The 55,616-nt window shown below is 74.5% G+C and carries 52 protein-coding genes and 2 tRNA genes (2 of these 54 running past the window's edge); 29 read left to right on the forward strand and 25 right to left on the reverse strand.

Translation table 11 applies throughout. The annotated features are described in order from the left end of the window. Window positions 1–947 carry the 5' portion of a serine/threonine-protein kinase gene (locus ABT403_RS27950; protein ID WP_344169206.1) on the reverse strand. It extends 601 nt beyond the left edge of the window, so the window shows 947 of its 1,548 coding nt (coding positions 1–947); it begins with the start codon at window positions 945–947; the stop codon falls past the left edge of the window. A gap of 352 nt (window positions 948–1,299) precedes the next feature. Here ABT403_RS27950 and ABT403_RS27955 point away from each other — a divergent pair, with 352 nt between their 5' ends. Then, the gene (locus tag ABT403_RS27955) at window positions 1,300–1,569 is read left to right on the forward strand and encodes a hypothetical protein (protein WP_344169022.1); all 270 of its coding nucleotides are present in this window, start codon (window positions 1,300–1,302) and stop codon (window positions 1,567–1,569) included. A gap of 129 nt (window positions 1,570–1,698) precedes the next feature. On the opposite strand, the gene ABT403_RS27960 is transcribed toward ABT403_RS27955, so the two are convergent. Genes ABT403_RS27960 through ABT403_RS27970 form a run of 3 tightly spaced genes read right to left on the reverse strand, consistent with a single transcriptional unit; the run spans window position 1,699 to window position 4,710 of the window. Then, the gene (locus ABT403_RS27960; RefSeq protein WP_344169025.1) at window positions 1,699–2,895 is read right to left on the reverse strand and encodes a CaiB/BaiF CoA transferase family protein; all 1,197 of its coding nucleotides are present in this window, start codon (window positions 2,893–2,895) and stop codon (window positions 1,699–1,701) included. A 58-nt stretch (window positions 2,896–2,953) separates the two neighbouring features. Further along, window positions 2,954–3,742, reverse strand: coding sequence for an ABC transporter permease (locus tag ABT403_RS27965; protein WP_344169028.1), 789 nt, complete (start codon window positions 3,740–3,742; stop codon window positions 2,954–2,956). Further along, window positions 3,739–4,710, reverse strand: a complete 972-nt coding sequence (locus ABT403_RS27970; protein WP_344169031.1) for an ATP-binding cassette domain-containing protein — start codon at window positions 4,708–4,710, stop codon at window positions 3,739–3,741. The genes ABT403_RS27965 and ABT403_RS27970 overlap by 4 nt, the downstream gene beginning before the upstream one ends. 82 nt (window positions 4,711–4,792) lie before the next feature. On the opposite strand from ABT403_RS27970, the gene ABT403_RS27975 reads away from it, so the two are divergent. Next, window positions 4,793–5,518: a TetR/AcrR family transcriptional regulator gene (locus ABT403_RS27975; protein WP_344169034.1), complete on the forward strand. Its 726-nt coding sequence runs from the start codon at window positions 4,793–4,795 to the stop codon at window positions 5,516–5,518. Between the two features lie 523 nt (window positions 5,519–6,041). On the opposite strand, the gene ABT403_RS27980 is transcribed toward ABT403_RS27975, so the two are convergent. Beyond that, complete coding sequence (locus ABT403_RS27980; RefSeq protein WP_344169209.1) at window positions 6,042–7,166, reverse strand: type ISP restriction/modification enzyme; 1,125 nt, start codon at window positions 7,164–7,166, stop codon at window positions 6,042–6,044. 150 nt (window positions 7,167–7,316) lie between these two features. Here ABT403_RS27980 and ABT403_RS27985 point away from each other — a divergent pair, with 150 nt between their 5' ends. Beyond that, window positions 7,317–7,487 carry a hypothetical protein gene (locus tag ABT403_RS27985; RefSeq protein WP_344169037.1) on the forward strand — a complete coding sequence of 57 codons (171 nt, stop codon included), beginning with the start codon at window positions 7,317–7,319 and terminating at the stop codon, window positions 7,485–7,487. Window positions 7,488–7,559: 72 nt separating this feature from the next. On the opposite strand, the gene ABT403_RS27990 is transcribed toward ABT403_RS27985, so the two are convergent. Both ABT403_RS27990 and hmgA read right to left on the reverse strand, forming a co-directional pair. After that, window positions 7,560–8,309: a GntR family transcriptional regulator gene (locus ABT403_RS27990; protein ID WP_344169040.1), complete on the reverse strand. Its 750-nt coding sequence runs from the start codon at window positions 8,307–8,309 to the stop codon at window positions 7,560–7,562. A gap of 53 nt (window positions 8,310–8,362) precedes the next feature. Continuing rightward, window positions 8,363–9,676 carry a homogentisate 1,2-dioxygenase gene (hmgA, locus tag ABT403_RS27995; protein WP_344169043.1) on the reverse strand — a complete coding sequence of 438 codons (1,314 nt, stop codon included), beginning with the start codon at window positions 9,674–9,676 and terminating at the stop codon, window positions 8,363–8,365. A gap of 221 nt (window positions 9,677–9,897) precedes the next feature. Here hmgA and ABT403_RS28000 point away from each other — a divergent pair, with 221 nt between their 5' ends. From ABT403_RS28000 to ABT403_RS28035, 8 genes are all read left to right on the forward strand, one after another. Beyond that, window positions 9,898–12,222 carry a right-handed parallel beta-helix repeat-containing protein gene (locus ABT403_RS28000; RefSeq protein ID WP_344169046.1) on the forward strand — a complete coding sequence of 775 codons (2,325 nt, stop codon included), beginning with the start codon at window positions 9,898–9,900 and terminating at the stop codon, window positions 12,220–12,222. A gap of 250 nt (window positions 12,223–12,472) precedes the next feature. Then, a complete protein-coding gene (locus tag ABT403_RS28005) occupies window positions 12,473–13,291 on the forward strand; it encodes a cupredoxin domain-containing protein (protein WP_344169213.1) in 819 nt (272 codons plus the stop codon). Between the two features lie 182 nt (window positions 13,292–13,473). Continuing rightward, window positions 13,474–14,778, forward strand: a complete 1,305-nt coding sequence (locus ABT403_RS28010) for a hypothetical protein (protein WP_344169216.1) — start codon at window positions 13,474–13,476, stop codon at window positions 14,776–14,778. Window positions 14,779–14,796: 18 nt separating this feature from the next. Next, complete coding sequence (locus tag ABT403_RS28015; protein WP_344169218.1) at window positions 14,797–15,417, forward strand: TetR/AcrR family transcriptional regulator; 621 nt, start codon at window positions 14,797–14,799, stop codon at window positions 15,415–15,417. 135 nt (window positions 15,418–15,552) lie between these two features. Then, window positions 15,553–17,796, forward strand: a complete 2,244-nt coding sequence (locus tag ABT403_RS28020) for a molybdopterin oxidoreductase family protein (RefSeq protein WP_344169049.1) — start codon at window positions 15,553–15,555, stop codon at window positions 17,794–17,796. Between the two features lie 73 nt (window positions 17,797–17,869). After that, window positions 17,870–19,303, forward strand: a complete 1,434-nt coding sequence (locus ABT403_RS28025; RefSeq protein ID WP_344169052.1) for a CitMHS family transporter — start codon at window positions 17,870–17,872, stop codon at window positions 19,301–19,303. 105 nt (window positions 19,304–19,408) lie between these two features. Further along, window positions 19,409–20,821, forward strand: coding sequence for an aldehyde dehydrogenase family protein (locus ABT403_RS28030; RefSeq protein WP_344169055.1), 1,413 nt, complete (start codon window positions 19,409–19,411; stop codon window positions 20,819–20,821). Window positions 20,822–20,902: 81 nt separating this feature from the next. Next, a complete protein-coding gene (locus ABT403_RS28035; RefSeq protein ID WP_344169058.1) occupies window positions 20,903–21,982 on the forward strand; it encodes a Zn-dependent alcohol dehydrogenase in 1,080 nt (359 codons plus the stop codon). Window positions 21,983–22,259: 277 nt separating this feature from the next. On the opposite strand, the gene ABT403_RS28040 is transcribed toward ABT403_RS28035, so the two are convergent. Then, window positions 22,260–22,925: a TetR/AcrR family transcriptional regulator gene (locus tag ABT403_RS28040; protein WP_344169061.1), complete on the reverse strand. Its 666-nt coding sequence runs from the start codon at window positions 22,923–22,925 to the stop codon at window positions 22,260–22,262. A gap of 78 nt (window positions 22,926–23,003) precedes the next feature. On the opposite strand from ABT403_RS28040, the gene ABT403_RS28045 reads away from it, so the two are divergent. Beyond that, entirely contained in the window at window positions 23,004–24,158 is a 1,155-nt protein-coding gene (locus ABT403_RS28045) for an acyl-CoA dehydrogenase family protein (RefSeq protein WP_344169064.1), read from the forward strand. A 92-nt stretch (window positions 24,159–24,250) separates the two neighbouring features. Beyond that, window positions 24,251–24,880, forward strand: coding sequence for a TetR/AcrR family transcriptional regulator (locus tag ABT403_RS28050; RefSeq protein ID WP_344169067.1), 630 nt, complete (start codon window positions 24,251–24,253; stop codon window positions 24,878–24,880). A gap of 7 nt (window positions 24,881–24,887) precedes the next feature. Here ABT403_RS28050 and ABT403_RS28055 read toward each other — a convergent pair whose 3' ends face one another. After that, window positions 24,888–25,349 carry a MaoC family dehydratase gene (locus tag ABT403_RS28055; protein WP_344169070.1) on the reverse strand — a complete coding sequence of 154 codons (462 nt, stop codon included), beginning with the start codon at window positions 25,347–25,349 and terminating at the stop codon, window positions 24,888–24,890. 123 nt (window positions 25,350–25,472) lie between these two features. On the opposite strand from ABT403_RS28055, the gene soxR reads away from it, so the two are divergent. Continuing rightward, a complete protein-coding gene (soxR, locus tag ABT403_RS28060; protein ID WP_344169073.1) occupies window positions 25,473–25,922 on the forward strand; it encodes a redox-sensitive transcriptional activator SoxR in 450 nt (149 codons plus the stop codon). On the opposite strand, the gene ABT403_RS28065 is transcribed toward soxR, so the two are convergent. The 3 genes from ABT403_RS28065 to ABT403_RS28075 all read right to left on the reverse strand — a co-directional run bounded on the left by ABT403_RS28065 (window position 25,897) and on the right by ABT403_RS28075 (window position 28,844). Further along, window positions 25,897–26,601 (reverse strand): 3-keto-5-aminohexanoate cleavage protein, encoded by a 705-nt coding sequence (locus tag ABT403_RS28065; protein ID WP_425580337.1) that lies wholly within the window; start codon window positions 26,599–26,601, stop codon window positions 25,897–25,899. The two genes, soxR and ABT403_RS28065, sit on opposite strands and share 26 nt — an antisense overlap. Before the next feature lie 116 nt (window positions 26,602–26,717). Then, entirely contained in the window at window positions 26,718–27,332 is a 615-nt protein-coding gene (locus ABT403_RS28070; protein WP_344169076.1) for a hypothetical protein, read from the reverse strand. Window positions 27,333–27,491: 159 nt separating this feature from the next. Next, a complete protein-coding gene (locus ABT403_RS28075) occupies window positions 27,492–28,844 on the reverse strand; it encodes a serine-threonine protein kinase (protein ID WP_344169079.1) in 1,353 nt (450 codons plus the stop codon). 253 nt (window positions 28,845–29,097) lie between these two features. On the opposite strand from ABT403_RS28075, the gene ABT403_RS28080 reads away from it, so the two are divergent. Genes ABT403_RS28080 through ABT403_RS28090 form a run of 3 tightly spaced genes read left to right on the forward strand, consistent with a single transcriptional unit; the run spans window position 29,098 to window position 32,327 of the window. After that, window positions 29,098–29,862: an SDR family oxidoreductase gene (locus tag ABT403_RS28080; RefSeq protein WP_344169082.1), complete on the forward strand. Its 765-nt coding sequence runs from the start codon at window positions 29,098–29,100 to the stop codon at window positions 29,860–29,862. Beyond that, window positions 29,859–31,679 carry an AMP-binding protein gene (locus ABT403_RS28085; RefSeq protein WP_344169085.1) on the forward strand — a complete coding sequence of 607 codons (1,821 nt, stop codon included), beginning with the start codon at window positions 29,859–29,861 and terminating at the stop codon, window positions 31,677–31,679. The genes ABT403_RS28080 and ABT403_RS28085 overlap by 4 nt, the downstream gene beginning before the upstream one ends. A 36-nt stretch (window positions 31,680–31,715) precedes the next feature. Then, window positions 31,716–32,327, forward strand: a complete 612-nt coding sequence (locus ABT403_RS28090; RefSeq protein WP_344169088.1) for a TetR/AcrR family transcriptional regulator — start codon at window positions 31,716–31,718, stop codon at window positions 32,325–32,327. A gap of 4 nt (window positions 32,328–32,331) precedes the next feature. On the opposite strand, the gene ABT403_RS28095 is transcribed toward ABT403_RS28090, so the two are convergent. Further along, complete coding sequence (locus ABT403_RS28095) at window positions 32,332–33,462, reverse strand: alkene reductase (protein WP_344169091.1); 1,131 nt, start codon at window positions 33,460–33,462, stop codon at window positions 32,332–32,334. Between the two features lie 61 nt (window positions 33,463–33,523). Between ABT403_RS28095 and ABT403_RS28100 the strand changes: the two genes are divergently transcribed. Continuing rightward, window positions 33,524–33,901, forward strand: a complete 378-nt coding sequence (locus ABT403_RS28100) for a MerR family transcriptional regulator (RefSeq protein WP_344169225.1) — start codon at window positions 33,524–33,526, stop codon at window positions 33,899–33,901. Here ABT403_RS28100 and ABT403_RS28105 read toward each other — a convergent pair. The 6 genes from ABT403_RS28105 to ABT403_RS28130 all read right to left on the reverse strand — a co-directional run bounded on the left by ABT403_RS28105 (window position 33,892) and on the right by ABT403_RS28130 (window position 38,550). After that, on the reverse strand, window positions 33,892–35,106 hold the full coding sequence (locus tag ABT403_RS28105) for an acyl-CoA dehydrogenase family protein (protein WP_344169094.1): 1,215 nt from the start codon (window positions 35,104–35,106) through the stop codon (window positions 33,892–33,894). The genes ABT403_RS28100 and ABT403_RS28105 overlap by 10 nt on opposite strands. Window positions 35,107–35,119: 13 nt before the next feature. Next, window positions 35,120–36,145 (reverse strand): phosphotransferase family protein, encoded by a 1,026-nt coding sequence (locus ABT403_RS28110; RefSeq protein WP_344169097.1) that lies wholly within the window; start codon window positions 36,143–36,145, stop codon window positions 35,120–35,122. 121 nt (window positions 36,146–36,266) lie between these two features. Next, window positions 36,267–37,175, reverse strand: a complete 909-nt coding sequence (locus ABT403_RS28115; RefSeq protein ID WP_344169100.1) for an MBL fold metallo-hydrolase — start codon at window positions 37,173–37,175, stop codon at window positions 36,267–36,269. 87 nt (window positions 37,176–37,262) lie between these two features. Continuing rightward, window positions 37,263–37,583, reverse strand: coding sequence for a DUF202 domain-containing protein (locus ABT403_RS28120; protein WP_344169103.1), 321 nt, complete (start codon window positions 37,581–37,583; stop codon window positions 37,263–37,265). Further along, complete coding sequence (locus ABT403_RS28125) at window positions 37,580–37,978, reverse strand: YidH family protein (protein ID WP_344169106.1); 399 nt, start codon at window positions 37,976–37,978, stop codon at window positions 37,580–37,582. The genes ABT403_RS28120 and ABT403_RS28125 overlap by 4 nt, the downstream gene beginning before the upstream one ends. A 20-nt stretch (window positions 37,979–37,998) precedes the next feature. Further along, window positions 37,999–38,550, reverse strand: coding sequence for an NUDIX hydrolase (locus tag ABT403_RS28130; protein WP_344169109.1), 552 nt, complete (start codon window positions 38,548–38,550; stop codon window positions 37,999–38,001). A 77-nt stretch (window positions 38,551–38,627) separates the two neighbouring features. Between ABT403_RS28130 and ABT403_RS28135 the strand changes: the two genes are divergently transcribed. From ABT403_RS28135 to ABT403_RS28150, 4 genes are all read left to right on the forward strand, one after another. Further along, window positions 38,628–40,283, forward strand: coding sequence for an FAD-binding dehydrogenase (locus ABT403_RS28135; RefSeq protein WP_344169112.1), 1,656 nt, complete (start codon window positions 38,628–38,630; stop codon window positions 40,281–40,283). 231 nt (window positions 40,284–40,514) lie between these two features. Further along, complete coding sequence (locus tag ABT403_RS28140; RefSeq protein ID WP_344169115.1) at window positions 40,515–41,459, forward strand: hypothetical protein; 945 nt, start codon at window positions 40,515–40,517, stop codon at window positions 41,457–41,459. A gap of 47 nt (window positions 41,460–41,506) precedes the next feature. After that, window positions 41,507–43,057, forward strand: a complete 1,551-nt coding sequence (locus ABT403_RS28145) for an APC family permease (protein WP_344169118.1) — start codon at window positions 41,507–41,509, stop codon at window positions 43,055–43,057. Window positions 43,058–43,276: 219 nt separating this feature from the next. Next, complete coding sequence (locus tag ABT403_RS28150; protein ID WP_344169121.1) at window positions 43,277–44,716, forward strand: amino acid permease; 1,440 nt, start codon at window positions 43,277–43,279, stop codon at window positions 44,714–44,716. A 170-nt stretch (window positions 44,717–44,886) separates the two neighbouring features. On the opposite strand, the gene ABT403_RS28155 is transcribed toward ABT403_RS28150, so the two are convergent. Both ABT403_RS28155 and ABT403_RS28160 read right to left on the reverse strand, forming a co-directional pair. Further along, window positions 44,887–44,971 (reverse strand) — tRNA-Leu (locus tag ABT403_RS28155). Window positions 44,972–45,134: 163 nt separating this feature from the next. Beyond that, window positions 45,135–45,219, reverse strand: a tRNA-Leu gene (locus ABT403_RS28160). Between the two features lie 153 nt (window positions 45,220–45,372). Here ABT403_RS28160 and ABT403_RS28165 point away from each other — a divergent pair. The 3 genes from ABT403_RS28165 (at window position 45,373) to ABT403_RS28175 (ending at window position 48,019) form a co-directional block, all read left to right on the forward strand. Next, window positions 45,373–46,713: a M20/M25/M40 family metallo-hydrolase gene (locus tag ABT403_RS28165; protein WP_344169124.1), complete on the forward strand. Its 1,341-nt coding sequence runs from the start codon at window positions 45,373–45,375 to the stop codon at window positions 46,711–46,713. Between the two features lie 137 nt (window positions 46,714–46,850). After that, a complete protein-coding gene (gene chpH / locus ABT403_RS28170) occupies window positions 46,851–47,084 on the forward strand; it encodes a chaplin ChpH (protein ID WP_045950168.1) in 234 nt (77 codons plus the stop codon). Between the two features lie 149 nt (window positions 47,085–47,233). Then, the gene (locus ABT403_RS28175) at window positions 47,234–48,019 is read left to right on the forward strand and encodes a chaplin (RefSeq protein ID WP_344169130.1); all 786 of its coding nucleotides are present in this window, start codon (window positions 47,234–47,236) and stop codon (window positions 48,017–48,019) included. A gap of 83 nt (window positions 48,020–48,102) precedes the next feature. Here ABT403_RS28175 and ABT403_RS28180 read toward each other — a convergent pair whose 3' ends face one another. Beyond that, window positions 48,103–48,291, reverse strand: a complete 189-nt coding sequence (locus ABT403_RS28180) for a DUF5703 family protein (protein ID WP_045950166.1) — start codon at window positions 48,289–48,291, stop codon at window positions 48,103–48,105. A gap of 47 nt (window positions 48,292–48,338) precedes the next feature. Between ABT403_RS28180 and ABT403_RS28185 the strand changes: the two genes are divergently transcribed. After that, window positions 48,339–49,010, forward strand: a complete 672-nt coding sequence (locus ABT403_RS28185; protein ID WP_344169134.1) for a hypothetical protein — start codon at window positions 48,339–48,341, stop codon at window positions 49,008–49,010. 59 nt (window positions 49,011–49,069) lie between these two features. Here ABT403_RS28185 and ABT403_RS28190 read toward each other — a convergent pair whose 3' ends face one another. Both ABT403_RS28190 and ABT403_RS28195 read right to left on the reverse strand, forming a co-directional pair. Beyond that, window positions 49,070–51,178: a helix-hairpin-helix domain-containing protein gene (locus ABT403_RS28190; RefSeq protein ID WP_344169137.1), complete on the reverse strand. Its 2,109-nt coding sequence runs from the start codon at window positions 51,176–51,178 to the stop codon at window positions 49,070–49,072. Then, a complete protein-coding gene (locus ABT403_RS28195; protein WP_344169140.1) occupies window positions 51,175–52,158 on the reverse strand; it encodes an aldo/keto reductase in 984 nt (327 codons plus the stop codon). The genes ABT403_RS28190 and ABT403_RS28195 overlap by 4 nt, the downstream gene beginning before the upstream one ends. A 109-nt stretch (window positions 52,159–52,267) precedes the next feature. On the opposite strand from ABT403_RS28195, the gene ABT403_RS28200 reads away from it, so the two are divergent. Beyond that, a complete protein-coding gene (locus tag ABT403_RS28200; RefSeq protein WP_344169143.1) occupies window positions 52,268–53,317 on the forward strand; it encodes an LLM class F420-dependent oxidoreductase in 1,050 nt (349 codons plus the stop codon). Window positions 53,318–53,604: 287 nt separating this feature from the next. Further along, window positions 53,605–54,393 (forward strand): ferritin-like domain-containing protein, encoded by a 789-nt coding sequence (locus ABT403_RS28205; RefSeq protein WP_344169146.1) that lies wholly within the window; start codon window positions 53,605–53,607, stop codon window positions 54,391–54,393. 12 nt (window positions 54,394–54,405) lie between these two features. On the opposite strand, the gene corA is transcribed toward ABT403_RS28205, so the two are convergent. After that, window positions 54,406–55,398, reverse strand: a complete 993-nt coding sequence (corA, locus tag ABT403_RS28210; RefSeq protein ID WP_344169149.1) for a magnesium/cobalt transporter CorA — start codon at window positions 55,396–55,398, stop codon at window positions 54,406–54,408. A gap of 54 nt (window positions 55,399–55,452) precedes the next feature. On the opposite strand from corA, the gene ABT403_RS28215 reads away from it, so the two are divergent. Further along, window positions 55,453–55,616: the beginning of a histidine phosphatase family protein gene (locus tag ABT403_RS28215; RefSeq protein ID WP_344169152.1), read on the forward strand. It continues 544 nt past the right edge of the window; 164 of the gene's 708 nt are visible here — the first part of the coding sequence; the start codon lies at window positions 55,453–55,455; the stop codon falls past the right edge of the window.

Below are 55,616 nucleotides of genomic sequence, written 5' to 3' on the forward strand. Positions count from 1 at the left end.
ACGGCCAGCAGCACCGCGATGCCGACGGTCAGCACCACCCCGGCCCCGCTCCCCGGCGGAGGCTGCCCGGGCGAGGGCGCGGCGGGGCCCGGAGCCTCTTCGTACGGCCCCCGGCGCGGCCCCTCGTACGGCCCCGCCACCACCGCCGTCGGCGCCTGCGGGTCCCACACCGGCCCGGCGGGGTCCCGTACGGCGCCACCCGCGCCGATGATCCGCAGCATCCGGGCCGCCTCCGCCGCGGGCAGCCGCGCGGCCGGGTCCTTGCGCAGCAGCCCCTCCAGCACCGGCTCCAGCGGACCGGCCCGCCGGGGCGGCGGGAACTCCGCCTCCACCACGGCCTCCAGCGTGGCCACCGGGGTCTCCCGCCGGAACGGCGAGACCCCCTCCACGGCCGCGTACAGCATCACCCCGAGCGACCAGAGGTCCGACTCCGGACCGGGCTCACGGCCCAACGCCCGTTCCGGCGCCAGGAATTCGGGGGACCCGATCACCTCTCCGGTCATCGTGATCGGTGAGGAGCCCGCCAGGCTCGCGATCCCGAAGTCGCTCAGCACCACCCGCCCGTCGTTGGCGACCAGCACGTTGGCGGGCTTCACGTCCCGGTGCAGCACCCCCGCCCCGTGTGCCGAGCGCAGCGCCGCCAGCACCTGCTCGCCGAGGTGCGCGGTCCGCTGCGGGGTCATCGGCCCCTCGCCCTCCAGCACCTCCGCCAGCGAGAGCCCGCGCACCAGCTCCATCACGATCCAGGGCCGGCCCTCCTCGGAGGCCACGTCGTAGACCGTGACGACCCCGCGGTGCGAGACCCGCGCCGAGGCCCAGGCCTCCCGCTCCAGCCGCCGGTACAGCCGCGCGACCTCGGCCGGGTCCAGCCCGGCGGGCGCGCGCACCTCCTTGACCGCGACCTCCCGGGCGAGCACCTCGTCGCGGGCGCGCCACACGACGCCCATGCCGCCGTGGCCCAGCGGCCCGAGCAGCCGGTACCGGCCGGCGATGACACGCCCGGACTCCCCGCTTTCGTTCGCGCTCACGCGATTCCCCCCTGCGTCACGAGGTGATCACTCCAAGTTAGCGCAGCGGGGCTCCGTCGGCCCCCCTCGTGACGACACTCTGTGCGGCCCTCACGGAGCGTGTTCCCAAGTGCCGCATCTCGTACGGAGAGTGACGGTCGACTCCGCTGAGTAATCGTCAACTACCCGTACTCACAGGGGTAATTCACACCACCGGGATACCCGAGGACATAGCGCAGGCGATAGGGTTAGCCTGCCCGGGCCGGGTGCCTTCATACGGGTGGGGAGAGACATGGAACAGATAACGATGCGCAGCAGGCCGCCCCGCGTGCCTGCCATCACCTGCGGGAGCAGCGCGACCAGCTCGCGCCTCGACCGCCATCTCGCCGTGCTGGGCGGGCCCGCAGCCCCGCGCCACGAGGTGGCCGAGGCGACCCTGCTGATGCGCGAGCTCACCTCGCGCGACCACACCCACGTGCAGCGGAGCCGGAGCGCGCGCGTCGCGCTGTTCGCGCCGCTGCGCAGGCTGCGGCGCACCCTCTTCGGCAGCCGTCGCGCCTGACCGCCCCCGGCGACCGTCCCCGTAGCGCAGCCGGCCCGTCCGGCTGCACCCGGCCCCGTCCCCGTCCCCTTCACCCGGCGTCCTCCGGCGCGCGCACCGCGCCGGAGCCCCGGCCCCGGCACCCCGGCCTCAGGCGACCACACCGTCCCCGCGGAGTTCCGCGATCCGTTCGCCCGTCATCCCCAGGGCGCGCAGCAGGGCGTCGGTGTGCTCGCCAAGCGCGGGCACCGCTCCCATCCGCGCCTCCGCGCCACCCGGCAGCCCGATCGGCGGCAGCAGCGCCCGCAGCGGGCCCACCGCCGTGTCCACCTCCCGCCAGCGGTCCCGCGCCGCCAGCTGCGGGTGCCCGGCCAGCTGCGCCACCGAGTTGAGCCGAGCGCAGGCGATCCCGGCCGCCTCCAGCCGCTCCACCGCCTCGTCGGCCCCCAGCTTGCCCAGCGCCCCGGCCACCACCGCGTCGGTGTCCGCACGCCCCCGGGTACGGGCCGCGTTGGTCGCGTACGCGGGATCCTCGGCCAGCTCCGGCCGCTCCAGCACCTCGCGGGCGAGCCGCCGCCACTCGCGGTCGTTCTGCACCGACAGCAGGACCCGGTCCCCGTCGGCCGTCGCGTAGGCGTCGTACGGCGCGATGACGGCGTGCGCCAGGCCCGTCCGTACGGGCTGTTCCCCGCCGTGCATCGTGTGGTGCAGCGGATGCCCCATCCACTCGGCGAGCGACTCCAGCATCGAGATCTCCACCGGCCCGCCGCGCCCGGTGGTCCCGCGCCGCAGCAGCGCCGCGAGCACCCCCGAGAAGGCGTACATGGCGGCCGCGATGTCGGCCGCCGGGATCCCCGCCTTCACGGGCCGCTCCGGCGTCCCGGTCACCGACACCAGCCCCGCCTCGCACTGCACGAGCATGTCGTAGGCGCGCTTGTGGGCGTACGGGCCCCCCTCGCCGTATCCCGAGACGTCCACGGCGACCAGCCGCGGGTAGCGCGCGCACAGTGCGGCCGCGTCGATCCCCAGGCGGGCGGCGGCCCCCTGCGCCAGGTTCTGCACGAACACGTCGGCGCCGCGCAGCAGGCCGTGCAGCACCTCCAGCCCGCGCGGGTCCTTCAGGTCCAGGGCGAGGGACTCCTTGCCCCGGTTGGCCCAGACGAAATGCGAGGCCAGGCCCCCGGCGGCGGTGTCGTAGGCACGCGCGAAGTCGCCGCCGTCGGGACGCTCCACCTTGATCACCCGGGCGCCGAGATCGGCGAGCTGACGGGTGGCGAAGGGCGCGGAGACGGCCTGTTCGACGGCGACGACGGTGATTCCGGCGAGCGGGAGGGGTTCGGTGGTCATGGGCCCTGCCTACCGGGTGGGAGCCGGATCTGTCACCCCCCTGCCCCGCCGTGGGCGTTCAGCCCCGGCCGGACGCGAACCGGCGCGTGGCGAGCGGCACGAACAGGGCCAGGAGCAGCAGCGACCACAGCACCGCCCCCGCCACCGGATGCTCCGCCGGCCATGCCGCGCCCGGCGCGGCCGCGCCGCCCGCGTTCCCGCACAGCTCGCGGACGGCGGTGGCGACGGAGCTGATCGGGTTCCACTCCGCGACCGTCCGCAGCCACCCGGGCAGCCCGGCCGTCGGCAGGTAGGCGCTGGACAGCATCGGCAGGACGAACGTGGCGCTGCCCAGCTGGCCGGCGGCCTCCTCGCTGCGGCTGACCAGTCCCAGGTAGGTGCCGGCCCAGGCGGCGGCGAAGCGGAACAGCAGCAGCACGCCGAGGGCGCCCAGCGCGCCCGGCAGCCCGCTCTCGGCCCGCCAGCCCATGGCCAGTCCCACCAGCATCAGCGGCACCATCGACACCGCCGTGGTCAGCAGGTCGGCGGCCGTCTGCCCCAGCGGGACGGCGGTCCGGCTCATCGGCAGGGTCCGGAACCGGTCCATCACCCCCCGGTGGGCGTCCTGGGCGGCGGTGAACATGCCGGTCATCAGGCCGTTCGCGGCCGTGGCGGCGAGCAGCCCGGGCACCAGGAACTCCCGGTACTCGGCGCCCGGCATGGCCAGGGCGCTGCCGAAGACGTAGCCGAAGAACAGCAGCATCGTCACCGGCATGGTCTGGGTCAGGATCAGCAGGGCCGGGGCGTGCCGGGCCTTCTGCAACTGGCGGGTGAGGACGGCGCCGCCGTCCGACAGCAGGGTGGTCACGCGGCCTTCTCCTTCTCGTCCGTGAGGGCGGAGGGGGTGCGGGTGAGGCGCAGGAACACCTCGTCGAGGGTGGGCGGGCGCAGGCTCGCGTCGGTCACCGGGATGCCGGCGGTGTCGAGCTCGCGGATGATCCGGGGCAGGGTGAGCGCGGGGTCCAGCACGGTCACGCCGACCGTCAGGCGTTCCTCGTCCAGGGCGGGCCGGCCGCCGGTGAGCCGGTCGAGCACGACGGCGGCCCCGGCGACCGCGGGCTGTTCGGCGACGGTGACCTCGGCGCGGGCGCCGATCCGGGACTTGAGCACGGCCGGGGTGCCGGTGGCGACGGCCCGGCCCCGGTCGACGACGACGATGTCGTCGGCGAGCCGGTCGGCCTCCTCCAGGTACTGGGTGGTGAGCAGGACGGTGGTGCCCTCGTCCGCCAGCTCTCGTACCGCCGTCCAGATCCCCTCGCGGGCCGCCGGATCCAGGCCGGTGGTGGGCTCGTCGAGGAAGAGCACGCGGGGGCGGGTGATCAGCCCGGCGGCCAGGTCCAGGCGCCGGCGCATCCCGCCCGACCAGGTCGAGGCGACCCGGTCGGCGGCCCCGGTGAGCCCGAACCGCTCCAGCAGGGCGTCGGCGCGCTCGCGGCCGGGGCGTCCGCGCAGTCCGGCGAGGCGGGCGAAGAGCCGGAGGTTCTCGCGGCCCGTCAGGTCCCCGTCGACGGAGGCGTACTGGCCCGTGACGCCGATGGCGCGGCGTACGGCGGCCGGGGCGCGGACGACGTCGTGGCCCGCGACCAGGGCCCGGCCGGCGGAGGGTGCGGTGAGCGTGGTCAGGATCCGCACGGCGGTGGTCTTGCCGGCGCCGTTGGGGCCCAGCAGCCCGCACACGGTGCCCTCCGGGACGGCGAGGTCCAGCCCGCGCAGGGCGGACACCTCGCCGTAGTGCTTCTCCAGACCTTCACTAAGTACGGCGTACGTAGTTGTCATGGCTGCACCGTACCGCATTACGTACGGTGTACGTAACTAAGATGGGGGGCGAGGGTCGCGAGACGACGAGGTGATGTGACCGATGGCTGCCGGCGGACGTCCCGCTGAACCCGAAGTGATCTGGGCCCGCCCGCAGCGGGCCGGCCGCGGGCCCCGGCCCGCGCACAGCCGCGACTCGATCGCGGCCGAGGCGGTCCGGATCGCCGACGCGGAGGGGATCGAGGCCGTCTCGATGCGGCGCGTGGCCGCCGGGATCGGCGCCGGGACGATGTCCCTGTACAACTACGTCCCGCGCAAGGAGGACCTGTACGAGCTGATGGTCGACGCCGTCGGCGCCGAGTACGACCTGACGCCGCCGACCGGCGACTGGCGCGCCGACCTGCTCGCCCTGGCCCGCCAGACCCGGGCCCTGATGCACCGCCACCCCTGGCTGCCCCGGCTGCTGAGCCCCGTCTACGGCTTCAGCCCGCACGCCCTGCGCTACCTCGAGCACAGCCTGGCCTGCCTGGAACCGCTGGAGGTGTCGGGGGGCGAGAAGCTGGAGCTGGTCGCGGCGATCAACGGCACGGTGGCCACCTTCGTGGCCGGGGAGCTGGCCACCGCCGAACGGGCCCGCTCACTGCCCTGGAGCGAGGACGCCGAACAGGGCGTCCGCATGGCCTGGCTCGGCTCCCGGCTCGCGACGGGCGAGTACCCCCGCCTCACGGCAGCCCTCACCCCGGGCGACCCGGTCCCGGGAACGGGCCTGGACATGGCGGCCGTCTTCGACCGCGCGGTATCCCGCCTGCTGGGGGCGTGGGCGGCGTAGCCCTCAGCCCCAGCCCGGGCGGGCGCGACGCGACCCCGCCGGCGGTAGCCGGGGGGAGGGGCGCGGGAAGCGCGGGGCGGGGAGCGGCGCCGCGCGGCCCCGGCGTGCCGGACGCAGGCCTCCGGCGGGCCGGACGCAGGGCCCGGTGTGCCGGATGCGGGGCCCCGGGGTGCGGGCGCAGGGCGCCGGTGTGCCGGGCGCAGGCCCCGTGTGCCGGATGCAGGGCGCTGGTGTGCCGGACGCAGGGCCCCGGCGTCTCGGATGCAGGCCCCGGAGTGCCGGATGCAGGCTCCCGGGGTGCCGGACGCAGGGCGCCGGCGTTCCGGACGCAGGGCCCGGTGTGCCGGACACAGAGCCCCGGGGGTGCCAGGTGCAGGGCGCCGACGTGCCCGACGCAGGCCCCCGGCGGGCCGGACGCAGGCCTCCGGCGTGCCTGACGTAGGGCCCCGCCCCGCACGCCGCCGGGGCGGCCGCCACGGTCCGGCCGGTGCCAGGGGCCGGCGGCCCGGCCCGCCCGCGGGCGTCAGAGCAGGGCGAACTGCCCGCCCGGGCCCTCCTCCTGGTGGTCCAGCACCGATGCCGGCCGGCGGGACCAGCGCGGCGGGGGCAGCACCCCGGCCGCCGTCAGTTCGGCGGCCGGAAGCGGCGGTCCCGCCGTGAACGCCGCCCGCTCCGGTGCCAGATCGGCCAGCAGCGCCAGCGTCGTCACCAGCGCGAGCAGCTCCGAGGTCCAGGACTGCGGCCACTCGGCCGGCCCGAACCCCTCCAGCCCCCGCACCCCCGGATCCCGGTGCGCACTCCGGGCCGCGAACCAGGACTCCAGCACCCGCACGCCCTGCGCCTCGTACTCCCAGGCCCCGGCCGGGACGGGCGAGACGGCCCCGTCCCCGATGGACAGGGTCTCCGTCTCCGCGTCGTACGCGAGCTCCTGGGGCCAGGCCGTCACCGCCGACCGGACGTACGGCCGCCGCCCGCCCGGCAGCCGGGGCGGCTCCCCGCCGCGCGCCCCGCGCAGCTGCACCGTGAGCAGCCGGTGGCCCAGCTCCAGCCCGGCCCGCCAGCGCTCGGGGTCGGCCGTGAGCGGGACCTCGTACCCCCGGACCCCGGGGCGCCCGGCCGCCAGGATCCAGCACAGCACGTCCTCCGGGGTGACCCAGCCCCCGTAGCGGGACCCGAGCAGCGCCGGCAGGCCCGGAGCGAGGTTCGCCTCGGCGCCGCCCGGCCGCCGGTGCAGCGGGCGGATCCGGCCGAGCCGGCCGGCTGGGAGGTGGGCGGTGACCAGCAGGCCCGGGTGCTCCAGCAGGAACAGCTGCTGCCCGTCCAGGACCCGCCACAGCTCGGGGCGGGCCGCGTCGATGAGCCGCTGGTCGGGCAGCAGCCACTGCTCGTCGAAGGGCGCGCGGAGCACCCGTACGGGGTCCGGGAAGGGGCCGGGGTCGTCGGTGAAGCGGGCGGTGGCCGCAGAGCGCTGCCCCGGCAGGGCGGCCGCACCGGCGGCGGGCGTACGGGCCCGGCTCGGCCGGAACAGCCTCTCGCGCTCCGGCCCTTCGGCCCCGGTCAGGGCCGTCCAGCGGGCGCGCAGCGTGGCCGGGTCGGGGGCCGCGACCCAGGCACGGCCCAGGCGCAGGCCGCTCACGGCCCAGGGCATCAGATCGTCCAGCAGCGGTACGTCTTCGCTCACCCGGCAGATGGTAGCGACGGCCGGCCGGGCCCGGGCCGCGTCCCGGCCGAAGGGTTACGCTCCTTATGTACGCGTCCGTCACCTACGTGGGTATCCGTACCGAGCGAGGAGCCGGCCATGAGTCAGTACGACGAGTATTCGACCCCCTCGCAGGCCGAGGGCGAGCGGCTCGACGAGGACATGGACGAGCGGCAGAAGGAGCAGCGCCACCACCCCCAGACGATGCGCACCACGCCCTCACAGGCGGAGGGCGAGCGCCTCACCGAGGAGAACGAGCAGCAGAAGTAGCGCGCGTCCGGGGCCCCCGGGGCTTGTGGGGCCCCCGGGGCCTGCGGGGCTCCAGGGGCTCCCGGGGCCCGCTCAGGGGGCGTCGACGGTGACCGTGAAGGAGAACCGGTCGCCCCGGTAGCGGATCCGGGCCACGTCGACCACGTGCCCGTCCTCCCCGTACGTGACCCCGGTGTAGTGCAGGATCGGGCTCAGCAGCGGCACCCGCAGCAGCTCGGCCGTCTCCGGGTCGGCGAGGCGCGCCTCGACGGTGTCCGTGATCCGGCTGATCCGCACGCCCACGACGTCGCGCAGCACCTTGGTCATCGGCCAGCGCTCCAGGTCGGCGAGGTCCACCGCGTCCGCGAGCTCGGGGCGCACCGCGTTCTCCGCCCAGTTCGTCGGCTCCCCGCTCTGGCCGTCGTACCGCAGGCGGCGGTACGTGACCACCTCCGGCAGGTCCGGGAAGTGCTCCAGCAGCTCCCCGGACACCGGCGTCCGCTCGCGGCCGAGGACCGTCGTCCGCTCGCCCGACTGCTGGGCCACGATCGCGTCGACCGAGCCCAGCAGCCGCACCGGGGCGCTGCGGCGGGCGCCCGGCTCGATGAAGGTGCCCCGCCGGCGGTGCCGGCTGATGAGGCCCTCGCCCTCCAGCTCCTTGAGCGCCTGGCGCATCGTGAGCACGCTCACCCCGTAGTGCTCGGCGAGCTGCTCCTCGGTCGGCAGGCGCAGCGAGGCGTCGGGGGTGCGCCCGAGTATCGAGGCGCGCAGCGACTGGGAGACCTGGTACCAGAGCGGCAGCTTCCGGTTCAGGACCAGGGAGTCGGGGGCGAAGGCGGTCACGGGTGGTTCTCCGTACGGGACTTCAGCTGGTGCGTTGCGGGGGCAGGGGAATCCTAGGCGCGGAAGTGGCGCTCCAGCCCCTCCCAGACGTCGTCGTATCCGCGCTGGAGGTGGTCGGCGCCGGCCGCCTGGGCGGTGGCGGTGATCGGCCAGCGGGTCTCGAACATGAAGGCCAGGCCGTCGTCGATCTTCTGCGGCTTCAGCTCGGCGGCGCTGGCCTTGTCGAAGGTCTCCCGGTCGGGTCCGTGCGCGGACATCATGTTGTGCAGCGAGCCGCCGCCGGGGACGAAGCCCTCGGCCTTGGCGTCGTAGGCGCCCTCGATCAGGCCCATGTACTCGCTCATCACGTTGCGGTGGAAGTACGGCGGACGGAAGGTGTCCTCGCCGACCAGCCAGCGCGGGGCGAACACCACGAAGTCCACGCCCGCCAGGCCCGGCGTGTCGGAGGGCGAGGTCAGGACCGTGAAGATGGACGGGTCCGGGTGGTCGTAGCTGATGGTCCCGATGACGTTGAACTTCCGCAGGTCGTAGACGTACGGGACGTGCGTGCCGTGCCAGGCCACCACGTCGAGCGGGGAGTGGTCGTAGGTCGCGGCCCAGAGGTTGCCGCAGAATTTGTTGACCACCTCGGTCGGGCGCTCTACGTCCTCGTACGCGGCGACCGGCGCCCGGAAGTCGCGGGCGGCGGCCAGGCCGTTGGCGCCGATCGGGCCCAGGTCCGGGAGCTCGAAGGGCTGGCCGTAGTTCTCGCAGACGTAGCCGCGGGCGTCGCCGTCCAGGAGCTCCACGCGGAAGCGGACGCCGCGCGGGATCAGCGCCACCTCGCCGGGGCCGGCGCTGAGCAGGCCGAGCTCGGTGCGCAGCAGCAGGCCGCCGCGTTCGGGGACGATCAGCAGCTCGCCGTCGGAGTCGCTGAACACCCGGTCGGTCATGTCGGCGTTGGCGGAGTAGAGGTGGACGGCCATGCCGGTGCGCTGGGTGGCGTCACCGTTGCCGCCCAGGGTCCACAGGCCGGCCAGGAAGTCGGTGCCGGGGGCGGGGTCGGGCAGCGGGTTCCAGCGCAGCCGGTTGGGGTCCGGGACGGTCTCCGTGAAGGGGCCGGTGCGCAGGGCGCCGTTGTCGACGCGGGTGAAGGCCGGGTGCGCGGCGGAGGGGCGGATCCGGTAGAGCCAGGAGCGGCGGTTGTGGCGGCGCGGCTCGGTGAAGGCACTGCCGCTGAGCTGCTCGGCGTAGAGGCCGAGGGGTGCGCGCTGGGGGGAGTTGCGGCCGTGCGGGAGGGCGCCGGGCACGGCCTCCGAGCCGTGCTCGTTGCCGAAGCCCGTGAGGTACTCCAGCGCCTGCGCCGTCTTCCTGGCCTGCTCGCTCATGGGGCTGCTCCCGCTCCGTCGAAGGAATCCTATGGTCGACAGTAGGATTCCGCGCCCCGCACGTCAACGCCGTCTTTCCGGCCAGGGCCGGCTGGGGGTCCGGATGCGGGTCCGGCGACGGGTCGGGGCTGGAGGTCCGGGGGTGGGCCGGGTGGGCCGGGTGGGCCGGGTTCGCGCACGGGGGGATCCAAAAAGGTGAACATTGCTCTACTCTCTCGCGCATGTCGTGGACCCGCAGGTTCCCTGCCGTGCCGGCGGCGCTCCTCGCCGCCCTCCTCGCGCTCCTGTCCCTCCTCGCCGCCGCGCCGGACGCCCGCGCGCACGAGGAGCGCCCCGTCGCCCTCCCCGACGGCACCGGATCCGTCCCCGTGTACCGTGCCGCCGAGCCCGACCTGCTGGTCTGCAAGACGGACCGGGCCGACTTCGAACGCCGCGTCGCGGGCTTCCCCGAGCAGCTCAGACAGCGCAACCTCACCCTGTACGAGCGGTGTGAGAAGAACGGCTACCGCCACCTCCAGGCGGCCGTGGACGCCGTCGACCGGCCGGGCATGAACATCGTGATCCTCCCCGGCCTCTACGAGGAGGAGCCCTCACTGCCCAAGCCGACGGGGGAGTGCGCGCACCTCAAGGCCCCCGACTCGGCGCTCGGCTACCAGATCCTGTCCTACGAGCAGCAGGAGCGGTGCCGCCACAACCAGAACCTCGTCGCGATCCTCGGCAAGAAGGACCTGCAGATCGAGGGCACCGGCGCCACCCGCACGGACGTGGTCATCGACGCCAAGTACCAGAAGCTCAACGCCATCCGCGCCGACGGATCCGACGGCGTCTACTTCCGCAACTTCACCGCGCAGCGCACCACCTTCAACTCCCTGTACGTGCTCGCGGCCGACGGCTTCGTCATCGACGACGTACTGACCCGCTGGAACGACGAGTACGGCTTCCTGACCTTCGCCAGCGACCACGGGCTGTACAAGAACTGCGAGTCCTACGGCAACGGGGACTCCGGCATCTACCCCGGCAGCGCCTCGAACATCAACGACGGCCGCGGCTACGACGTGCCCCGCTACTCCATCGAGATCACCGGCTGCCGCAGCCACCACAACATGGTCGGCTACTCCGGCACGGCCGGGGACTCCGTCTACGTTCACGACAACGAGTTCGACCAGAACATGGGCGGCGCCTCGATGGACAGCGCCTTCCCCGGACACCCCGGCCTCCCGCAGAACCACGCCCGCTTCGAGCGGAACCTGATCCACGACAACAACGCCGACTACTACCACTACGTCGCGGACGGCACCTGCGCCAAACCGCCGGTCGAGCGCGGCTACGAGCAGGGCGTGGTCTGCCCGCAGATCTCCATGCCGCCGGGCACCGGCATCATCACCGCAGGCGGCAACTGGAACGTCTACGAGAACAACTGGGTCTACGGGCACCGGCGCGCGGGGTTCTTCCTCAGCGCGGTGCCGGCCTTCATCCGGGGCGAGGAGAAGTGGTCGAAGCAGACCGACACCTCCCACCACAACCGGTACGCGGGCAACATCCTCGGCAAGGACAGGTCCGGCGCCTCCCGCCCCAACGGCAGCGACGTCTGGTGGGACGGCCAGGGCCGGGGCAACTGCTGGCAGGACGGCCCCGACGGCTCCACCCCGGGCACCCTCCCGCAGTGCGGCACCGCGCGCGGCCAGGTCAGCGGCGCCTCGGCCCGGCTCGTGGGCGAACCGGTCAAGCTGACGCAGCTGCTGGTCTGCGCCGACTACAACGTCCAGGCCCGCAAGCTCCCGGCCGGCTGCGACTGGTACGGGGCCCGGGGCCTGGAGCGGGTGGAGACCCAGATCGCCCTGGCGGTCGCGGCGGTCCTGCTGCTGGTCGGCGGGGTCCTGTGGGGGCGCCGCCTGCGCCGCTCCCGGCTCGGCACGGCGGCCGCCCTGCTGGGCCTGGCCGGCCTGGCCCTGGACATCGCGGGCTCCACGATGTCCCTGACGCACACCCCCGTCCCCGCCCTCGCCCTGCTCCTGCTCGGCCTGTGGTGGACCGGCACCGGCGTGGCCCTGCGGCCCGCACGGCCCTGGCTGGCCCGCCTCACCCTGCTCCTGGGCGCCCTGACCCTGCTCGACGCCTTCGACAAGGCCGTCCTGATGATCCCCTGGATCCCGCTGAGCCCCGCCTGGATCCGGGCCCTGGTCGCGGTGGTCTGGGTGCTGTGGGCGGTCGTCGCCTCAGCCCGCCCCGACACCCCCACCCCCGCCCACCCCACCGCCCACCCCGACGCCCCCACCCCCACCCCGGCCACCACTGCGGACCCCGCGAGCGCCACCCCGACCCCGACCCCGCCCCGGGGCGCGGCCACAGACCCCGCGAGCCCGGCCCCGACCCCGGGCGCCACCCCCGCCCCCGCGAGCCAGGCCTCGGCCCCGGCCCCCGACGCCACCACCGACCCCGCGAGCCAGGCCCCGGCCCCGGCCCCGGATGCCACTGCGGATCCCGAGAGCGCCACCCCGCCCCGGGGCGCCACGGCGGCCCCACCCCCGGGCGCCACCGCCGCATGACGCCCCCCGTCCAGGCCCCGGCCCGCTGGCCCGCCGCCCCGAGCCGTGTCCGCCCAGCCGTCGCCCCGAGCCCGGGGGATCCGGGCCGTCCCGCATCCTGCGGCCGGGCGGGGCTCCGTGCCGTCCCGGTCCGCCCGACCACCGGAGAACCGCAGTGAACGACCCCGCCGAGCCCCGCGTCCCCTGCGACGTCTGCCGGGCCGCCGGCCGCCGCGCCCGCCAGCGCCGACGGCCCGCCCGCACGGCGGCACTGGCCGCCCTGCTCCTGCTGCTCGTGGGTGGCGCGGCCACCGGCTGCGGCGGACGCGCCACCACCCACCACAAACCCGGCACCACCCACGAACAGGCCTCCGGCGACGTCGGCACCCTGCTCGACGCCCAGGACGGCAGCGGGCGCCGCCTGCGCGAGGTCCCGGCCCGGGGCGCGCCGGATGTACGGCTCACCGCCCGCCCCGACTCCGAGGACGGCTGGAACCTCCAACTGGCCGTGACCGCCTTCCGCTTCACCCCCGACAGCACCGGCGGCGCCGCCCTCCCGGGCGCAGGCCACGCCCACCTGGAACTCGACGGCCACACACTGGCCCGCGTGTACGGCCCCTGGTTCCACCTGCCCGCGGCGCAGGTACCCCAGGGCCCGCACACCCTGACCGTCCGCCTCTACGCGGACGACCACACCGCCTGGGCCGTGGCCGGGAAACCGGTCGAGGCGACGGTGCGGCTGACCGCGGGCCCCCCGGGCCAGGACGCCCACAGCCACCCCTCACCCGCCCCGACCGGCTCCCCGGCGCCCCCGCAGGCACCTGAGGCCGACCGGACCGTCACCCTCACCGTCCGGGACGGCAAGGTGTCCCCGCCCACCGGCCGCACCGAGCTCAGGCGCGGCGAACGGATCGCCCTGCGCGTCACCAGCGACCGCGCCGACACCCTGCACGTCCACGGCTACGACAAGGAACTCGCCCTGCCGGCGGGCCAGGAGGCCACCCTGGTCCTGTCGGCCGACCGTACGGGCCTCTTCGAGGTCGAGACCCACGAGTCCCGGCTCGTCCTGACCCAGCTCCTCGTCCGATGACCCCCCGCCCCATGCCAGCCCTCCCGGGCTGGCCACCCGGCGGGGGCCTGCCCGGACCGGCCCCCGCCGGGCCCGGGACGCCCGGCCCGGACGCGCTGCCGGGTCCAGACGCGCTGCCGGGTCCGGGCGTGCTGCCGAGTCCGGACGCGCTGCCGGGGCTGGCCCATGGGTCCGGCCAGGGCGTGGTCCTTCACCCGGCCGACCCGTCGACCCTCCTCGCGCACGGGATCGGCTCCCAGCACGATCTGCCGATCTCGCCCTTCTACGCCTTCGCCGGCGCCTTCGCCGCGCTCTTCGTCTCCTTCCTCGCGCTCGGTCTCCTCTGGTCGGCCTCCCGCTTCCGCGGCTCCCGCTCTGGACTCGCCCTGCCCGCCGGGTTCCAGCGGGTGGCCGACGCGCCGGCCACCCGCACCGCCCTGCGCGGACTGGGTCTCGCCGCAGCCCTCGCCGTACTCCTCCACCTCCTCCTCGGTCCCGACGACCCAGCCCGCAACCCCGCTCCGGGCGCCGTCTACGTCCTGCTCTGGGTCGGACTCGTACCCGCCTCCCTCCTCCTCGGCCCCGTCTGGCGCCTGCTCAACCCGCTCCGGACCCTGCACCGGCTCCTCGCCGCGGCCCGTCGCCGACCGCCGGGAGCCGGCCGCCCCCTGCCGCCCACAGTCGGCCAATGGCCCGCCGCCGCCGGACTGTTCGGCTTCACCTGGCTCGAACTCGTCTCTCCCGATCCCGCATCCACCACCTCCCTCCTGATCGCCCTCACCTGCTACGCCGCCGTGCACCTGCTGCTCGCCGCCCGCTACGGCGAGGACTGGTTCACCGGCGCCGACGCCTTCGAGGCCTACTCCGACCTGCTGTCCCGGCTCTCCCCCCTCGGCCGCCGCGACGACGGCCGCCTCGTCCTGCGCAACCCCTTCCACGGACTCGACGCGACGCCCGAGCGGCCCGGACTCGTCGCCACCGTCTGCGTCCTGCTCGGTTCCACCGCCTACGACGGCTACTCCGACAACCCCTCCTGGATCAACGCCACTCAGACCTCCCCTCTCGGCCGCACCCCCACGGCCACGCTCGGACTGATCGCTTCCATCGCCCTCGTCGCCGCCCTCTACTGCCTGTGCGCGGGAGCCACCCGCCTCGTCAGCGGCCCGCACCCCCGCCCGCTGACCGCCTTCGCGCACTCACTCGTACCGATCGCCCTCGGCTATCTCGTCGCCCATTACTTCTCCCTTCTCGTCACCGAAGGACCACGCACGGTAAGCATGGCACTCGGCACTGACAACGCCCCCGATCCCAGTCCCCCCTTGGGTCCGGGCTGCCTCGCCGCCCTCCAGGTGATCGCCGTGGTCGCCGGACATGTACTCGGAGTGATCGCCGCGCACGACCGCTCCGTACGCCTCTTCCCGCCGGCGAAGGCCGTCGCCGGACAACTGCCGCTGCTCGCGCTGATGATCACGTACACCATCGGCGGGCTCACCCTCCTCCTGAACTGAGCCGGGCGAAAGGGCATGATGGATCCCGTGCCTCCCGCCCACCCCCTGCGCCGGGCCCCGGTCCAGCAGCGCAGTGCCGACCGCCTCGCACGGATCCTCGACGCCTGTGCCGAACTCCTCGACGAGACCGGGTACGAGAACCTCAGCACCCGCGCCGTCGCCGTGCGCGCCGGAGTGCCCATCGGCTCCGTCTACCGCTTCTTCGGCAACAAGCGGGCCATGGCCGCCGCCCTGGCCCACCGCAACCTCGACCGGTACGCCGAGGGCATCACGGCCCGGCTCGCCCTGCTGCCCGACACCCATTGGCGGCCGGTCGTGGACGCCGTGCTCGACGAGTACCTGGCCATGAAGCGGACCGTCCCCGGCTTCGCCCTGGTCGACTTCGGGATCCCCGCACCCCCCGCCGAGGGGCCCGCCGCCGACCCCAACCACCAGGTCGCGGCCCGCCTCACCGACCTCCTGCGCACCCACCTCGGACTCGCCCCCGACCCGGCCCTCGGGCGGGCGGTCCTGGTGGCCGTCGAGGCGACCGACGCCCTCGTCCAGCTGGCCTTCCGGTCCGACCCCGCCGGGGACCCCGGGATCATCGACGAGACCCGGGCGATGATGCACGCCTACCTGGCCCGCGTCCTGGACTGACCCCTCCCCGGCACTGACCCCTCCCCGGCCGGCCTTCCCTTCGCGGCCGAACGGGCGTCCGCAACCCCCTCCCCACCGTCCCTACCGGTCGGTATGCTCGGGGCGCCCGCGCGCCGCGCCGCCCCAGGAGGGTCCATGCACCGCACCGCCTTGCGTATCTGCCCCCTCTGCGAAGCCACCTGCGGCCTCACCCTCACCATCGAGGGCACCACCGTCACCGGTGCCCGCGGCGACCGCGACGACGTCTTCAGCCGCGGCTTCGTCTGCCCCAAGGGCGCCGCCTTCGGCGCCGTCGACGGCGACCCCGACCGGCTGCGCACCCCCCTCGTCCGCCGGGACGGGCGCCTGCGGGAGGCCACCTGGGACGAGGCGTACGAGGCCATCGCCGCCGCCGTGCCCGCCCTCGTCCGGGAACACGGCGCCCAGTCCGTGGGCGTGGTCCTCGGCAACCCCAACGTCCACACCATGGCCGGCGCCCTCTACCCGTCGCTCTTGCTCGGCGCCCTCGGCACCCGCAACCTCTTCACCGCCAGCACCCTCGACCAGATGCCGAAACACGTCTCCAGCGGGCTCCTGTTCGGCGACCCCTTCGCCATCCCGGTGCCCGACCTGGACCGCACGGACTTCCTCCTGCTCATCGGCGCCAACCCGGTCGAGTCCAACGGCTCCCTGTGCACCGCCCCCGACTTCCCCGGCCGGCTCAAGGCCCTGCGCGCCAGGGGCGGCACGCTCGTCGTCGTCGACCCGCGCCGCACCCGTACCGCCCGGCTCGCCGACCGGCACCTCGCGCCGCGCCCCGGCAGCGACGCCCTGCTGCTGGCGGCGCTCGCGCACACCCTCCTGGAGGAGAAGCTCGCCGCCCCCGGAGCCCTCGCGCAACACACCGAAGGACTCGGGGAACTCGCCGACGCCCTCGGGAGTTTCACTCCTGAGGCCGTCGCCCCCGCCTGTGACCTGCCCGCCGAGGAGATCCGCGCCCTCGCCCGGGAGCTCGCGGCCTCGCCGACCGCCGCTGTCTACGGGCGGATCGGCAGCTGCACCGTCGAGTACGGGACGCTCGCCAGCTGGCTGGTCGACGTCCTGAACATCCTCACCGGCAACCTCGACCGCCCCGGCGGGGCCCTCTTCCCGCTCCCCGCCGCCGGTGCCCGGCCCCGCCCGGCCGGGCCCGGCCGGGGGTTCGCTCTCGGCCGCTGGCGCAGCAGGGTCAGCGGGCACCCCGAGGTCAAGAGCGAACTGCCCACCGCCGCCCTGGCCGAGGAGATCGAGACGCCGGGGGAGGGGCGCATCCGCGCCCTGATCGCCATCGCCGCCAACCCCGTACTGTCCGCGCCCGACGGCCGCCGGCTCGACGCGGCCCTGGCCGGGCTCGACTTCATGGTCAGCGTCGACCCCTACCTCAACGAGACCTCCCGCCACGCCCATGTCGTGCTGCCCCCGCCGCCGCCCTCCCAGAGCGCGCACCACGACTTCGCCTTCAACGGGTTCGCCATCCGCAACCAGGTCCGCTACACGCGGCCCGCGATCCCCCTGGAAGCGGACCGGCTCGACGAGTGCGAGATCCACGCCCGCCTCGTCCTGGCCGTCTCCGGCATGCACGGCTCCGCCGAACCGTCCGCCGTCGACGAGACGGCGATCCGGGCCGCCCTCGCGAAGGAGACCGCCGACCGGCACTCCCCCCTGCACGGAGCCGACCCGGACCGTCTCGCGGGGCTGCTGACCGGCGAGAACGGCCCCGAGCGCCGACTCGACCTGATGCTGCGGCTCGGCCCGTACGGGGACCTGTTCGGCGCCGCCGGACCCGGGGCGGCGCAGGGCGGGCTCAGCCTGGAGCGGCTCCTCGCGCACCCGCACGGCATCGACCTGGGCCCGCTGGAGCCCCGGCTTCCCGGGCTGCTGAAGACCCTCAGCGGCAGGATCGAGCTGCTGCCGGACCCGATCGCGGCCGAGCTGCCCCGGCTGCGCGGGGCGCTCGCCGAACGCCCCGCCGCCCTGGTGCTCGTGGGCCGCCGCCACCTGAGGTCCAACAACAGCTGGCTGCACAACGTCCCGGCCCTGGTCGGAGGTTCCAACCGCTGCACCCTCCACGTCCACCCCCGCGACGCCGACCGCCTCGGTCTCGCCGACGGCGGCCGGGCCCGGGTCACCGCCGACGGCGGCAGTCTGGACGTCCCGGTGGAGGTCACCGACTCCGTCCGCACCGGCGTCGTCAGCCTCCCGCACGGCTGGGGCCACGATCGCGGCGGCACCCGGCTCACGGTGGCCGGCGCCGCACCGGGGGTCAACGTGAACCAGCTCCTCGACGGCAGCCGCCTGGACCCGCTCTCGGGCACCGCGGTGCTCAACGGCTTCCCCGTCACCCTGACACCACTGCCCTGAGCTGGGGTTTTGCTCGTATTGCTCACACCCGGACGTCTTGTTGGCCCCAGGAGGCGGCACCTACCTTCCCTGCATGCTGACCTTCCTCGGCTTCGCCATGATCGCGACCTTCCTGGTCCTGATCATGCTGAAGAAAATGTCGCCCATCGCGGCGCTCGTCCTCATCCCCGCGCTCTTCTGCGTGTTCGCCGGAAAGGGCGCGCACCTGGGGGACTACGTCATCGACGGCGTCGGCAAGCTGGCGCCGACGGCCGCCATGCTCATGTTCGCCATCGTCTACTTCGGCGTGATGATCGACGTGGGCCTCTTCGACCCGGTCGTCAGGGGCATCCTGCGGTTCTGCAAGGCCGACCCCATGCGGGTGGTGGTCGGCACCGCCGTCCTCGCCGCGATCGTCTCCCTCGACGGGGACGGGTCGACCACCTTCATGATCACCGTCTCGGCCATGTACCCGCTCTACAAGCGGCTCGGCCTCAGCCTGGTGGTCATGACCGGTGTGGCCGCGACCGCGAACGGTGTCATGAACACCCTGCCCTGGGGCGGCCCCACCGCCCGCGCCGCGACCGCCCTCAAGCTCGACGCGGCGGACATCTTCGTCCCGATGATCCCGGCCCTGGCCGTGGGCCTGGTCTGCGTCTTCGTCCTGGCCTACGTCCTGGGCGTGCGCGAGCGGAGCCGGGTCGGGGCCCTGGTCATGCCCGGCGAGGAGGCCGAGCCGGAGTCCGGGACGCTGGTCGCGGCCGGATCCGGTGCGCGGGCGGCCGGGGGAGCGCGTACCGCCACCGGCGGCGGGAGTGGCGCCGGCCCGGACGCGGACCCCGCGCCCGCCCCCGGCACCGAGGGCCCCGCGCCGGCCTCCGGGGAGATCCAGGGCCTGGACCCCCACCGCCCGACCCTCCGCCCCCGCCTCTACTGGTTCAACGCGGGGCTCACCGCCGCCCTGCTCACCGCGATGATCATGGAGCTGCTGCCGATCCCGGTGCTGTTCCTGCTCGGTGCCGCCCTCGCCCTGACGGTGAACTTCCCCCACATGCCCGACCAGAAGGCCCGGCTCGCCGCCCACGCCGACAACGTCCTCAACGTCGCCGGCATGGTCTTCGCCGCCGCCGTCTTCACCGGGGTCCTCTCCGGCACCGGCATGGTCAAGCACATGGCCGGCTGGCTGGTCGGCGCCATCCCCGACGGCATGGGCCCGCACATGGCGCTGGTCACCGGCCTGCTGAGCCTGCCGCTCACCTACTTCATGTCGAACGACGGCTTCTACTTCGGCGTCCTGCCGGTCCTGGCCGAGGCCGGTGCCGCGCACGGCGTCGCCCCGCTGGAGATCGCCCGCGCCTCCCTGGTCGGACAGGCCCTGCACATGTCCAGCCCGCTGGTTCCGGCCGTCTACGTGCTCGTGGGCATGGCCCGGGTCGAATTCGGCGACCACACCCGCTTCACCGTGAAATGGGCGGCCCTCACCTCTCTCGTGGTGCTCGGGGCGGGGATGCTTTTCGGCATCATCTGAGTCCCGCACCCCTGGCCGTCCGAAAACTACCGACGCTAGTTTGTAGGGTGTTGGCGACGTCAGGTCCGCGCGTCTACGCGCCGGTGCGTGCTCGGGAGGAAAGCGATGAAGGCCCACGACGGGATGTATATCGGCGGGGAATGGCGGCCCGCCGCCGGATCCGGTCGCATCGAGGTCGTCAACCCGGCCGACGAGCAGGTCATCGGCGGCGTGCCGGCCGGCACGGCCGAGGACGTGGACGCTGCCGTACGGGCCGCCCGCGCGGCCTTCCCCGGCTGGGCCGCCACCCCTCCGGCCGAGCGGGCCGCGCTCATCGGGGCCCTGCGGGACGTGCTCGTCGCCCGTAAGGCCGAGATCGCCGAGACCATCACCGCCGAACTCGGCTCCCCGCTCGGCTTCGCGGAGGCCGTGCACGTCGGCTCGCCCATCGCGGTCGCCTCCTCGTACGCCGAGCTCGCCGCCTCGTACGCCTTCGAGGAGCGGATCGGGAACTCCACCGTGTTCCAGGAGCCCGTGGGCGTGGTCGGGGCGATCACGCCCTGGAACTATCCGCTGCACCAGGTCGTTGCCAAGGTGGCGCCCGCTCTCGCCGCCGGCTGCACCATCGTCCTCAAGCCGGCCGAGGACACCCCGCTGACCGCACAGCTCTTCGCCGAAGCCGTGCACGAGGCGGGCATCCCGGCCGGAGTCTTCAACCTGGTGACCGGTACCGGTCCGGTCGCCGGCCAGGCGCTGGCCGAGCACGAAGGGGTCGACCTCGTCTCCTTCACCGGCTCGACCGCCGTCGGCAAGAAGATCGGCGCCATCGCCGGCGCCGCCGTCAAGCGCGTCGCCCTCGAACTCGGCGGCAAGTCGGCGAACGTCATCCTGCCCGGGGCCGACCTGGCCAAGGCCGTCGCGGCGGGCGTCGGACACGTCATGAACAACACCGGCCAGAGCTGCAACGCGCTCACCCGCATGCTCGTCCACCGGGACCAGTACGAGGAGGCCGTCACCCTCGCGGCCGCCGCCGTCGCCAAGTACCCCTCGGGCGACCCCCGCGACCCGGGCACCCGCCTCGGCCCGGTCGTCAACGCCACCCAGCGCGACCGGGTGCGCGGATACATCGCCAAGGGGGTCGAGGAAGGCGCGCGCCTGGTCGCGGGCGGCCTCGACGCGCCCCACGAGCGCGGGTACTTCATCGCCCCGACCGTCTTCGCCGACGTCACCCCCGACATGACGATCGCCCAGGAGGAGATCTTCGGCCCCGTGCTGGCGATCCTCCCCTACGAGGACGAGGACGAGGCCCTGCGCATCGCCAACGGCACCGTCTACGGCCTGGGCGGCGCGGTGTGGGCGGCCGACGCCGAGACGGCCGTGGCCTTCGCCCGCCGGATGGACACCGGGCAGGTGGACATCAACGGCGGCCGCTTCAACGTGCTCGCGCCCTTCGGCGGCTACAAGCAGTCGGGCGTGGGCCGCGAGCTGGGCCCGCACGGGCTGGGGGAGTACCTCCAGACCAAGTCCCTGCAGTTCTGAGCCGCCGCAGTTCTGAGCCCCCGTAGTTCTGGGTCCCTGCAGTTCCGAGCCCGCCGAAGACACGACACGGAGACGACGACCATGGTCCGCGCCGCCATCCTGCCCGCCGTCGGAGCCCCGCTGGAGATACGGGAGATCGTGCTGCCCGATCCCGGCCCCGGGCAGGTCCGGGTGCGGCTCGCCGCAGCCGGCGTCTGCCACTCCGACCTGTCCCTCACCGACGGCACCATGCGGGTGCCCGTCCCCGCCGTCCTCGGCCACGAGGGCGCGGGCACGGTCCTGGCCGTCGGGGAAGGGGTGAGCCACGTCGCCCCGGGCGACGGGGTGGTGCTCAACTGGGCGCCGTCCTGCGGGGAGTGCCACCACTGCCTGATCGGGGAGGTCTGGCTCTGCGCCAAGGCCCTGTCCGGGGTCGGCGCGGTCTACGCCCAAGACGCCGGGGGCGTGGAGCTGCACCCCGGGCTGAACGTGGCCGCGTTCGCCGAGGAGACCGTCGTCGCGGCGAACTGCGTGCTGCCCGCGCCCGCCGGGATCCCGCTCCAGGAGGCCGCGCTCCTCGGCTGCGCGGTGCTCACCGGGTACGGGGCCGTGCGCCACAGTGCGCAGGTCCGGGCGGGGGAGTCGGTGGCGGTGTTCGGCGTCGGCGGCGTCGGCCTCGCGGCACTCCAGGCGGCGCGGATCGCCGGGGCGGGGGCGGTCGTGGCCGTCGACGTCTCCCCGGCCAAGGAGGAACTGGCGCGGGCCGCCGGGGCCACCGCGTTCGTGCTCGCCTCCGAGACCACGGCCAAGGAGATCCGCGCCCTGACGGGCGGGCAGGGGGCGGACGTCGCCGTCGAATGCGTGGGGCGGGCGGAGACCATCCGGACGGCCTGGGAGTCGACGCGGCGGGGCGGGCGGACGACGGTCGTGGGCATCGGGGGCAAGGAGCAGCGGGTGAGTTTCCACGCGCTGGAGATCTTCCACTTCGCGCGGACGCTCAGCGGGTGCGTGTACGGGAACAGTGATCCGGAGCGGGACCTGCCGGTGATCGCCGAGCACGTGCGGGCGGGGCGGCTGGACCTGGGGGCGATGGTCACCGAGCGGATCGGGCTGGAGGGGATTCCTGCCGCGTTCGAGGCGATGGTCGCCGGGAAGGGTGGGCGGTCGCTGGTCGTGTTCTAGGGCCGGGGCCCGTGCCCGTGCCGGTGTGGGGTGTGGGGTGTGGGTGGGGCGTGGGGCCGCTGCGCGGAGCTGCTCCCCGCCCCGCCCTTTCTCCGTTTCCAGGGGCTCCGCCCCTGCCCCCGCGCCTCAAACGCCGGCGGGGCTGAAGGATCCCGGGGGCCCCGCCCCCTGCCCCCGCGCCTCAAACGCCGGCGAGGCTGGGGGTTCAGGCGGCGGCGGGGCGGGGAAGGCCGGGCGCCGGCGGGCTGGGGGTTCAGGCGTCGGCGGGGCTGGGGGGTTATGGGTGGGGTGGGGGGTGGTTGAGGGTTTCGTACTGGAGGGTCAGGCCGTCCAGGAGGGCCGTCAGGCCCGTTTCGAAGGCGCCCTCGTCCACCTCGTGCCGGCGGTCCGCCAGGAGGTGGGCCTGGCCCAGGTGGGGGTAGTCCGCCGGGTCGTACACCGTCTCGTCGTCCACGAAGCCCCGGGCGAAGGAGGCCACCGCCGAGCCCAGGATGAAGTACCGCATCAGGGCGCCGATCCGGGTCGCGTGGGCCGGGGGCCAGCCCGCGGCCGTCATGGCGCCGAACACCGCGTCCGCCAGCCGGAGCCCCGCCGGGCGCCGGCCCGGCCCCCGGGCCAGCACCGGCACGATGTTCGGGTGGTCGGCCAGGGCGTCCCGGTAGGAGTGGGCCCAGGCGTGCAGCGCCCCCCGCCAGTCCGGGGCCGCCCCGTCCGCGGGCTCGTCGAACATCGACAGGTCGACCCGCGCGCTCACCGCGTCCGCCACCGCCTCCAGGATGGCGTCCTTCGTCCGGAAGTGGTTGTAGAGGGACGGGCCGCTGACCCCGAGCGCGGCGGCCAGCCGTCGCGTCGAGACGGCGTCCAGCCCCTCCGCGTCCACCAGTTCGCCCGCCACCTCGACGATGCGGTCTCTGCTGAGGAGGGGCTTGCGCGGTCTGGCCATGCGCCACATAGTAGGCCCTGCCCCGCCATAAACTACCGCTGCTAGTTAACCCCCCGCCCCACGCCCCGGAGGGACCCCGTGAACCTGGAGCTCAGCGAGGAGCAGGAGGCCGTACGCCGGCTCGCCCGCGCGTTCACCGACCGCGAGATCTCCCCGTACGCCGCCGAGTGGGACCGTGCCGAGAGCGTGGACCGGTCGATCGTGAAAAAGCTCGGGGACCTCGGCTTCCTCGGCCTCACCGTCCCCGAGGAGTACGGCGGCTCCGGCGGCGACCACCTCTCCTACGCCCTCGTCACCGAGGAGCTCGGCCGCGGCGACTCCGCCGTGCGCGGCATCGTCTCCGTCTCCCTCGGCCTGGTCGCCAAGACCGTCGCCGCCTGGGGGACCGAGGAGCAGAAACGATCCTGGCTGCCCCGCCTCTGCTCCGGCGAGGCCCTCGGCTGCTTCGGCCTGACCGAACCCGGCACCGGCTCCGACGCGGCCGCCCTGACCACCCGCGCCGTGCGCGAGGGGGACACGTACGTCATCACCGGCAGCAAGATGTTCATCACCAACGGGACCTGGGCCGACGTGGTCCTCCTCTTCGCCCGGACCGACGCCTCCGACCCCGGCCACCGGGGGATCTCCGCCTTCCTCGTCCCCGCCGACACCCCCGGCTTGACCCGGCGCGAGGTCCGCGGCAAACTCGGCCTGCGCGGCCAGGCCACCGCCGAACTCCACCTAGACGGCGTCCCCGTCCCCGCCTCCGCCCTGCTCGGTCCCGAGGGCAAGGGCTTCTCCGTCGCCATGTCCGCCCTCGCCAAGGGCCGGATGTCGGTGGCCGCCGGCTGCGTCGGCATCGCCCAGGCCGCCCTGGACGCGGCCGTCTCCTACGCCGGGCAGCGCGAGCAGTTCGGCAAGCCGATCGCCCACCACCAGCTGGTCCAGGAGCTGATCGCCGACATCTCGGTCGACGTGGACGCCGCCCGGCTGCTCACCTGGCGGGTCGCCGACCTGATCGACCGCGGGCGGCCCTTCGCCACCGAGGCCTCCACCGCCAAGCTCTTCGCCTCCGAGGCCGCCGTGCGCGCCGCCTCCAACGCCCTCCAGGTGCACGGCGGCTACGGCTACGTCGACGAGTACCCGGCCGGGAAGCTGCTGCGCGACGCCCGTGTGATGACCCTCTACGAGGGCACCAGCCAGATCCAGAAACTGCTCATCGGCCGCGCCCGCACCGGCGTCTCCGCCTTCTGAGGGACCGGGACGGTACCTTCCCCGCCACGGTTCCTAAGCGCTTGCTCACCCTCCGGTAAGCTGTTCCATTCCTACAGGGCGAGAGGTGAGCGATGGACAGCGCGGCGCAGGGCACCGACGGCTACCAGGCGTGGTCGGAGGTCACGCCGGACGCCGCGCGGCGCCTGCTCGTGGCGGCCGTCGAGGCCTTCGCGGAGCGCGGCTACCACGCGACCACCACCCGCGACATCGCCGGCCGCGCCGGCATGAGCCCGGCCGCCCTCTACATCCACTACAAGACCAAGGAAGAGCTGCTCCACCGGATCAGCCGCATCGGCCACGACAAGGCCCTGGAGATCCTGGAGACCGCCGCATCCGGCCCGGGGGCGGCGGCCGAGCGGCTCGACGCCGCCGTGCGCTCCTTCGTGCGCTGGCACGCCGCGCACCACACCACCGCCCGCGTGGTCCAGTACGAGCTCGACGCCCTCGGCCCGGAGCACCGCTCCGAGATCGTCGCCCTGCGCCGGCTCAGCGACGCCGCCGTCCGGCGCATCCTCGCCGACGGCGTACGGGCGGGGGAGTTCGACGTCCCCGACGTCCCCGGCACCACCCTCGCCGTGCTGTCCCTGTGCATCGACGTGGCCCGGTGGTTCAACGTGGACGGGCGGCGCACGCCCGACGAGGTCGGCGCCCTCTACGCCGACCTCGTCCTGCGGATGGTGGGCGCGCGCCCGGCCGCCTGAGCCCCGCTCAGAAGTAGTAGCGGGACAGCGACTCCGCCACGCACACCGGCTTCTCGCCGCCCTCGCGCTCGACCGTCACCGTCGCCGCGACCTGCACCCCGCCGCCCGCCTCCGTGACCTCCGTGATCACGGCCGTGGCGCGCAGCCGTGAGCCGACCGGCACCGGCGCCGGGAAACGCACCTTGCCCAGGCCGTAGTTGATGCCCATCCGCATGCCCTCGACCCGCATGACCTGCGGGACCAGGCTCGGCAGCAGCGACAGTGTCAGATAGCCGTGCGCGATGGTGGAGCCGAAGGGCCCGGTGGCGGCCCGCTCGGGGTCCACGTGGATCCACTGGTGGTCGCCGGTCGCGTCCGCGAAGAGGTCGATCCGCTTCTGGTCCACCTCCAGCCACCCGCTCGGTCCGAGCGGCTCGCCGATCGCGGCGCTCAGCTCCTCGGCGGACGTGAAGATCCTCGGTTCGGCCATGCCCTGCCCCTGTCTCCCGCTGAATCAGGCCCCGCGCATCCCGCCCTGTGGGCGAATAAGCGCTTGCTCAGCATGCTGGGGCCCCCGCGCCCTGTCAACGGACCGCCGACTACCCTCGAAGACGTGCCGCAGATTCCCGAGAAAGTCCACGAACTCACCGTCGGCCAGCTCTCCGCGCGCAGTGGAGCGGCCGTCTCCGCCCTGCACTTCTACGAGACCAAGGGCCTGATCAGCAGCCGCCGCACCTCCGGCAACCAGCGGCGCTACACCCGTGAGACGCTGCGCAGGGTCGCCTTCGTGCGGGCCGCCCAGCGCGTCGGCATCCCGCTCGCCCACATCCGCGACGCACTGGCCCAGCTGCCCGAGGAACGCACCCCGACCCCGGAGGACTGGGCGCGGCTGTCCGAGAACTGGCGGGCCGAGCTCGACCAGCGCATCAGCCAACTCAGCCGGCTGCGCGACCACTTGTCGGACTGCATCGGCTGCGGCTGCCTCTCGCTGAAGAACTGCGCGCTGTCCAACCCGGACGACGTCTTCGGCGCGAACCTCACCGGCTCCCGGCTGTCGCAGTGAGCCCGCCGCGGCCATCGCCCCGAGGGGCGCCCCACGACTCCACGGCCGCCGCGACCAGTTCGGCGTTGGAGCGCGCCGGCCGTCCGTCGGGCAGGCACAGCACCTCGCCGACGCCGATGCGCGCACTCGCGCCGCACCGCCCGGCCAGCCGCAGTACGGGCCAGGCCGCGGCCTCCCTCCCGTAGAACAGCACCGGCACCGGCGGCAGCCAGCGCATGCCGGCGACCAGCGCCGGGTCGGCCTCCGCCAGCTCCACCACCAGCCGGACCCGCCCCGGCGCGGGCAGGCCCCAGGCCAGGAACCGGGCGAGCGGCTCCGGCCCGGCCCCGCCGCCCAGCGGGACCACAGCGTCCACCGCCACCCCGCGCTCCAGCAGGGCCCGCGCCAGCGCCCGCGCCCCCGGCTCGGCGAAGGGCACCACCGCCCGGTCCGGCAGCACCGTCCAGGACCGCACCCGCTCCAGCCGCCCCACCGGATCCGGCTCGGCCGCCACGGCCGCCGGCACCGACAGCGGTACGCGGACCCCCGCGCCGCGCAACTCCGCCAGTACCGGCCCGGCCACCCGGGGTGAGAGGCTCTCCCGCCCGCACGGGGTCCTCGGATGCACCAGCACCTCACCGGCCCCGGCCGCCACCGCCGCCAGCGCCGACTCCGCCAGATCGGCCGGGGACAGCGGCACCGCGCCCCCGTCACCCGCACCGCGTGAACCGTTCAGCGAGACCTGCAACGTACGCCCGGCCCCGCCGGGCTCCCCGCCGTCCGCACGAGCACCCCCGCCCGCGCCGCCCGCCCCGCTCACGCCGCGTCCGCCGACGCCGGGTGGGCCAGCACCGGGTGCACCAGGGCCGCGTCCGCCAGCGCCGGCCGGGGCACCACGATGCCGCAGCCCCCGCACACCGGACCGTCCCAGGCCCACGCCCCGCCCCACGCCGCCGGCCCCGACAGGGGCGGCTCCCAGCGCAGCTCCCGCTCACCGCAGACCGGGCACGCCGTCCCCGGCTCCGACTCCAGCACCCGCACCAGCCGTCTCAACACCTCGCCGAGCGTGCCCTCCGGCCGTACGCCCGGGTCGGCGCACCGCACCACGGCGTCCCCGCTGCCGCCCCAGGCCCATTCCGGCTGCCGCACCCCGTCGTGCTTCTCACGTCTGCGCCGCGCCGCGAACTGCCTCTCGTACTCCAGCCAGACCGCCCGCGCGTCCTCCAGCTCCTCCAGCGCCGCGACCAGCCGCAACGGATCCGCGCCCCGGTCCTCGGGGGCGATCCCGTGCCGGTCGCACAGGTGCCACCACGTCGCCCGGTGCCCGTACGGCGCGAACCGCTCCAGGCAGCGGCGCAGTGAATGGCGCCGCAAAGCCCGGTCGTTGCGCGCGTCGCGCACTTGGTAGGCCAGACTCCGAAAACCCGCCACCGTACCTTCACCTCCGCCGTGTTCCTGCCCGTACCCGCCCGTCCCGCCCCGCCCCACCGCGTAGAACGAAGCGGCCCGCCCCGACGTGCCCAACATGCCCGAGGGGATGCGGGCGCATGCGGGGGCGGTCGAGGCGTACGGGTGGCACATGGCCGGAACTCAGCGCCCCATGCGCCCCGCGCCGACCACGAGCCGGGCCAGCTCCTCGTGGCAGATGTCGCTGTGCGCCCCCGACGGCGGGCCGCCCCGGCGGACCACGGAACCCGCGTCCACGCTGACGCACCCGGACCCAGGGAGCCCCCCGCTCAGGGCTCTGTCCAGGGCCAGCCGCGGGGCGCCCGGCACCGCCTGCACCCCGTCGTGCCCGATCGCGCCCCACCGGGCGTCGAAGCCGAGCAGACCGGCCGAATCCCCCGCCGTCCGGGAGGCCAGCGGATAGAACACCCCGAGGGCCGAGTCGTGGGAGGAATGGCAGGCCACCACCGGTCCGTCCACCCGGCTCTGGAGTCCGCGCAGGACCCCGCCGCGCCCCGGGTCGTGGGGGAGCCGGTCGCTGAACGCGTAGTGCGAGAAGGCCCCCTGGAGCAGCGTCAGGGACTTCACGTGACGCGCGCCCCCGGGTACCGCGCGCAGCGAGAACGACACCACCCGCGCCCCGAAGCTGTGCCCGATGAGGTGGAAGCGCAGGGCGGGCCGGCGCCCCGCGAGGTCCGTCAGCACCGGTCCGAGCCCGTGCTCGCCGATGACCCCGGCCCGCTTCTTCATCTCGTAGTACGTGGCCTGGCGCAGCAGCTCCTTCGCCCCGCCCCACAGGGCGCGCAGCCCGTCTCCGGCCGTGAAGCCCGGCCCCGTCCAGGCCCCGCGCGCCCCGCCCCCGGTGGCGTGCCCGTCTCCGTCTCCGTCTCCGTCTCCGTATCCGTCCCCCGCGCCCGCCTCCGCCAGGGCGGACGTCAGGGCCCGGCACACCGCCACCGCGTCCAGCGCGAACACGTCCGGCACCCCGGGCGCCGCCACCGCCGCCGGTCCGGCCGGCCCGGCCCCCACGAGGTCCCGTACCAGCCCCCCGAACTCGGCGAAGGCCGCCTCCGACTCCGGCCGCTCCGCCAGCAGTTCCGCGACCCGGTCCAGCTCCGGCTCCCGCCCGGGCCAGAACCCGCCCAGCGCCGCCCGGGTGGCCGCGTCCAGGGCGGGGCCGGCGGCCGCCGCCGCGAGGGCGCCGTGCGGATCGAAGTCCGGAATCGGCTCGTCCGAGAACCGGATCGAGGGCCACACCACCCCCACGTAGCCCAGCCGCACCCCCGGCCCCACCAGCCCCGGGAAGGGGGAGAAGAAGGCGTCGTACAGCCGGGTCGCCGTGGAGCGGTCGCTGTTCCACCCGTGCGCGAAGACCAGCAGGTCGGTCGCCTCCATCCGGGCCACCGCCGCCCGCGTGGCCGGGTCCACGTCCCCCTGCGCGTCGAAGGTCAGCTCCTGGTACGGCCCGACCCCGATACCCGCTCCGCCGTCCGCCATGACGTACCCCTTCCGCGCGAGCCGTGCCCCGGGTCGGTCGCAGCATCCCGCCGCGCGGCCGCATCGGCCAGACCCGTGACGGCGGAAGTCGCGGGCGGATCGCCGCTCCTGCCGTGCGCGTCGTACACCGGCGGGCCGGTCGCCGGATCCCGTCCGGCCCCTGCCGCCCCCTTCCGCGTCGACATACCGACTGGTTAGTCTGCCGGGATCCGACGGTCCGACGGGCCGGCAGGCAGCGGCGAGAGGTGAACCCGTGAGCGCGTACCAGGACCAGCGAGTCGTCGTCACCGGAGCGGGCGGCGGCATCGGCGCGGCCCTCGCCCACCGCTTCGCCGCCGAGGGGGCCGTCGTCGTCGTCAACGACCTCGACCCGGCCCGGGCCGCCGCCGTGGCCGGAGCCATCGGCGCCCGTGCGATCGCGGTCCCCGGCGACGCCTCCGTGATCGTGGAGGAGGCCCGGGAGGCGCTCGGCGGCCGGATCGACGTGTACTGCGCCAACGCGGGACTCGCCTCGGGCGGCGACGCCTTCGCGGACGAGGCCGTCTGGGAGGCGGCCTGGGACACCAACGTCATGGCCCACGTGCGCGCCGCCCGCACCCTGCTGCCCGACTGGCTGGAGCGGGGCGACGGGCGCTTCGTGTCCACCGTCTCGGCGGCCGGGCTGCTCACGATGATCGGGGCCGCGCCGTACAGTGTCACCAAGCACGGTGCCCTCGCCTTCGCGGAATGGCTCTCGCTGACCTACCGCCACCGGGGCGTCCGGGTCCATGCCGTCTGCCCGCAGGGCGTGCGCACCGACATGCTGACCGCCGCGGGCTCGGCGGGCGAACTCGTCCTGGCGCCGACCGCGATCGAGCCGGACGCGGTCGCGGACGCCCTGTTCGACGGCATGGAGAAAGGCCGGTTCTTGATCCTCCCGCACCCCGAGGTGGCCGGCTACTACGCCGGGCGCGCGAGCGACCCCGAGCGGTGGCTGGGCGCCATGAACCACCTCCAGCGCACCTGGGAGTCCGCATGACGGGCGCCGCCGCCGGGGCCGGGTCCCCGTACGCCGCCCGGCCGTGGCTGCGCCAGCTGAGCCCGGCCCAGCTGGCGCCGGTGACGCCGCCCGCCAGCGTGCTGGACGCCTTCCGGGACGCCGTGGCGCGGGCGCCGCGGCGGACCGCGCTCGCGTACTTCGACGGGCGGGTCGGGTACGCCGAGGCCGACGCCCTCTCCGACTCCCTCGCCGGCCACCTCGCGGGGCAGGACGTCCGGCGGGGCGACCGGGTCGCGGTCATGCTCCAGAACACCCCGCACTTCGTGCTGGCCGTACTGGCGGCGTGGAAGGCGGGGGCGGTGGTCGTGCCGGTGAACCCGATGTACAAGTCCGCCGAGACGCGGCACGTACTGACGGATTCCGGGGCGGTCGCGCTGGTGTGCGAGGACGGGGCGTGGGGCGGGTACCTGCGGGAGGCCGTCCGGGGGACCGGCGTCCGGACCGTCGTGACGGCCCGGCCCACGGACTTCCAGACCCGCGACGACCCCCGCGTCTTCCCCCCAGCCCCGGCCCCGGCCCCGGACCAGGCCCCGGCCCCGGACCAGGCCCCGGCCCCGGACCAGGCCCCGGCCCCGGCCCCGGCCTCCGCCCAGGCCCCGGACCAGGCCCCCGCCCCCGCCCCCGCCCCGGCGGCTGCGGGGCGGCACCCCGAGGCGGAGCCGGAAGCGCAGGCCCCCGCCGACCTGCTCACCGTGGCCCGCCAGGGGCACCCCGCCCCGCCCGACCCCGGACTCACCTCCGCCGACGTCGCCCTCATTAGCTACACCTCCGGCACCTCCGGGGCCCCCAAGGGGGCCATGAACCCGCACGGGGCGATCACCTACAACGCCGTCCGCCAGGTCACCGGCCATCCCATCGCCGAGGGGGCCGGGTACTTCGCGCTCGCGCCGCTGTTCCACATCACCGGGCTCGTCTGCGAGCTCACCGCCTGCCTCGTCAACGCCGGCACCCTCGTCCTCACCCACCGCTTCGACGCCGGGACCGTCCTCGACGCCTTCCTGGAGCACCGCCCCGCCTACACCATCGGGCCCGCCACCGCCTTCACCGCCCTGGCCGCGCACCCCGCCGCCACCCGCGAGCACTTCGCCCCGTTCCAGGTGATCTCCTCCGGCGGCGCCCCGCTCCCGCCCGCCCTCGTCGCACGCCTGCGCGAGGACTTCGGGTTCTACCTGCGCAACGGCTACGGCCTCACCGAGTGCACCGCCCCCTGCGCCTCCGTCCCCGCGCACCGCGAGGCCCCCGTCGACCCCGGCAGCGGGACCCTCTCCGTCGGGGTCCCGGGCGCGCAGACCCTCGTACGGATCCTCGACGAGCGGGGTGCCGAGCTCCCGCTCGGGGAGACCGGCGAGATCGCCGTCCGCGGCCCGCAGGTCGTACCCGGCTACTGGGGACGGCCGGGGGCCACCGCCGAGGCCTTCCCGGACGGTGAACTGCGCACCGGGGACGTCGGGTTCATGGACGCCGACGGCTGGCTCTACGTCGTCGACCGCAAGAAGGACATGATCAGCGCCTCCGGGTTCAAGGTGTGGCCGCGCGAGGTCGAGGACGTCCTGCACGGCCACCCCGCCGTACGGGAGGCCGCCGTCGTCGGCGTCCCCGACGCCTACCGCGGGGAGACCGTCAAGGCGTACGTGACCCTGCGCCCCGGCGCCCGCGCCGAGCCGGCCGAACTCTCCGCGTACTGCGCCGAGCGCCTCGCCGCCTACAAGTACCCGCGCCGGGTCGAGATCCTGCCTGTTCTTCCCCAGACCACCAGTGGCAAGATCCTCCGACGAGAACTGCGCGAGCGCGGCTGAAAACAGTCGGAGGATCAGGAGAGGGAGGCGAGCACCATGGCCGCCAGGAACACCGCCGGGACCGAGGACGGCGACCGCGACACCCCGGTGCCGCAGCGGCTGCTGGCCGTCGCCACCAGGCTGTTCGCCGAGCGCGGTTACGACCGCACCTCCGTCCAGGAGATCGTCGAGGCGGCCGGGGTCACCAAGGGCGCGCTCTACCACTACTTCGGCTCCAAGGACGACCTGCTGCACGAGGTGTACGCCCGCATGCTGCGCCTCCAGCAGCAGCGGCTCGACGCGGTGGCCGGATCCGGCGCCCCCGTCGAGGAGCGGCTGCGGGCCGCGGCCGCCGACGTCGTCGTCACCACGATCGAGAACCTCGACGACGCGATGATCTTCTTCCGGTCGATGCACCAGCTCAGCCCGGAGAAGTACAAGCAGGTCCGCGCGGAACGCCGGCGCTACCACGAGCGGTTCCGCGCCCTGGTCGAGGAGGGCATGCGCACCGGGGTGTTCGCCACGGCCACCCCCGCCGACCTGGTGGTGGACTACTACTTCGGCTCCGTGCACCACCTGTCCACCTGGTACCGGACCGACGGCCCGCTCACCCCCCACCAGGTGGCCGACCACCTCGCCGACCTGCTCCTGCGTTCCCTGCGCCCCTAGGGCCCTAGACGGCGGCGGCGAAGGAGGCGGGGCTCAGCGCCGGGTAGTCGGTGTAGCCCTCGGGGCCGTGCACGTGCATCAGGAACTCCGGGCGCAGCCGGTTGAGCGGCGCGCCCGTGCGCAGCCGTTCCACGAGGTCGGGGTTGGCGATGAAGCCCCGGCCGAGGGCGACGAGGTCGGCGCCCGCCGCCAGCAGCCGTTCGCCCGCCGCCGCGCCGGCGTCGGCGGCGAACTCCTCGCGGGAGAGCCGGGGATTGGCGATCAGGGTGCCGGGCCAGGCCGCGCGGAGCCCCGCGAAGCCGGGGTCGTCGGGGTCGGCGTACTCCACGTGCAGGTAGACCGGGTCCAGCGGCGCGAGGGCCGCGAGGAGTGCCGGGTAGAGCTCCCCGGCGCCGGACTCCGTCACGCCGTTGACCTCCACCCCGGGGGAGATCCGCACGCCGGTCCGCTCCGGGCCGACGGCCTCGCTGACGGCCCGGACCACCTCGACGGTGAACCGGATCCGCCCCTCGACCGGCCCGCCCCAGGCGTCGGTGCGCAGGTTGGTGTTCGGCGCGAGGAACTGGTGCAGCAGGAGGCCGTTCGCCGCGTGCACCTCCACCCCCTCGAAGCCCGCAGCGACGGCGTTGCGGGCGGCGTCCGCGAAGTCGGCGATGGTGGAACGGATGTCCTCCTCGGTCATCGCGCGGGGCGTGACGGGGTCCTGGAGCCCGGTGGGGGTGTGCAGCGGCTCCGGGAGCGGGACCGCGGACGGGGCGAGCGGGAGGTGTCCGCTGGTGTCGGGGTGGCCGATCCGGCCGCCGTGCTGGAGCTGGAGGAACATCCGCCCGCCCGCGTCCCGCACGGCGTCGCGCACCCGGCGCCACCCGGCGGTCTGCGCCGGGGTGTGGATGCCGGGGATGTGCGGATAGGTCCGGCCGACGGCGTTCGGCGTGGTGGCCTCGGCGATGATCAGCCCGGCCGAGGCGCGCTGCGCGTAGTAGGCCGCCATCAGCTCCCCGGGAACCCCGTCGGCCCCGGCGCGGTTGCGGGTCAGCGGGGCCATCACCAGGCGGTTGGGGAGGTCGAGCGGGCCCAGGCGGGCGGGGGAGAAGAGGCGGGATCCGGCGGCGGGGGTCTGTCGTGTCTGCGTCATGGCGGTACCGTAGAACCTGACATCGGTGTCAGGTTCAAGACGGATTCCCCGCGAGGTGACCATGCGGATCGGCGAACTGGCGGCGCGCACCGGAGTCGGCGAGCGATCGCTGCGCTACTACGAGCAGCAGGGCCTGCTGGCCTCCGACCGGACGCCCGGCGGCCACCGGGACTTCCCCGAACGGGCCGTCGACCGGGTCATCCGCATCCAGGAGCTCTACGCGGCCGGGCTGAACAGCTCCAAGATCGGCCAGATCCTGCCCTGCATGCGGGACGAGGACGGCGGCCCGTCGGTCCGCGCCACCCCGGCCCTGGTGGCGGAGCTGGCCGCCGAACGCGACCGGATCGACCGGATGATCGGCGACCTCGTCCGCTCCCGCGAGGTCCTGGACGAGGTCATCGAGGCGGCCTCCGGCCGGGCCGCCGTCGTTCAGCGGTAGCGCTTCAGCTCACGGTGCGCCAGCGAGCGCTGGTGGACCTCGTCCGGGCCGTCCGCCAGCCGCAGGGTCCGCGCCGCCGCCCACAGTTCGGCCAGCGGGAAGTCCTGGCTCACCCCGCCCGCGCCGTGCAGCTGCACCGCCCGGTCCAGGATCTCCACCACCGCGCGCGGAGTGGCGATCTTGATGGCCTGGATCTCGGTGTGCGCGCCCCGGTTGCCGACGGTGTCCATCAGCCAGGCCGTCTTCAGCACCAGCAGCCGCAGCTGCTCGATGGTGACCCGGGCGTCCGCGATCCAGTTCTGCACGACCCCCTGCGCGGCCAGCTCCTTCCCGAACGCGGTACGGCCCACCGCGCGCCGGCACATCAGCTCGACGGCCCGCTCCGCCATGCCGATCAGCCGCATGCAGTGGTGGATGCGGCCCGGGCCGAGCCGGGCCTGGGCGATGGCGAACCCGGCCCCCTCCTCGCCGATCAGGTTCCCCGCCGGCACCCGGGCCCCGTCGAAGACCACCTCGGCGTGCCCGCCGTGGTCGTGGTCCGCGTACCCGTACACGGTCATCGCCCGGCGCACCTCCACGCCCGGGGTGTCGCGCGGGACCAGGATCATCGACTGCTGGCGGCGCGGATCGGCGCCGTCCGGGTCGGTCTTGCCCATCACGATGAAGACCTTGCAGTCCGGGTTCATCGCCCCGGAGATGTACCACTTGCGCCCGGTGACCACGTACGCGTCGCCGTCCCGCTCGATCCGGGTCTCGATGTTCGTGGCGTCCGAGGAGGCCACCTCGGGCTCGGTCATCGCGAAGGCGGAGCGGATCTCCCCGGCCAGCAGGGGCTCCAGCCACTGCTTCTTCTGCCGCTCGTCGCCGAACTGGGCGAGTAGCTCCATGTTCCCGGTGTCCGGGGCGGCGCAGTTGGTGGCCATCGGCGCCAGGTGCGGGCTGCGGCCGGTGATCTCCGCGAGCGGGGCGTACTGGAGGTTGGTCAGCCCGGCGCCGTATTCCGCGTCCGGCAGGAACAGGTTCCACAGCCCCCGGCGGCGCGCCTCGGCCTTCAGCTCACCGAAGACGGCCGGGGTGTCCCAGGGCGAGGCCAGCCGCGCGCGCTGCCCGGCGGCGACGGCTTCCGCCGGGTAGACGTACTCCTCCATGAACGCGAGCAGGCGTCCGCGGAGTTCCTCGGTCCGGGTGTCGAATGCGAAGTCCATGCGGTTCGGCTCCTCAGCCTTCGTGGAGGGTGGTCAGACCGTGCGCGATGAAGACCGGGACCAGCTCGCCGATCCGGTCGAAGCCGGCGCCGACCGTCTGGCCGAGCGTGTACCGGTAGTGGATGCCCTCCAGGATCACCGCGAGCTTGAACCAGGCGAAGGCCGTGTACCAGGCGATCGCCCCGGTGTCCCGCCCCGAGCGGGCGGCGTACCGCTCGACCAGTTCGGCGGGCGCCGGATGGCCGGGGGCCCGGCTCGTCGTGCTGACGGGGGAGTCCTCCAGGCCCAGGTCCGAGCTGTACATCACCAGCAGCCCGAGGTCCGTCAGCGGATCGCCCAGGGTGGACATCTCCCAGTCCAGCACCGCCCGGATGGTGTCGTCCGGCCCGCCGATCAGCACGTTGTCCAGCCGGAAGTCCCCGTGCACCACGGTCGGGGCGGGGGAGGCGGGCAGGGCCCGGCCCAGCGCCCCGTGCAGTTCGTCGATCCCGGCGAGCTCCCGGCCGCGCGAGGCGTCGAGCTGCTTGCCCCAGCGGCGCAGCTGCCGGTCCAGGAAGCCCTCGGGCCGGCCGAAGTCCCCGAGGCCGACCGCCTCCGGGTCCACCGCGTGCAGGTCGACGAGGGTGTCCACCAGGCCGAGCACCGCCCGGCGGGTGCGCTCCGGGCCGATCTCCGCGAGCTGTCCGGCCGTCCGGAACGGCACCCCGTCCACGTACTCCATGACGTAGAACGGCGCCCCCAGCACCTCCTCGTCCTCGCACAGCAGCAGTGGCCCGGGCACCGGGACGGCCGTCCCGTGCAGGGCGGCGATCACCCGGTGCTCGCGCCGCATGTCGTGCGCGGTGGCCAGTACGTGGCCGAGCGGCGGGCGGCGCACCACCCACCGGGCGGAGCCGTCGGTGACCGCGTACGTGAGGTTGGACCGGCCCCCCTCGATCAGCCGGCCGGTCAGCGGCCCGGCCACGAGACCGGGGAGCGCGGCGTCGAGGTGGCCGCGCAGCCGCTCCAGATCGAGGCCTCGGGGGTCGGCTGGGCTCATGTGCGCGCCTCCGTACGAAGTCGGGTGGACGACGGGTGTCCCGAGCCATCATGCCGACCAGTCGGTATGCCGTCCATAGGGCGGGCCGAAAGAAGCCCCTCCGGCCCGCCGCCCCGGCCCCTCACGCGTGGCAGAGGATCGGCGTGCCGCCGTTCATCACCGTCATGTCCCGCAGCACGGCCATGATGTCCAGGGGCGCCCCCTCCGGCTCCCCGGCCAGCTCCGCGTACGCCCGGTGCAGGTTCGCCACCAGCCGCTCGCTCTCCCGCCAGGCCGCGAACTCCCCGAGGTCCGCCCGGCGCGCGGTCTCCAGCGGGGTCAGCCCCTCGCCGCGGCCCTCCCGCGCCAGCTCCGCCACGTACCGCAGGTAGCGCTCGGTGGACTCGTACGCCGACGGGTCCGTCAGCGGTCCGTGGCCCGGTACTACGGTCTCCGCGTCCAGCGAGCGCAGCAGCTCCAGCGCCCGCAGCGAACCGGCCAGCGAGCCCATCGCCAGGAACGGGGTGCCCCCGGCGAAGACCAGGTCCCCGGTGAACACCACCCGCCGCGCGGGCAGCCACACCACCGAGTCGCCGGTGGTGTGCGCCACGCCGGGGTGCAGGACGCGCACCTCGGTGTCCCCGACGTACAGCGTCAGCCGGTCGCCGTAGGTGAGGTCGGGGGCGGTGATCTCTATCGCGCCGAAGTCGGTGGCGGGCCAGATCAGCTCCAGCTGGTGCCCGGCGGCGAGCTGCTCGGCCCGCGCGTTCTCGTGGCCCACGATGACGGCCGGCGCGAAGGCGGCGTTCCCGTAGGTGTGGTCGCCGTGGTGGTGGGTGTTGACCACGGTCCGGGGCAGCGGCGAACCCTGCCCCAGCACCGCCTCGCGCAGGGCCAGTGCCCGCCGCTCGGTGGCGGCGGTGTCGACCAGCAGGGTCCGCCCGCCGTCGCTGACCCAGCCGGCGTTGTTCAGGCACCAGCCCCCGTCCGGCTGGACGTAGGCGTACACCCCGGCCGCGGGCTGGACGACGTACGGCTTCTCGACGGTCATGGGCGCTCTCCCCGGGTCGCTGTGACAGGCGGTCAGCATCCTGTCAGCCGGTCCGGGGCCGGGGGAGGGCGGGGCCGGGCCGGGCGGTCAGACGATGACGGCCGTCGCGAACACCGCCAGCGCCACCGCGCACGCCGCCGCCCCCACCGCCGCCCCGGGCGCCAGCCCCGCCGGCCGGGCGGCGGCCAGCTGCCGGATCCGCCGGTGCGCCACCCACAGGAACGCCGTCCAGACCAGCGCGATCACGGCCGCCCCGGTGACCTCCACCGGCGACCCGGACCCGTGCAGGGCCTGTCGCAGCGCCAGCACCGCGGTGACCGAGCAGGCCAGGGTCGTGCGCCGCCACGCCAGCCGGGTCCGCTCGGGCTGGAGCCCGGCGTCCCGCGCCGCAGTGCCGGGCCGGGTCACGGCCGGGCCGTCCAGCCCATCAGCACGACCACCACCATCGCCACCGCGACCAGCCCGACCCCCAGGCTCAGCAGCACCGGGAACGGCGACAGCGGAAGGTCCTCGCCCCGCCGCATCGCCCGCTCGCACCGGACCCAGTGGTGCACGGCCCGCAGCGCGCAGGCCGCCCCCACCGCCAGCAGGGCGAGCGCCATCCCGACCCGCACCCCCCAGCGCAGGTCCGGCAGGAACTGGTCCACCGCGAACCCGCCGCCCACCAGCGCCAGTGCGGTCCGTATCCAGGCCAGGAAGGTCCGCTCGTTGGCCAGGGAGAAGCGGTAGTCCGGGGTCTCGCCCTCGCCGCGCAGCCGCCGCGGTGCGAACCAGAGGCGCACGTCCTTGACGAAGTCGATCACCTGTCCAATTTACGTCCCCTTCACACGCGGGGCGCGGCCGGCCGGTCCCCGCCCTCCCGGAAGGCACGCAGCCGCCGGTACGCCTCCAGCCCGTCCGGCACCCACGGCCACGTCCCGTCGGCCACCCGCCGCTCCAGCTCCCCGGGCGCCAGCCAGGCGTGCCAGTCCACCTCCGACTCCTGCGGGGCCACCGGCAGCGCGCACCGCACCTCGTGCACGTACGACCACCACGAACCGCCCGGACCCTCGTAGAGGAACTTGAACAGCGGCGCCGGCTGCTCCAGCCCGCTCACCCCGAGCTCCTCCTCCGCCTCCCGCAGCGCGGCCCCCGGGTAGTCCTCCCCGGCGCCGAGCACCCCGCCCACGAACATGTCGTAGTGCGAGGGGAACACCAGCTTCGACCCGGTCCTGCGGTGCACGAAGACCCGCCCGAGCTCATCCCTGACCTGCACGAACACACACCGGTGGAGCAGCCCCCGGGCGTACACCTCGCCCCGCGGGGCCTGCCCGGTGACCCGGTCGTCGCGGTCCACCACGTCCAGAACCTCATCCGCTGCGCTCACGGATCCCATCCAATCACCGCGGTTGACGGGTTACCGCTCCGTAGCAAAGGATCTGCCCCACCACCGACCGGAGGACGGGCAGACGCATGAGCTACGACGCTGACGTGATCGTGATCGGAGCGGGCCTCGCGGGCCTCGTGGCCACCGCCGAGCTCGTCGACGCGGGACGCAAGGTGATCCTCCTCGACCAGGAGCCCGAGCAGTCGATCGGCGGGCAGGCGCACTGGTCCTTCGGCGGGCTCTTCTTCGTCGACTCGCCCGAGCAGCGCCGGATGCGGATCAGGGACAGCCGTGCCCTCGCCCTCCAGGACTGGCTGGGCACCGCCGGCTTCGACCGTGACGAGGACGCCTGGCCCCGCCGCTGGGCCGAGGCCTACGTGGACTTCGCGGCCGGCGAGAAGCGGCCCTGGCTGCACGCCCAAGGCGTGCGCTTCTTCCCCGTCGTCGGCTGGGCCGAGCGCGGCGGCTACGACGCCAACGGGCACGGCAACTCCGTCCCCCGCTTCCACATCACCTGGGGCACCGGCCCCGGCCTCGTGGAACCCTTCGAGCGGCGGGTGCGCGCCGGGGCGGCCCGCGGCCTGGTCAGCCTGCGCTTCCGCCACCGGGTCACCGGCCTGGCCTCGACCGCCGGGGCCGTCGACACCGTCACCGGCGAGGTCCTGGCACCCTCGGACGCCGTACGGGGCGCCGCCAGCGGCCGCGAGAGCACCGGCACCTTCAGCCTGCGGGCCCAGGCGGTGATCGTCACCAGCGGGGGCATCGGCGGCAACCACGACCTGGTGCGCGCCCAGTGGCCCGCCCGCCTGGGCACCCCGCCCGCCCGGATGCTCTCGGGGGTCCCGGCGCACGTGGACGGCCTGATGCTCGGGATCACGGAGAAGGCCGGCGCCAGCCACATCAACAAGGACCGGATGTGGCACTACACCGAGGGCATCGAGAACTGGGACCCGATCTGGGCCCGGCACGGCATCCGCATCCTGCCCGGCCCGTCCTCCCTGTGGCTGGACGCCACCGGCCGGCGGCTGCCCGTCCCGCTCTTCCCCGGCTTCGACACCCTCGGCACCCTCGACCACATCATGCGCACCGGCCACGACCACACCTGGTTCGTGCTCAACCAGCGCATCATCGGCAAGGAGTTCGGCCTCTCCGGCTCCGAGCAGAACCCCGACCTGACGGGCCGCTCGGTCCGCGAGGTGCTGGTCCGCGCCCGGCAGGCCGTACCGGCGCCGGTCAAGGCCTTCATGGACCGGGGCGCCGACTTCATCGTCGAGCGGGACCTGTCCGCGATGGTCCGCCGGATGAACGAGCTCACCGGCGAGGGCCTGCTCGACGAGGCCACCGTGCGCCGGGAGATCACCGCCCGCGACCGGGAGGTCGTCAACCCCTTCACCAAGGACCTCCAGGTCACGGCCATCCACGGGGCGCGCAAGTACCTCGGCGACCGGCTGATCCGCACCGCCGCGCCGCACCGGATCCTCGACCCCGGCGCCGGCCCGCTGATCGCGGTCCGCCTCTCGATCCTGACCCGCAAGTCCCTCGGCGGCCTGGAGACCGACCTGTCCTCCCGCGTCCTGACCCCCTCGGGCGAACCCCTGCCGGGCGTGTACGCGGCCGGGGAGGCGGCGGGCTTCGGCGGCGGCGGCGTCCACGGCTACCGAGCCCTGGAGGGCACGTTCCTGGGCGGCTGCCTCTTCTCGGGCCGAGCGGCGGGCCGCGCGGCGGCGGCCGCGGTGTCCTGACCACCCGGACCGCGTCATCCGCCCCAACTGACCCCCTTCGCGCACCAGTTGATTCCAGCCACTCCCTGTGCCCGGACCTTGACGCGGAGCTGTGCGTACCGGTTTGCTGTGCGTGATCATCCGGACTGACCACCGGCCGATCGAGCCGCCGCGCCCCGGGCGCGCGCGCCCCACCCCGCGTACCACCACCACCGGCACCGCCCGCACCCGCGCTCTGGAGGGAACCCGCGGATGTCCCCGCCGCCCCTCGGCCGCACCCGCAAGCGGAACGCCCAGCTCTTCGACCCGGCCCTCTGTGACACCGAACTCGTCGCCGTACGCGGCCAGTTCACCCAGGGCCGCTGGGCCAGGGCCCGCAGCCTGCTGGTGGCCACCGGCGACGACTGGGACCGCCGGGGCCACCGCGTCACCGTCCTCGCCGAGACCCCCTCCGCCACCGCCTGGGCCCGCGAATGGCTCCTCGCCGAGCCCGACAGCGCCGACGCCGCCACCCTCCTCGCCTGCTCCGCCGTCCACGCCGCCCTGCGCGGCAAGGGCACCCCGCAGGCCGCCGACGAGGCCTGCCGCCGGGCCGCCGCCCTGCTCCCGGCCGACCCCACCCCCTGGCTGGGCCTGCTGATGCTCTCCCGCGCCTTCGGACCGGACGAGGAGTTCAGCCGCCACTTCGACCAGGTCCGGGCCCGCCACCGCGAGCACCACCACGCCCACCACCTCATGGTCGCCCGGCTCGCCGAGCGCGACCCCGCCGCCGGCCGCGACCCGCTCCACGAGGTCTACGACTTCGCCGCCTGGGCCGCCGAGGAGTCCCCGGCCGACTCCCCGCTCGCCGTGCTCCCCGTCATCGCCCACGCCGAGCGCTACCGCGTCCTCGCCGCCGCCCAGGGCCGCACCGCACCCGAGGACGCCGCCCAGCACTGGACCGGCCGCCGCGCCCGCCAGGTACTGCGCCACGCCTTCGACTGGTGGCTGGAGTGGGAGCACGAGGACCACCCCCGCAACCGGGTCGACCTCAACTTCCTCGCCCACGCCAAGCTCTGCGAGGGGCGCCCCGCCGAGGCCGCCGCCCTCTTCCACCGCATCGGCACCCACGCCACCCGCGCCCCCTGGTCCTACCCGGACCGCGACCCCGCCAAGGCCTTCCTCGCCGCGCGCAGCGCCGCGCTCGGCACTGCCTGACCCCCTGACCCCCCGCCCCCGACCCCCGCCCCCGAAAGGACCCTGCCATGCCGACGGGCAGATCCACCGTGCCGGCCGCCGCCCCCCAGGCCGAGATCCGCACCTACAAGGGCCAGGACCGCGCCCTGCGCGCCGGCCGCCTCGGCACCGCCGGCCTGCTGCTCTCCGTACTCGCCGCCAGCGCGCCGCTGATGGTCGTCGCCGGCGTCATGCCCACGATCTTCGGGGTCATGGGCATCGTCGGCCAGCCGCTGCTCTTCGTGATCCTCGGCGTCGTCCTCGCCCTCTTCGGCATCGGCTACGCCGAGATGAGCCGCCACGTCCACAACGCCGGCGCCTTCTACGCCTACATAGCCCGCGGCCTCGGCCCCACCGCAGGAGCCTGCGCCTCCCTGGTGGCCCTCGTCGCCTACAGCGCCATGCAGGTCGGCGTGTACGGCATCCTCGGCTTCGAGATCTCCGGCCTGTTCTCCACCTACCTCCACACCGAGATCGCCTGGTGGATCCCCGCCCTGCTCGCGGTCGCCGCCACCGGCGCCCTCGGCTGGCTGAAGATCGACCTGAACGCCAAGGTGCTCGGCGTCCTCCTGCTCGTCGAATGCGCCCTCGTCGTCGTCTTCGACCTCGCCGCCCTCGGCAAGCCCGGCCCCCAGGGCCTCTCCCTGGACGCCTTCGACCCCGCCGGCCTCGGCGGGGCGGGCCTCGGCACCGCCCTGTGCTTCTGCATCGCGGCCTTCGTCGGCTTCGAGCAGTCCCCGGTCTACGCCGAGGAGACGAGCAAGCCGCACATCGTCGTCTCCCGCGTGATGTTCCTCGCCGTCGGCTTCGTCGCGCTCTTCTTCGCCCTCAGCGCCTGGGCGCTCAGCGTGGCCACCGGGCCCGCGCACATCACCAGGGCGGCCGCCGAAGCCGGCCCCGCCCTGCTCTTCGACCTCACGCGGAGCCGCCTCGGCGCCGGCTTCACCGACGTCCTGCACGTGCTCTTCGTCACCGGCATGTTCGCGGCCATGCTCAGCTTCCACAACGTCGTCGCCCGCTACGCCTTCGCCATGGGCCGCGAGGGCCTGCTCCCCGCCCGCTTCGGCCGCACCAACCCGGGCACCGGCGCCCCCGCCACCGGCTCCCTGCTCCAGACCGTGGTGGCGGCCATCGTCGTCCTCGCCTTCGCGCTCACCGACGGCTCCCCGGCCGGGGACCCGACCGCCCCCGTCCTGCACCTGTTCACCTGGATGGGCAGCGTCGGCGCCCTCGGCGTGACCGTCCTGATGGCCGCGTCCTCCTTCGCCGTCATCGCCTTCTTCGTCCGCCGGGGCGCGGCCGGGGCCCAGGTGCGGCGGCTCGTCGCGGCGGGCCTCGCCGGCGTGGCCCTCGTCGTCATCGCCGTCTACACCGTCAAGGACTTCGCCGTCCTGGTCGCCGCCGAGAAGGGCTCCGCGCTCAGCTGGGTGCTGCCCGCGATCATCGGCGCGGCCGCACTGGCCGGACTCGTCCACGGGCTGGTGCTCAAGTCCCGCCGGCCCGAGACGCACGCCCGGATCGGCCTGGGCAACGAGGCCTTCCGCCTCGACCAGGCCGCCGGGTCCGGGCCGGGCGCCTGAGGGCCCCGAGCCCCGTATCCGTGCCCCCGCAGGCCCCCGGCGACCGTTTCCACGGACGCCGGGGGCCTGCGCGTGAGTGGCTGATTTTGGCGGGTTGCGGAGGCACGTGGTCTCCTATGGCGACAAAATCACCGGAACCGCGATACGGGGGAAACCACCCAGCTCCCCCGCGGCGCGGCTTCGGACCTGCCTGTCCGACCCACGAAGGCGAAGTCGTATATGAGTGACCGCACCTTGACCGAGGCATCCGCCGAGGCGTCCTCCCGCCATGTCGACGCCGGTGACGAGGGCTACAGCAAGGACCTCAAGTCCCGCCACATCAACATGATCGCGATCGGCGGGGCGATAGGCACCGGCCTGTTCCTCGGAGCCGGCGGCCGCCTCGCCGGTGCCGGCCCCTCCCTCGCCATCGCGTACGCGGTGTGCGGCGTCTTCGCCTTCTTCGTCGTCCGGGCCCTCGGCGAGCTCGTCCTCTACCGCCCCTCCTCCGGCGCCTTCGTCTCGTACGCGCGCGAGTTCATGGGGGAGAAGGGCGCCTACACGGCCGGCTGGCTCTACTTCCTCAACTGGTCCACCACCACTGTGGCGGACATCACGGCCGCCGCGACCTACGCGCACTTCTGGTCGATGTTCACCGACATCCCCCAGTGGGTGCTCGCCTTCATCGCCCTGGCCGTGGTCCTCACCGCGAACCTGATCTCGGTGAAGTACTTCGGCGAGATGGAGTTCTGGTTCTCCCTGGTCAAGGTCGCCGCCCTGGCGATCTTCCTGATCGTCGGCATCTACCTGGTCGCCACCAGCCACGACATCGGCGGCAACACCCCGGGCCTGGCCAACATCACCGACCACGGCGGCATCTTCCCGTCCGGCGTGCTCCCGATGCTCCTGGTCATCCAGGGCGTGGTCTTCGCGTACGCCTCCGTCGAGCTCTGCGGCGTCGCCGCCGGTGAGACCGAGAACCCCGAGAAGATCATGCCGAAGGCGATCAACTCGATCATGTGGCGCGTGGGCCTCTTCTACGTCGGCTCCGTCGTCCTGCTCGCGCTGCTGCTCCCGTACACGCAGTACTCGGCCGACCAGAGCCCCTTCGTCACGGTCTTCGACAAGCTGGGCGTGCCCGGCGCCGCCGGCATCATGAACCTGGTCGTCCTGACGGCCGCCCTGTCCAGCCTGAACTCGGGCCTCTACTCCACCGGCCGGATCCTGCGCTCGATGGCCCTGTCCGGCTCCGCGCCGAAGTTCACCGGCGTCATGAACAAGGGCAAGGTCCCCTACGGCGGCGTCCTGTTCACCGCCGCCTTCGGCGTCGCCGGCGTCGGCCTGAACTACTGGATGCCGGGCGAGGCCTTCGAGCTCGTCCTCAACCTGGCCTCCATCGGCATCCTCGGCACCTGGGCCATGGTCATGATCTGTTCGCTGTTCTTCTGGCGCCGTGCGCAGCAGGGCCTGGTCGAGCGCCCCGGGTACAAGCTGCCCTGGGCGCCGTACACGCAGATCGTCACCCTGGTCTTCCTGGTGACCGTCCTGGTGCTGATGTGGTGCGACGGCGGCGTCGGCCGCACCACGGTGATGATCCTCCCGGGCATCGCCGCGGCCCTGGTCGGCGGCTGGTTCCTGGTCCGCCGCCGGGTGAGCGAGCTCGCCGCCTCGCGCGACTGACGACCCCCACGGGCCCCAGGGGCCCCCGGGACGGGCTCCGGCCCGCCCGGGGGCCCTCGCCGTATCCGGGGCCCGTACGCGGGCCTGTACGCGGGCGCGTCCGCGGGCGCGTACGGCCGCACCCGGGAAACGAAGAAGGACCCCGCCGAAGCGGGGTCCTTCTCACTGTGTGTCCGAGGGGGGACTTGAACCCCCACGCCCGATAAAGGGCACTAGCACCTCAAGCTAGCGCGTCTGCCATTCCGCCACCCGGACGGGGTGTGTGTCGTTCCGGCCTCGGCGGCCGTGGCGACAGGTGAAACATTACCAAACATTCCGGGGGCACCCGCGCCACCCCCGGCCGGCGGCTTCCGGCCACCGGAAACCCTTGCGCCGGAACGAAGAAGGACCCCGCCGAAGCGGGGTCCTTCTCACCATGTGTCCGAGGGGGGACTTGAACCCCCACGCCCGATAAAGGGCACTAGCACCTCAAGCTAGCGCGTCTGCCATTCCGCCACCCGGACCGGGTGTGTGCGATCCGGCCTCGCGGCCGTTCCGACGTGGAAAAGATTACCAAACAGTCCGGGGTCCTCGATCACACCCCCTCCGGCCGGTAAACCGCCCTTGGGGAGAGCGGCTCCGGGCGCGAGGATGGGGAGACAGCCGGTACGTGATCAATGGGAGGAAGCAGCGTGAGCGCAGCGGGCGCGGGCAAGACCGTCTCGGGCCAGGACGAGGTCGTCGACCTCTGCCGGGACCTCATCCGGATCGACACCAGCAACTACGGGGACCACTCGGGCCCCGGCGAGCGCAAGGCGGCCGAATGGGTCGCGGAGAAGCTCGCCGAGGTCGGACTGGAACCGCAGATCTTCGAATCGCACAAGGGCCGCGCCTCGACCGTGGCCCGGATCGAGGGCGAGGACCCCTCACGGCCGGCGCTGCTCATCCACGGGCACACCGACGTGGTCCCCGCCAACGCCGCCGACTGGACGTACGACCCCTTCTCGGGGGAGATCGCCGACGGCTGCGTCTGGGGCCGCGGCGCGGTCGACATGAAGGACATGGACGCGATGACGCTGGCCGTCGTGCGCGACCGCATGCGCAGCGGGCGCAAGCCCCCGCGCGACATCGTGCTGGCCTTCCTCGCGGACGAGGAGGCGGGCGGCACGTACGGCGCCCGCCACCTCGTGGACAAGCACCCCGGGCTCTTCGAGGGCGTCACCGAGGCCATCGGCGAGGTCGGCGGGTTCTCCTTCACCGTGAACGAGAACCTCCGCCTCTACCTGGTGGAGACCGCCCAGAAGGGCATGCACTGGATGCGGCTCACGGTGGAGGGCACCGCGGGCCACGGCTCCATGACCAACAACGACAACGCGATCACCGAGCTGTGCGAGGCCGTCGGCCGCCTCGGCCGCCACACCTGGCCGGTCCGCGTCACGAAGACCGTCCGGCACTTCCTCGACGAACTCTCGGACGCGCTCGGAACCCCGCTCGACCCCGACGACATGGACGCCACCCTCGCCAAGCTCGGCGGGATCGCTAAGATGGTCGGCGCGACGCTGCGCAACTCGGCCGCGCCGACGATGCTCGGCGCCGGCTACAAGGTCAACGTGATCCCCGGCCAGGCCACGGCGCACGTGGACGGCCGCTTCCTGCCGGGCTACGAGGAGGAGTTCTTCGCGGACCTCGACCGGATCCTCGGCCCGCGCGTGAAGCGGGAGGACGTGCACGCGGACAAGGCCCTGGAGACGGACTTCGACGGGAAGCTCGTCGACGCCATGCAGGGCGCCCTCCGCGCCGAGGACCCGATCGCGCGCGCCGTCCCGTACATGCTCTCCGGCGGCACGGACGCCAAGTCCTTCGACGACCTCGGCATCCGCTGCTTCGGCTTCGCGCCGCTCCAGCTGCCGCCGGAGCTGGACTTCGCGGGCATGTTCCACGGCGTGGACGAGCGGGTTCCGGTCGAGGGCCTGAAGTTCGGCGTACGGGTGCTCGACCGTTTCATCGACCACGCCTAACGGCCCGGGATTCGGGAAGGTGTGCGCATTCCACTGGGAAGAGTGAATGCGCTCATACGCTCGTAGCCCCGGTGATCCCTCCTCGTTACAGGTGGTGCGGTCCGCGGCTGGGACCGCATTGCCTACTAGGAGGAACAATGCTCAAGAAGGTTGTCGCCGCTGCGGCTGCCACCGGTGGTCTGGTTCTCGCGGGCGCCGGTCTCGCCGTCGCCGACGCGGGCGCCCAGGGTGCGGCCATCGGCTCCCCCGGTGTCGCGTCCGGCAACGTCGTCCAGGTTCCGGTTCACGTGCCGGTCAACGTCTGCGGCAACACCGTGAACATCATCGCCCTGCTGAACCCGGCCTTCGGCAACACCTGCGTCAACGCCTGACGCTTCTGAAGTTCTGGCCCCGGAGCGCAATCCAGCGCTCCGGGGCCGCCGGGCTTTACGGCCCGGACCAGATCATGTCGGCGTGGCAGGCGGGGGAGCCCGTAGAGCCTGTGCGCCGCGCGAACGCACACACCAGGGGACGAGTACAGATGCGACGACCTGTCCAGGTCACGAGGAAGACGCTGATCACGATGGCGGCGGCGGGAGGTGTCCTCGCGCTCGGCGGCGGTTACGCGCAGGCGGACTCCGGCGCCTCCGGGCACGCCGCGAACTCGCCGGGCGTCCTGTCCGGGAACAACGTGCAGGCGCCGGTGGACGTACCGGTGAACGCCTGCGGCAACACCGTGACGGTGGTGGGGGGCCTCAACCCGGCCTTCGGGAACCGCTGCGCCAACGGGTCGCACGGGCCCGAGCACCCGGGCCACCCCGGCAACCCGGGTCAGCCCGGCAACCCCGGCAACCCGGACGACGGCGACGAGGACTGCGACGAGGACGAGCCGGGCCACCCCGGCCACCCCGGCGGCGAACACCCGGGCAACCCGGGTACCCCGGGCGGGCACACGCCGGGTGGCAACCCCGGTACGCCGGGCGGCCAGACGCCGGGCAACCCCGGTACGGGCACCCCGGGCGGCGGGCACCAGAACCCCGGCACCCCGGGCGGCCAGACCCCGGGCACCCCGGGCACGGGCACTCCGGGCCACCCGGGCACCGGCACCCCGGGTACCCCCGGCACGGGCACGCCCGGCGCGCCGGGCACCTCCACCGGCCCCGGCACCGGCGGTGGCACCACCCCGGTGGGCCACACCGCCCCGGCGCCGGGCGCGGCGCTCGCCGCCACCGGAGCCGGTGACGCCATGACGGCCGGCCTCCCGCTCGCGGGCGGCCTGCTGCTGGCCGGAGCCGTGCTCTACCGCCGGGCCCGCAACTCCGCCTGACGGACGCTCACGACGCGGGCCCCGGCCTCCGGGGCCCGCGTCGCCGCGTCCGCGCCCGGCGGGGCGCGGTCACGGCTCGAAGGTCACCAGGTCGCTCTGACCTGGCGGATGATCCGGCGGCGCAGCCGCGCGCGGCGGCTGCCGTCCCGGTACAGGGTCAGGCGGTCGAGCTCCCAATGCCCGTATTCCGCATGGTCGGTCAGCAGGCGGGTCGCCTCCTTGCGGGGGGTCCCGCGGGGCACGTACACGTCGACGAATTCGTATTCCGGCATCGCATCTATTGTGCGGGCACCGGCCCGCTACGGATAGCGTCTGCACTATGTCTGATGCCGCTCTGCCCACTGTTGCCGAGGTACGCGCCGCCGCCGAGGCGGTCAAGGCCGCTCTCGACCGTCACCTCGCCGCGGTCGAGAGCAGGATCGGGGACGAGGACCCGGCCGTCTACGCCGCCTTCAACGAACTCGCCGCCGCCGCCGAGGAGTACGACGAACTCCTCTACGACCGCTACGACGAGGTCACCCCCTTCGAGATCCCCACACCCGAGACCGGGGCCCGCTACACCGGCCCCGCCGAGCCCGCCGCCTTCAGCGTGCTCATCCGCCGCGACTACGCCGTCGTCGAACCGGCCCGGCTGATCGCCCAGGCCGAGCGCGTCGCCGCGCACGACCGCGACGCCGAACTCATCGACGACGGCGGGACCGGCGGTGCGCTCGGGGTGCTCTTCGGGGAGTACGAGGCCGACGAGATCGCCGCCCGCTCCAAGGAGTTCGGCCTGGAGGAGGGCGACTCCACCCTCTGGATCGCCGCCCTGGAGGAGGTCGCGGAGCCGGGGGACTGGCTGGGCGCGCCCTTCGGGCAGACCGATCCGCAGGACGTCCTGCACCGCTTCGACGTGAGCTCCGTCTTCGACGAGGACGCGGAGTACTTCGAGGACGACGAGGCCGACGAGGCCGACGAGAGCGCCGCCTCCTCCGGCCTGGCCCCGGCCTGAGCGGGCGCCGTGCCGCCCCCGCCCGTCGGGGCGCGGGCGGCACGGCGCTCACCGGACCGCTACGCCTGCTCCCGCTGCGCGGCCGTCAGGGCCCGCAGCAGGCCCGTGAGGCGGGTCGTACGGGGCTTCGGCGGGACCTGGGCCACCGCGTGGGCCAGGGCCTGGTCGACGCCGTGCACCACGGACAGGTGCCGCTCGGCCCGCCCGAACGCCGTGTACACCCAGTCCCGGGACAGCGCCTGCGCCGCGTCCCCGGGCAGGACGACGACCACGGCCGGCCAGCGCGCGCCGGCGGCCTGGTGCGCCGTCACCGCCCAGCCGTGCCGCACCCGCGACTCCACCCGGTCCTGCGGTACGACGATCCGCGCGCCGGCCGCCTCCAGGTGCAGCCCCTCGGCGTCGGCCGACACCACCCGGGCCGGCAGCGCGCGGCCCGGCGCGGGTACGTGGACCACCCGGTCGCCGGGGTCGAAACCGCCGAAGCGGCCGGGGCCGGGGTTCAGCCGCGCCTTGAGGGCGGCGTTCAGCGCGCGGGTCCCCGCCGCACCGCCGTGGCCGGGGGTGATGACCTGCACGGCCTCCGCCGGGATGCCGAAGGCGCGCGGCACCGAGTCGGCCACCAGCTGCACGGTGCGGTGCACGGCCTCGCCGGCGTCGCGCACCGGGACGATGACGACCTCCTTGCCGGGGGCGTCGACCTGGTTCAGCTCCCCGATCCCGATCCCCGAGACCAGCTCGCCGATCGGGCCCGGGTCCGGGGTCCGGGAGCTCACGTGGGGGAAGGCCCGGGCCGCCAGGACGTCGGCGAACACCCGCCCGGGCCCGGCCGAGCCGAGCACCCCGGGGTCCCCGGAGAGCACCAGCCGGGCCCCGTCCGGCACCGACTCCACCAGGGCCGCGGCCGTCTCCACGTCCAGCTGCGGGGCGTCCAGGACGACGAGCAGGTCCACCTCGAAGCGGCCGTCGGCGTCCCGGCCGGGCCCCCGCGCCCCCGAGAGCAGCTCCGCCACGGTGACGGCCCCCGGCGCGGGGGCGTGCGCGGCCAGGGCGGTGCGCAGGCCCAGCCCGCGTGCGGCCGTCAGCAGGGCCAGGGCCTCGGCGCGGGCCGCCTCACCGCCGGTGTGGGTGACCAGCCCGGCGCCCGCCACGGCCCGGACCAGGTCGGCGCCGGGGCCGGCGGCCGCCGCGGACCAGTCGGCGGGGCCGGTGAAGGTGGCCGCCAGCCGGGCCAGACCGTCGGCCAGGCTCTCCTCCGCCAGGGCGTGTTCCTCCAGGCCCACGAGGACGCGTACGGGCGGCTCCTCGTCCTCGGCGGCGGGCTCGCCCAGCGGCTCGTGGAACACCAGCACCGTGCCGTCGCCGATCGCCGCCTCCAGGGCTTCGGCGGGGGCCGGCACCCCGTACTGGGCCAGGGCCTTCTCCAGCACGGGGGCCTCCAGCGCGGTGTGCCCGCGCTCGGCGGCCTGGGCCAGCAGCCAGGCCAGCAGGGCGGCGCCCCGGCGCTCGTCGGCGGGGCCCGCCGCAGGGCCCAGCAGGGCCTGGGCGAAGCCGTCCGCCTGCGTCGGGCGCACCCCGGGGACGGCCAGCAGCCGCCAGGGGTCCTCGGCCAGCAGCTCGGCCGCGCCCGCCCCGAGGGCCTCGGCGGCCGGCCCGGCCAGGGCCTCCGGGGCCCCGCCGCGCCCCAGCACGGCCCGGACGGCGCCGACGTCGCCGACGGTCCGGGCGGGGGCGGGGGCCTGCGGGCGCGGCTGCGGGGGAGCGGGGGCCGCCCGGCGGGGGGCGGGCGGGGCCTCGTCGAAGGTGAGGGCGGGCGCCTTGGCCCCGCTCTCCACGGCCCGGACGGCGGCCAGCAGGTCGGCGGCCCGGCCGCTGAGCTTGCCGCCCGCGTCGACGGGGTGCTCCCGCTCGGCCTTGCGCCGCGCGATCCGCTCCCGCTCAACCCGCTGCGCGGCCAACTCGGCCTGCGCCTCACTGACCCCGGCCGTCACCCCTTCCTCGGCGTCCCCGGCCCCCGCCTCCGGCGCCGCGCCGGCCTCGGCCTCGGCGCCGGCTCCGGCGTCGCCGGCGTCGGTCCCGGGCGGCGGTTCCTGGGGTGCGGGTGCGCCGGAGGCCTCCGGATCCGTCCCGGGGGGCGTGGCCTCGGGGGTCGTCTCGGGGTCCGTGCTCACAGCGTGCTCCAGTCCTGGTCGGGGTAGCGGTGCACGGGCGCGGACACGTCGTCCAGCGCCCGGCGGATCTCCTCCGGAAGACTAAGGGCCTCCACCGACAGCGCCGCCGCGAGCTGCGCGGACGTCCGGGCGCCGACGATGGGGGCCGCGACCCCGGGCCGGTCGCGGACCCAGGCCAGGGCCACCTGGAGCGGGGTCACCGCCAGGCCCTGCGCGGCCGTGACCACCGCGTCCACGATCCGGCCCGCCGCCTCGTCCAGGTACGGCTCCACGAAGGCCGCCAGGGAGGCCGACGCGCCCCGGGAGTCCGCCGGGGTGCCCTCGCGGTACTTGGCGGTCAGGACGCCCCGGCCGAGCGGGGAGGAGGGGAGCAGGCCGACACCCAGGTCCAGGGCCGCCGGGAGGACCTCCCGTTCCACCCCGCGCTGGAGCAGGGAGTACTCCATCTGCGTCGAGGCCAGCCGGGTCCGTACGCCGGGGGCCGCCAGCTGCCAGGTCGCGGCCTTCGCCAGCTGCCAGCCGCTGAAGTTCGAGACCCCCGCGTAGCGGGCCCGTCCGCTGGTCACCGCCAGGTCCAGCGCCTGGAGGGTCTCCTCCAGCGGGGTCTCCGGGTCGAAGGCGTGGACCTGCCACAGGTCGACGTGGTCGGTGCCGAGGCGGTCCAGGGAGTCGTCCAGGGCCGCCAGCAGGTGTCCGCGCGAGCCGTTGAAGCGGCGGTCCGGGTCCGGGACGCTGCCCGCCTTGGTGGCGATGACCAGGTCCCTGCGCGGCACGAGGCCGCCCACCAGCCGCCCCAGGAGGTACTCCGACTCCCCGCCGCCGTACACGTCGGCCGTGTCGACCAGCGTGCCGCCCGCCTCCCAGAACGTCTTCAACTGCTCGGCGGCGGCTTCCTCGCCGGTGTCACGGCCCCAGGTCAGGGTGCCGAGGCCGATCCGGGAGACGCGCAGTCCGGTGCGGCCGAGATGCCTCTGCTCCATGACCGCTGAGACTACTGGGGCACTGCCGTGCGGCCGTCGGGCGCGCTAGAGTCCCTGCGCAGACGTACGTTACTGAACGGTAAACCGGCACATCGTAAGGGGACGACACATGCGGCTCGGCATCAATCTCGGCTACTGGGGTGCGGGCATGGACGCCGACAACCTCGCCGTCGCCCAGGAGGCCGACCGCCTCGGCTACGACGTGTGCTGGGCGGCGGAGGCCTACGGCTCCGACGCGGCGACCGTCCTGGCCTGGGTCGCCGCCCAGACCGAGCGGATCGACGTCGGCTCGGCCATCTTCCAGATCCCCGCCCGCCAGCCCGCGATGACGGCCATGACCGCCGCCACCCTGGACTCCCTCACCAAGGGCCGCTTCCGCCTGGGCCTCGGCGTCTCCGGCCCCCAGGTCTCCGAGGGCTGGTACGGCGTCAAGTTCGACAAGCCCCTCGCCCGGACCCGCGAGTACGTGGAGATCGTCCGCAAGGCCATGAGCCGCGAGCGCCTCAGCTACGAGGGCGAGCACTGGACCCTGCCGCTGCCCGGCGGCCCCGGCAAGCCGCTCAAGCTGACCGTGCACCCCGAGCGCCCCCACATCCCGCTCTACATCGCCGCCATCGGCCCCAAGAACCTGGAGCAGACCGGCGAGATCGCCGACGGCGCCCTGCTGATCTTCCCGGCCGCCGGGCACCTGGAGGAGACGGCCCTGCGCCACATCCGCGCGGGCCGCGCCAAGGCCGGGCTGACCATGGACGGCTTCGACGTCTGCCCGACCGTCCCGCTCGCCGTCGGCGAGGACGTGACCGCCCTCGCGGACATGTTCCGCCCCTACACCGCCCTGTACGTCGGCGGCATGGGCAGCCCCAAGCAGAACTTCTACAACCAGCTCGCGCAGCGGATGGGGTACGAGAAGGAGGCCGCCGAGATCCAGGCCAAGTACCTGGGCGGCGACAAGGACGGCGCGGCCGCCGCCGTCCCGCACTCGCTGATCGACTCCACCACCCTGCTCGGCTCCGTCGAGCGCATCGCGGACGGCATGCGGGCCTACGCCGAGGCCGGGGTCACCACCCTCACGCTCGCCCCGGCCGGGTTCACCCTGGAGGAGCGCCTCACCGCCCTGCGCGCCGGCACCGAGGCCATGGAACTCGCCGGCCTCGCCTGACGGACGGGCCTGGCGCGGCCCCCGAACGGGGCCCGCTCCGGCACCCGTCGGACGGAGTCCGACGCAACCGCCCGAAGCCCGCGAAGCGGCGCGAGGGCGGCGTCCAAAAGGAGTCAGCGGCCGTGGTGGGGGCTCGGGGGGTCTTCCCCGCCACGGCCGACACAGCGAACAACGCGCGGGCCGCCCCCGGGGTTACGCCTCGCGGTCCGGGCGGAGGTTTCGTTCATTCGGCCGAGTCCCGCGACCCCGCGGTTGCCCGCCCGCCCCATCCGCCTTTGACTCGTCCCATGCTCTCCGCACGCAGCCTGTTCCAGGAGATCGTCGACCACGACGACTCCTTCCAGCTGTTCTGCTCCATCGCCGCGAGCGGGGAGTCCCAGGGCGGCTGGGAGAACGCCAGGATCGCCGCCCTCGTCCCCGACGGCATGCGCGACCTCGCCCCCAAGATCACCCGGCACGGCGCCGACGAGGACAAGCACGGCCGGATCTTCCGCGCCCTGCTGAGCAGGCGCGGCCTGCCCGCCGTCCCCGTCCCGCCCGAGGCCGACTACACGATGCTGCTCGAACGCCGCGGCATCGGACTGGCCCACGACAAGCTGCGCCGCGAGGAGCCGCTGAGCGAGGAGGACGTCGTCGTCTACCTCGCGCACAGCCGGGTCACCGAACAGCGTGCCGCCGACCAGATGGTGATGCTCCTGCGCCACTTCGGCACCCACCCGGAGGTCGGCCGGGCCGTCAAGGTGATCAGCCGCGACGAGGACAACCACCTCGCCTACTGCCACGAGGAACTGCTCCGCCTGGCCCGGCGGGGACACGGCCGGACCATCCACCGCGTCCTGCGCGAGAGCGCCCTCGCCGAGATCGCCGTCTACCGGGACGTCAGCCTCGCCGTCATGGACCACATGGGCCGGCTGCTGCGCTGGCCCGCCCCCAAGGCGGCCGCGCTCGCCGCCGGCATCCGCGGGGTGTACGCGTACGAGCGCTTCAGCGGCTGGCACCGCATGGTCCGGCTGCGCCCGCCCGCGCGCACCGACCCGCTCGGCGGCCGGCCCGTCCCCGCGCCCGGCCCCGCCTGAACGCGGCGGCGCTCACAGCCAGCCGCGCCGCTTGAACATCCGGTGCAGGCCCAGGCACAGGCCGGCCATCAGCACCAGCACCGCCGGATAACCCCACCACTCCCGGAGCTCCGGCATGTGGTCGAAGTTCATCCCGTAGATCCCCGCCACCATCGTCGGCACGGCCGCCATGGCCGCCCAGGCGGAGATCTTGCGCATGTCGTCGTTCTGCCGGACCCCCATCTGCGCCAGGTGCGCGGCCAGCGCGTCCGACAGCAGCCGGTCCAGGCCCTCGATGTACTCGTTCGCCTTCGTCAGGTGGTCGGCGACGTCCCGGAAGAACGGGCGGGCGTGGTCGTGGACGAACGGCACGTTCCCGAAGGCGAGCCGGTCCATCGGCTGGAGCAGCGGGCTCGTCGCCCGGCGGAACTCCAGCACCTGCCGCTTGAACCCGTAGATCCGGGCCGCGGTGTTCTTGGTGTCCGCGGTCTGCGGGGCGAAGACCTCCGCCTCCAGCTCCTCCAGGTCCGCCTGGAGCTCGGCCGCCACCTCGATGTAGTGGTCCACCACCGCGTCGGAGACCGCGTACAGCACCGCCGTGGGCCCGTGCCGCAGCACCCCCGGCTCGTGCTCCAGCCGGCGGCGCACGGCGGCCAGCGCGGCCCCCTCGCCGTGCCGGACGGTCACCACGAACGAGTCGCCGATGAACAGCATCAGCTCGCCCGTGGTCACCCGGTCCGCGTCGTCGTCGTACATCACCGGCTTGAGGACGACGAACAGGGAGTCGTCGTACACCTCCAGCTTCGGCCGCTGGTGCGCGGTCAGCGCGTCCTCCACCGCCAGCTTGTGCAGCCCGAACTCATGGCTGACGTGGTCGAACTCCTCCTCCGTCGGCTCGTACATGCCGATCCACAGGAAGGCGTCACCGACCGAGCGGGCCTGGGCCAGGGCCTCCGAGAGGTCCCCCGGGGCCTCGGAGCGCCGGCCGTCCCGGTACATCGCGCAGTCCACAATCACGCGGGGCATTCTTCCCCCACCGCGCCCCGCCCGCACGTCGGCGGCACGGCTTAGGCTGCTCCCATGGCCACGCTGATCCTCGTACGACACGGGCGGTCCACCGCCAACACCGCAGGCTTGCTCGCCGGCTGGACCCCGGGGGTCTCCCTCGACGAGCGCGGCGCCGCGCAGGCAGCCGCGCTGCCCGGACGGCTCGACGGGGTGCCCCTCGCCGCCGCCGTGTGCAG

It is taken from the genome of Streptomyces sp. NPDC000075, assembly GCF_040301925.1.
GTDB lineage: Bacteria > Actinomycetota > Actinomycetes > Streptomycetales > Streptomycetaceae > Streptomyces > Streptomyces polychromogenes.

Bases quoted from the DNA above. Each gene is read 5' to 3' on its own strand.
- ABT403_RS27955 (WP_344169022.1), top strand. From the start codon at position 1,300: ATGGAACAGATAACGATGCGCAGCAGGCCGCCCCGCGTGCCTGCCATC.
- ABT403_RS27960 (WP_344169025.1), bottom strand. From the start codon at position 2,895: ATGACCACCGAACCCCTCCCGCTCGCCGGAATCACCGTCGTCGCCGTC.
- ABT403_RS27970 (WP_344169031.1), bottom strand. From the start codon at position 4,710: ATGACAACTACGTACGCCGTACTTAGTGAAGGTCTGGAGAAGCACTAC.
- ABT403_RS27975 (WP_344169034.1), top strand. From the start codon at position 4,793: ATGGCTGCCGGCGGACGTCCCGCTGAACCCGAAGTGATCTGGGCCCGC.
- ABT403_RS27980 (WP_344169209.1), bottom strand. From the start codon at position 7,166: ATGCCCTGGGCCGTGAGCGGCCTGCGCCTGGGCCGTGCCTGGGTCGCG.
- ABT403_RS27985 (WP_344169037.1), top strand. From the start codon at position 7,317: ATGAGTCAGTACGACGAGTATTCGACCCCCTCGCAGGCCGAGGGCGAG.
- hmgA (WP_344169043.1), bottom strand. From the start codon at position 9,676: ATGAGCGAGCAGGCCAGGAAGACGGCGCAGGCGCTGGAGTACCTCACG.
- ABT403_RS28000 (WP_344169046.1), top strand. From the start codon at position 9,898: ATGTCGTGGACCCGCAGGTTCCCTGCCGTGCCGGCGGCGCTCCTCGCC.
- ABT403_RS28015 (WP_344169218.1), top strand. From the start codon at position 14,797: ATGGATCCCGTGCCTCCCGCCCACCCCCTGCGCCGGGCCCCGGTCCAG.
- ABT403_RS28020 (WP_344169049.1), top strand. From the start codon at position 15,553: ATGCACCGCACCGCCTTGCGTATCTGCCCCCTCTGCGAAGCCACCTGC.
- ABT403_RS28025 (WP_344169052.1), top strand. From the start codon at position 17,870: ATGCTGACCTTCCTCGGCTTCGCCATGATCGCGACCTTCCTGGTCCTG.
- ABT403_RS28030 (WP_344169055.1), top strand. From the start codon at position 19,409: ATGAAGGCCCACGACGGGATGTATATCGGCGGGGAATGGCGGCCCGCC.
- ABT403_RS28035 (WP_344169058.1), top strand. From the start codon at position 20,903: ATGGTCCGCGCCGCCATCCTGCCCGCCGTCGGAGCCCCGCTGGAGATA.
- ABT403_RS28040 (WP_344169061.1), bottom strand. From the start codon at position 22,925: ATGGCCAGACCGCGCAAGCCCCTCCTCAGCAGAGACCGCATCGTCGAG.
- ABT403_RS28050 (WP_344169067.1), top strand. From the start codon at position 24,251: ATGGACAGCGCGGCGCAGGGCACCGACGGCTACCAGGCGTGGTCGGAG.
- ABT403_RS28055 (WP_344169070.1), bottom strand. From the start codon at position 25,349: ATGGCCGAACCGAGGATCTTCACGTCCGCCGAGGAGCTGAGCGCCGCG.
- ABT403_RS28075 (WP_344169079.1), bottom strand. From the start codon at position 28,844: ATGGCGGACGGCGGAGCGGGTATCGGGGTCGGGCCGTACCAGGAGCTG.
- ABT403_RS28085 (WP_344169085.1), top strand. From the start codon at position 29,859: ATGACGGGCGCCGCCGCCGGGGCCGGGTCCCCGTACGCCGCCCGGCCG.
- ABT403_RS28090 (WP_344169088.1), top strand. From the start codon at position 31,716: ATGGCCGCCAGGAACACCGCCGGGACCGAGGACGGCGACCGCGACACC.
- ABT403_RS28095 (WP_344169091.1), bottom strand. From the start codon at position 33,462: ATGACGCAGACACGACAGACCCCCGCCGCCGGATCCCGCCTCTTCTCC.
- ABT403_RS28100 (WP_344169225.1), top strand. From the start codon at position 33,524: ATGCGGATCGGCGAACTGGCGGCGCGCACCGGAGTCGGCGAGCGATCG.
- ABT403_RS28105 (WP_344169094.1), bottom strand. From the start codon at position 35,106: ATGGACTTCGCATTCGACACCCGGACCGAGGAACTCCGCGGACGCCTG.
- ABT403_RS28110 (WP_344169097.1), bottom strand. From the start codon at position 36,145: ATGAGCCCAGCCGACCCCCGAGGCCTCGATCTGGAGCGGCTGCGCGGC.
- ABT403_RS28115 (WP_344169100.1), bottom strand. From the start codon at position 37,175: ATGACCGTCGAGAAGCCGTACGTCGTCCAGCCCGCGGCCGGGGTGTAC.
- ABT403_RS28130 (WP_344169109.1), bottom strand. From the start codon at position 38,550: ATGGGATCCGTGAGCGCAGCGGATGAGGTTCTGGACGTGGTGGACCGC.
- ABT403_RS28135 (WP_344169112.1), top strand. From the start codon at position 38,628: ATGAGCTACGACGCTGACGTGATCGTGATCGGAGCGGGCCTCGCGGGC.
- ABT403_RS28140 (WP_344169115.1), top strand. From the start codon at position 40,515: ATGTCCCCGCCGCCCCTCGGCCGCACCCGCAAGCGGAACGCCCAGCTC.
- ABT403_RS28145 (WP_344169118.1), top strand. From the start codon at position 41,507: ATGCCGACGGGCAGATCCACCGTGCCGGCCGCCGCCCCCCAGGCCGAG.
- ABT403_RS28150 (WP_344169121.1), top strand. From the start codon at position 43,277: ATGAGTGACCGCACCTTGACCGAGGCATCCGCCGAGGCGTCCTCCCGC.
- ABT403_RS28165 (WP_344169124.1), top strand. From the start codon at position 45,373: ATGGGAGGAAGCAGCGTGAGCGCAGCGGGCGCGGGCAAGACCGTCTCG.
- chpH (WP_045950168.1), top strand. From the start codon at position 46,851: ATGCTCAAGAAGGTTGTCGCCGCTGCGGCTGCCACCGGTGGTCTGGTT.
- ABT403_RS28175 (WP_344169130.1), top strand. From the start codon at position 47,234: ATGCGACGACCTGTCCAGGTCACGAGGAAGACGCTGATCACGATGGCG.
- ABT403_RS28180 (WP_045950166.1), bottom strand. From the start codon at position 48,291: ATGCCGGAATACGAATTCGTCGACGTGTACGTGCCCCGCGGGACCCCC.
- ABT403_RS28185 (WP_344169134.1), top strand. From the start codon at position 48,339: ATGTCTGATGCCGCTCTGCCCACTGTTGCCGAGGTACGCGCCGCCGCC.
- ABT403_RS28195 (WP_344169140.1), bottom strand. From the start codon at position 52,158: ATGGAGCAGAGGCATCTCGGCCGCACCGGACTGCGCGTCTCCCGGATC.
- ABT403_RS28200 (WP_344169143.1), top strand. From the start codon at position 52,268: ATGCGGCTCGGCATCAATCTCGGCTACTGGGGTGCGGGCATGGACGCC.
- ABT403_RS28205 (WP_344169146.1), top strand. From the start codon at position 53,605: ATGCTCTCCGCACGCAGCCTGTTCCAGGAGATCGTCGACCACGACGAC.
- corA (WP_344169149.1), bottom strand. From the start codon at position 55,398: ATGCCCCGCGTGATTGTGGACTGCGCGATGTACCGGGACGGCCGGCGC.